At 71.6% G+C, this 55,718-nt stretch carries 52 protein-coding genes and 2 pseudogenes; 30 read left to right on the top strand and 24 right to left on the bottom strand.

Annotated features, from left to right (window positions below; all coding sequences use genetic code 11):
- Positions 1-534: 534 nt before the first annotated feature.
- Positions 535-1,035 carry a hypothetical protein gene (locus ACIA8D_RS37110; RefSeq protein WP_399239041.1) on the top strand — a complete coding sequence of 167 codons (501 nt, stop codon included), beginning with the start codon at positions 535-537 and terminating at the stop codon, positions 1,033-1,035.
- A 16-nt stretch (positions 1,036-1,051) separates the two neighbouring features.
- Here the strand turns inward: ACIA8D_RS37110 and ACIA8D_RS37105 are convergent, their stop codons facing one another.
- The 7 genes and pseudogenes from ACIA8D_RS37105 to ACIA8D_RS37075 form a co-directional block, all read right to left on the bottom strand.
- Positions 1,052-1,534: a DUF3180 domain-containing protein gene (locus ACIA8D_RS37105; RefSeq protein ID WP_399239039.1), complete on the bottom strand. Its 483-nt coding sequence runs from the start codon at positions 1,532-1,534 to the stop codon at positions 1,052-1,054.
- Positions 1,535-1,623: 89 nt separating this feature from the next.
- Entirely contained in the window at positions 1,624-2,223 is a 600-nt protein-coding gene (gene folK, locus ACIA8D_RS37100; protein WP_399239037.1) for a 2-amino-4-hydroxy-6-hydroxymethyldihydropteridine diphosphokinase, read from the bottom strand.
- Positions 2,220-2,579, bottom strand: coding sequence for a dihydroneopterin aldolase (folB, locus tag ACIA8D_RS37095; protein WP_399239035.1), 360 nt, complete (start codon positions 2,577-2,579; stop codon positions 2,220-2,222). Before folB ends, folK begins: the two co-directional genes overlap by 4 nt.
- Before the next feature lie 236 nt (positions 2,580-2,815).
- Entirely contained in the window at positions 2,816-3,280 is a 465-nt protein-coding gene (locus tag ACIA8D_RS37090) for a nuclear transport factor 2 family protein (protein WP_399239051.1), read from the bottom strand.
- A 53-nt stretch (positions 3,281-3,333) separates the two neighbouring features.
- Positions 3,334-4,197: a dihydropteroate synthase gene (gene folP, locus ACIA8D_RS37085; RefSeq protein WP_399239033.1), complete on the bottom strand. Its 864-nt coding sequence runs from the start codon at positions 4,195-4,197 to the stop codon at positions 3,334-3,336.
- Positions 4,198-4,283: 86 nt separating this feature from the next.
- Positions 4,284-5,150 (bottom strand): annotated as a pseudogene (locus tag ACIA8D_RS37080) (phosphatidylglycerol lysyltransferase domain-containing protein); the annotation flags it as partial.
- Between the two features lie 178 nt (positions 5,151-5,328).
- Positions 5,329-6,483 carry an ABC transporter ATP-binding protein gene (locus ACIA8D_RS37075; RefSeq protein WP_399239031.1) on the bottom strand — a complete coding sequence of 385 codons (1,155 nt, stop codon included), beginning with the start codon at positions 6,481-6,483 and terminating at the stop codon, positions 5,329-5,331.
- 196 nt (positions 6,484-6,679) lie between these two features.
- Between ACIA8D_RS37075 and ACIA8D_RS37070 the strand changes: the two genes are divergently transcribed.
- The 4 genes from ACIA8D_RS37070 to ACIA8D_RS37055 all read left to right on the top strand — a co-directional run bounded on the left by ACIA8D_RS37070 (position 6,680) and on the right by ACIA8D_RS37055 (position 10,313).
- Entirely contained in the window at positions 6,680-7,441 is a 762-nt protein-coding gene (locus ACIA8D_RS37070; RefSeq protein ID WP_399239029.1) for an ABC transporter permease, read from the top strand.
- Positions 7,438-8,106 carry an ABC transporter permease gene (locus ACIA8D_RS37065; protein WP_399239027.1) on the top strand — a complete coding sequence of 223 codons (669 nt, stop codon included), beginning with the start codon at positions 7,438-7,440 and terminating at the stop codon, positions 8,104-8,106. Before ACIA8D_RS37070 ends, ACIA8D_RS37065 begins: the two co-directional genes overlap by 4 nt.
- Positions 8,107-8,167: 61 nt before the next feature.
- Positions 8,168-9,133 carry an ABC transporter substrate-binding protein gene (locus tag ACIA8D_RS37060; RefSeq protein WP_399239025.1) on the top strand — a complete coding sequence of 322 codons (966 nt, stop codon included), beginning with the start codon at positions 8,168-8,170 and terminating at the stop codon, positions 9,131-9,133.
- A 157-nt stretch (positions 9,134-9,290) separates the two neighbouring features.
- Positions 9,291-10,313, top strand: a complete 1,023-nt coding sequence (locus ACIA8D_RS37055) for a hypothetical protein (RefSeq protein WP_399239023.1) — start codon at positions 9,291-9,293, stop codon at positions 10,311-10,313.
- 60 nt (positions 10,314-10,373) lie between these two features.
- Here ACIA8D_RS37055 and ACIA8D_RS37050 read toward each other — a convergent pair whose 3' ends face one another.
- Together ACIA8D_RS37050 and ACIA8D_RS37045 are read right to left on the bottom strand one after the other, a co-directional pair.
- Entirely contained in the window at positions 10,374-11,723 is a 1,350-nt protein-coding gene (locus ACIA8D_RS37050) for a PH domain-containing protein (protein WP_399239021.1), read from the bottom strand.
- Positions 11,720-12,235: a PH domain-containing protein gene (locus ACIA8D_RS37045; RefSeq protein WP_399239019.1), complete on the bottom strand. Its 516-nt coding sequence runs from the start codon at positions 12,233-12,235 to the stop codon at positions 11,720-11,722. Before ACIA8D_RS37045 ends, ACIA8D_RS37050 begins: the two co-directional genes overlap by 4 nt.
- Here ACIA8D_RS37045 and ACIA8D_RS37040 point away from each other — a divergent pair.
- The gene (locus ACIA8D_RS37040; protein WP_399239017.1) at positions 12,234-13,418 is read left to right on the top strand and encodes an NADH-quinone oxidoreductase subunit D; all 1,185 of its coding nucleotides are present in this window, start codon (positions 12,234-12,236) and stop codon (positions 13,416-13,418) included. The two genes, ACIA8D_RS37045 and ACIA8D_RS37040, sit on opposite strands and share 2 nt — an antisense overlap.
- Here ACIA8D_RS37040 and ACIA8D_RS37035 read toward each other — a convergent pair.
- Positions 13,383-14,408 carry an SAM-dependent methyltransferase gene (locus ACIA8D_RS37035; protein WP_399239015.1) on the bottom strand — a complete coding sequence of 342 codons (1,026 nt, stop codon included), beginning with the start codon at positions 14,406-14,408 and terminating at the stop codon, positions 13,383-13,385. The two genes, ACIA8D_RS37040 and ACIA8D_RS37035, sit on opposite strands and share 36 nt — an antisense overlap.
- A 128-nt stretch (positions 14,409-14,536) precedes the next feature.
- On the opposite strand from ACIA8D_RS37035, the gene ACIA8D_RS37030 reads away from it, so the two are divergent.
- Entirely contained in the window at positions 14,537-15,739 is a 1,203-nt protein-coding gene (locus ACIA8D_RS37030; protein ID WP_399239013.1) for a sensor histidine kinase, read from the top strand.
- 44 nt (positions 15,740-15,783) lie between these two features.
- The gene (locus tag ACIA8D_RS37025; RefSeq protein WP_399239011.1) at positions 15,784-16,458 is read left to right on the top strand and encodes a response regulator; all 675 of its coding nucleotides are present in this window, start codon (positions 15,784-15,786) and stop codon (positions 16,456-16,458) included.
- Between the two features lie 16 nt (positions 16,459-16,474).
- Here the strand turns inward: ACIA8D_RS37025 and ACIA8D_RS37020 are convergent, their stop codons facing one another.
- Entirely contained in the window at positions 16,475-17,581 is a 1,107-nt protein-coding gene (locus tag ACIA8D_RS37020) for a DUF5937 family protein (RefSeq protein ID WP_399239009.1), read from the bottom strand.
- Between the two features lie 156 nt (positions 17,582-17,737).
- Here ACIA8D_RS37020 and ACIA8D_RS37015 point away from each other — a divergent pair, with 156 nt between their 5' ends.
- Positions 17,738-18,010, top strand: a complete 273-nt coding sequence (locus ACIA8D_RS37015) for a hypothetical protein (RefSeq protein ID WP_399239007.1) — start codon at positions 17,738-17,740, stop codon at positions 18,008-18,010.
- Between the two features lie 21 nt (positions 18,011-18,031).
- On the opposite strand, the gene ACIA8D_RS37010 is transcribed toward ACIA8D_RS37015, so the two are convergent.
- On the bottom strand, positions 18,032-19,195 hold the full coding sequence (locus ACIA8D_RS37010; protein WP_399239005.1) for a threonine aldolase family protein: 1,164 nt from the start codon (positions 19,193-19,195) through the stop codon (positions 18,032-18,034).
- Between the two features lie 134 nt (positions 19,196-19,329).
- Here ACIA8D_RS37010 and ACIA8D_RS37005 point away from each other — a divergent pair, with 134 nt between their 5' ends.
- The 10 genes from ACIA8D_RS37005 (at position 19,330) to ACIA8D_RS36960 (ending at position 27,426) form a co-directional block, all read left to right on the top strand.
- Entirely contained in the window at positions 19,330-20,274 is a 945-nt protein-coding gene (locus tag ACIA8D_RS37005; protein ID WP_399239003.1) for a Rossmann-like and DUF2520 domain-containing protein, read from the top strand.
- A 71-nt stretch (positions 20,275-20,345) separates the two neighbouring features.
- On the top strand, positions 20,346-21,305 hold the full coding sequence (gene panC, locus ACIA8D_RS37000; RefSeq protein ID WP_399239049.1) for a pantoate--beta-alanine ligase: 960 nt from the start codon (positions 20,346-20,348) through the stop codon (positions 21,303-21,305).
- A complete protein-coding gene (locus ACIA8D_RS36995; RefSeq protein WP_399239001.1) occupies positions 21,302-23,017 on the top strand; it encodes an L-aspartate oxidase in 1,716 nt (571 codons plus the stop codon). Before panC ends, ACIA8D_RS36995 begins: the two co-directional genes overlap by 4 nt.
- Complete coding sequence (gene nadC / locus ACIA8D_RS36990; RefSeq protein ID WP_399238999.1) at positions 23,014-24,012, top strand: carboxylating nicotinate-nucleotide diphosphorylase; 999 nt, start codon at positions 23,014-23,016, stop codon at positions 24,010-24,012. Before ACIA8D_RS36995 ends, nadC begins: the two co-directional genes overlap by 4 nt.
- On the top strand, positions 24,012-24,809 hold the full coding sequence (locus ACIA8D_RS36985) for a type III pantothenate kinase (RefSeq protein WP_399238997.1): 798 nt from the start codon (positions 24,012-24,014) through the stop codon (positions 24,807-24,809). The genes nadC and ACIA8D_RS36985 overlap by 1 nt, the downstream gene beginning before the upstream one ends.
- Positions 24,810-24,926: 117 nt before the next feature.
- Positions 24,927-25,526, top strand: coding sequence for a hypothetical protein (locus ACIA8D_RS36980; protein WP_399238995.1), 600 nt, complete (start codon positions 24,927-24,929; stop codon positions 25,524-25,526).
- Between the two features lie 13 nt (positions 25,527-25,539).
- Positions 25,540-25,728 (top strand): hypothetical protein, encoded by a 189-nt coding sequence (locus tag ACIA8D_RS36975; RefSeq protein WP_399238993.1) that lies wholly within the window; start codon positions 25,540-25,542, stop codon positions 25,726-25,728.
- A gap of 126 nt (positions 25,729-25,854) precedes the next feature.
- Positions 25,855-26,271 carry a BlaI/MecI/CopY family transcriptional regulator gene (locus tag ACIA8D_RS36970; protein WP_385762866.1) on the top strand — a complete coding sequence of 139 codons (417 nt, stop codon included), beginning with the start codon at positions 25,855-25,857 and terminating at the stop codon, positions 26,269-26,271.
- A gap of 9 nt (positions 26,272-26,280) precedes the next feature.
- Entirely contained in the window at positions 26,281-26,841 is a 561-nt protein-coding gene (locus ACIA8D_RS36965) for an amino-acid N-acetyltransferase (protein ID WP_399238991.1), read from the top strand.
- Between the two features lie 249 nt (positions 26,842-27,090).
- Entirely contained in the window at positions 27,091-27,426 is a 336-nt protein-coding gene (locus tag ACIA8D_RS36960; protein ID WP_266711306.1) for an Lsr2 family protein, read from the top strand.
- On the opposite strand, the gene ACIA8D_RS36955 is transcribed toward ACIA8D_RS36960, so the two are convergent.
- Positions 27,405-28,070: an SCO3374 family protein gene (locus ACIA8D_RS36955; protein WP_399238989.1), complete on the bottom strand. Its 666-nt coding sequence runs from the start codon at positions 28,068-28,070 to the stop codon at positions 27,405-27,407. The two genes, ACIA8D_RS36960 and ACIA8D_RS36955, sit on opposite strands and share 22 nt — an antisense overlap.
- Positions 28,071-28,482: 412 nt before the next feature.
- On the opposite strand from ACIA8D_RS36955, the gene ACIA8D_RS36950 reads away from it, so the two are divergent.
- Entirely contained in the window at positions 28,483-31,008 is a 2,526-nt protein-coding gene (locus ACIA8D_RS36950) for an ATP-dependent Clp protease ATP-binding subunit (RefSeq protein ID WP_399238987.1), read from the top strand.
- A gap of 139 nt (positions 31,009-31,147) precedes the next feature.
- On the opposite strand, the pseudogene ACIA8D_RS36945 reads toward ACIA8D_RS36950, so the two are convergent.
- A pseudogene (locus ACIA8D_RS36945) lies at positions 31,148-33,271 on the bottom strand (NACHT domain-containing protein).
- Positions 33,272-33,703: 432 nt separating this feature from the next.
- On the opposite strand from ACIA8D_RS36945, the gene ACIA8D_RS36940 reads away from it, so the two are divergent.
- A complete protein-coding gene (locus tag ACIA8D_RS36940) occupies positions 33,704-34,408 on the top strand; it encodes a M23 family metallopeptidase (RefSeq protein WP_399238985.1) in 705 nt (234 codons plus the stop codon).
- 22 nt (positions 34,409-34,430) lie between these two features.
- Here the strand turns inward: ACIA8D_RS36940 and ACIA8D_RS36935 are convergent, their stop codons facing one another.
- Positions 34,431-35,012, bottom strand: coding sequence for a TetR/AcrR family transcriptional regulator (locus ACIA8D_RS36935; RefSeq protein WP_399238983.1), 582 nt, complete (start codon positions 35,010-35,012; stop codon positions 34,431-34,433).
- Between the two features lie 130 nt (positions 35,013-35,142).
- Between ACIA8D_RS36935 and ACIA8D_RS36930 the strand changes: the two genes are divergently transcribed.
- Entirely contained in the window at positions 35,143-36,696 is a 1,554-nt protein-coding gene (locus tag ACIA8D_RS36930) for an MDR family MFS transporter (protein ID WP_399238981.1), read from the top strand.
- Positions 36,697-36,722: 26 nt separating this feature from the next.
- Here the strand turns inward: ACIA8D_RS36930 and cseC are convergent, their stop codons facing one another.
- The 5 genes from cseC to ACIA8D_RS36905 all read right to left on the bottom strand — a co-directional run bounded on the left by cseC (position 36,723) and on the right by ACIA8D_RS36905 (position 41,280).
- A complete protein-coding gene (gene cseC, locus ACIA8D_RS36925) occupies positions 36,723-38,159 on the bottom strand; it encodes a two-component system sensor histidine kinase CseC (RefSeq protein ID WP_399238979.1) in 1,437 nt (478 codons plus the stop codon).
- Between the two features lie 22 nt (positions 38,160-38,181).
- Positions 38,182-38,910 carry a two-component system response regulator CseB gene (gene cseB, locus ACIA8D_RS36920; protein WP_399239047.1) on the bottom strand — a complete coding sequence of 243 codons (729 nt, stop codon included), beginning with the start codon at positions 38,908-38,910 and terminating at the stop codon, positions 38,182-38,184.
- Positions 38,911-38,956: 46 nt separating this feature from the next.
- On the bottom strand, positions 38,957-39,622 hold the full coding sequence (locus ACIA8D_RS36915; RefSeq protein WP_399239045.1) for a hypothetical protein: 666 nt from the start codon (positions 39,620-39,622) through the stop codon (positions 38,957-38,959).
- Between the two features lie 32 nt (positions 39,623-39,654).
- Entirely contained in the window at positions 39,655-40,206 is a 552-nt protein-coding gene (locus tag ACIA8D_RS36910) for a SigE family RNA polymerase sigma factor (protein ID WP_399238977.1), read from the bottom strand.
- A 174-nt stretch (positions 40,207-40,380) separates the two neighbouring features.
- Positions 40,381-41,280 (bottom strand): A/G-specific adenine glycosylase, encoded by a 900-nt coding sequence (locus ACIA8D_RS36905; protein WP_399238975.1) that lies wholly within the window; start codon positions 41,278-41,280, stop codon positions 40,381-40,383.
- A 172-nt stretch (positions 41,281-41,452) separates the two neighbouring features.
- Here ACIA8D_RS36905 and ACIA8D_RS36900 point away from each other — a divergent pair, with 172 nt between their 5' ends.
- Both ACIA8D_RS36900 and ACIA8D_RS36895 read left to right on the top strand, forming a co-directional pair.
- On the top strand, positions 41,453-43,021 hold the full coding sequence (locus ACIA8D_RS36900; protein WP_399238973.1) for a sensor histidine kinase: 1,569 nt from the start codon (positions 41,453-41,455) through the stop codon (positions 43,019-43,021).
- Positions 43,022-43,699 (top strand): response regulator, encoded by a 678-nt coding sequence (locus ACIA8D_RS36895; RefSeq protein ID WP_399238971.1) that lies wholly within the window; start codon positions 43,022-43,024, stop codon positions 43,697-43,699. It abuts the gene before it with no gap.
- Between the two features lie 13 nt (positions 43,700-43,712).
- Here the strand turns inward: ACIA8D_RS36895 and ACIA8D_RS36890 are convergent, their stop codons facing one another.
- A complete protein-coding gene (locus ACIA8D_RS36890) occupies positions 43,713-44,384 on the bottom strand; it encodes a phosphatase PAP2 family protein (RefSeq protein WP_399238969.1) in 672 nt (223 codons plus the stop codon).
- A 186-nt stretch (positions 44,385-44,570) separates the two neighbouring features.
- Here ACIA8D_RS36890 and ACIA8D_RS36885 point away from each other — a divergent pair, with 186 nt between their 5' ends.
- Entirely contained in the window at positions 44,571-45,386 is an 816-nt protein-coding gene (locus ACIA8D_RS36885; RefSeq protein ID WP_399238967.1) for a hypothetical protein, read from the top strand.
- 239 nt (positions 45,387-45,625) lie between these two features.
- Here ACIA8D_RS36885 and disA read toward each other — a convergent pair whose 3' ends face one another.
- On the bottom strand, positions 45,626-46,750 hold the full coding sequence (disA, locus tag ACIA8D_RS36880) for a DNA integrity scanning diadenylate cyclase DisA (protein ID WP_399238965.1): 1,125 nt from the start codon (positions 46,748-46,750) through the stop codon (positions 45,626-45,628).
- Between the two features lie 93 nt (positions 46,751-46,843).
- A complete protein-coding gene (gene radA, locus ACIA8D_RS36875; protein WP_399238963.1) occupies positions 46,844-48,250 on the bottom strand; it encodes a DNA repair protein RadA in 1,407 nt (468 codons plus the stop codon).
- A gap of 204 nt (positions 48,251-48,454) precedes the next feature.
- On the opposite strand from radA, the gene ACIA8D_RS36870 reads away from it, so the two are divergent.
- A complete protein-coding gene (locus ACIA8D_RS36870) occupies positions 48,455-50,143 on the top strand; it encodes a hypothetical protein (protein WP_399238961.1) in 1,689 nt (562 codons plus the stop codon).
- Between the two features lie 31 nt (positions 50,144-50,174).
- Here ACIA8D_RS36870 and ACIA8D_RS36865 read toward each other — a convergent pair whose 3' ends face one another.
- Positions 50,175-50,990, bottom strand: coding sequence for a hypothetical protein (locus tag ACIA8D_RS36865; protein WP_399239043.1), 816 nt, complete (start codon positions 50,988-50,990; stop codon positions 50,175-50,177).
- A gap of 146 nt (positions 50,991-51,136) precedes the next feature.
- On the opposite strand from ACIA8D_RS36865, the gene ACIA8D_RS36860 reads away from it, so the two are divergent.
- The 4 genes from ACIA8D_RS36860 (at position 51,137) to ilvD (ending at position 55,611) form a co-directional block, all read left to right on the top strand.
- Positions 51,137-52,087 (top strand): Ppx/GppA family phosphatase, encoded by a 951-nt coding sequence (locus tag ACIA8D_RS36860; RefSeq protein WP_399238959.1) that lies wholly within the window; start codon positions 51,137-51,139, stop codon positions 52,085-52,087.
- Between the two features lie 117 nt (positions 52,088-52,204).
- On the top strand, positions 52,205-53,029 hold the full coding sequence (locus ACIA8D_RS36855; RefSeq protein ID WP_266711285.1) for a sugar phosphate isomerase/epimerase: 825 nt from the start codon (positions 52,205-52,207) through the stop codon (positions 53,027-53,029).
- Positions 53,026-53,634: a TetR family transcriptional regulator gene (locus tag ACIA8D_RS36850; RefSeq protein ID WP_399238957.1), complete on the top strand. Its 609-nt coding sequence runs from the start codon at positions 53,026-53,028 to the stop codon at positions 53,632-53,634. The genes ACIA8D_RS36855 and ACIA8D_RS36850 overlap by 4 nt, the downstream gene beginning before the upstream one ends.
- Positions 53,635-53,757: 123 nt before the next feature.
- Positions 53,758-55,611: a dihydroxy-acid dehydratase gene (gene ilvD, locus ACIA8D_RS36845; protein ID WP_399238955.1), complete on the top strand. Its 1,854-nt coding sequence runs from the start codon at positions 53,758-53,760 to the stop codon at positions 55,609-55,611.
- Positions 55,612-55,718 lie beyond the last annotated feature (107 nt).

The raw sequence follows: 55,718 nt of genomic DNA, 5'->3' as shown, positions 1-55,718 counted from the left end.
CGACGCTCCGCGTCGCCTCCCTCCTCCGCCTTGCGATCGCACGCACCAGGCCCCGCTCCCTGATCCGGCCTGATCCAAACGACAAGCCCTAGCTGTGTGAGGCGGGGTGGAGCTCCCGTTCCGCCGTGCGGACGCTGCCGTCATGCCGACAATCCTGAGGCGCCCCTCAACGGCCAGGACGATGGTCAGAGGCGCCGGATACCTTCTCGGACCTGGACATGTCCTTTTCCGGGACCTGGAAGCCGGGGCCGGATTGTGGACGCTCGACGGCGAGCGGAGCGCACAGACCACACTCAGGAGCCTGTCGGTCTGCAAGGCGAAAGAGGCGGTTGACGTCGTCACCGAGCACGCGACGTTCACGGCCTCACCTGGGTTGCTGCTGGGGACGCCGGATGGCTGGGTGCACGCATCGGCAAGAATTACGTCTCACTGGTTGTCAACGACAAGCGCTTCGCCTCCCGGTACGCGTCCAGCCTCACGGCGGCCACCGGACTCGGTGCACGGCTGGAGCCCGGGACCCGGCCCTCCGGATACATGCAGCGAGAAGCCCCGGGGTTTCGGGTGCGGGTGGTTTCGTCGTACTCGGCTGATTTTCTGCGGCAGTTTGCAGATGGCGATGCCCATCACATGCGGCAGTGCTTTCCACGCGTGGTGCTGTACAGCGCAGACGTCTTCGCGGGCTTCCTGGACGGCTACGTGGAAGGGGATGGTTTCCGCTACAAGGACAGGCCCGCTCGCGTGGTTGTGAGCGCCAACATTCCCTTCCTCGCGGAACTGGCGAAGATCGTCGGAGCCAAGTTCACCCCTGACCCGAACAAGCCCGCGTCCAAGCTGCCCATCGTGGACCATTGGGCAAGCCGCGGTACGTTTCGACCCGAGCAGCACTCACTGATCCTGCGGGAAGCCACGTGGGTTCAGGTGAACGAGGTTCGACTGCGGAAGGCGGCCGACAAGCCGTTCACCTTCTACAGCTGTCGTCTCGGCCCTCACCCCAGTTTCCTCGTGAACGGCCACCTGGTACGGGAGGACTGGTGAACGCATGGCGGAAGGGTCAGGAGGCCGGTTCAGCGCTCTCCGGGTCCTCGTCCTCCGGGAGTTTGCAGATGCGTTCCAGGAAGATGGCTGCCGCGACGACGGCGATGCCGGCGAGGACCGAGAAGGCGGCGTAGATCGCCTGGTCGCGGCGGGCCGGGACGTCCAGGGACTCCAGGAGGAAGACGCCGGTGCCGCCGTACATGCCGGCCACAAGGGCCGCCACCAGGGCGCTGGCCTGGCCGAAGACCAGGGCGCGCGCCGCCATCATGGGGTCGACGCCCTTGGCCTCGGGGCGGCGCTCCCGCTGGGCGCGCAGCCGGGAGCGGATGGACAGGGCCGTCGCGAGCAGCACGACGGCGATCACGGCGAGCACGATGGGCGCGGCCAGCGGGACCTTCGGCAGCGTGCCGAGCGAGTCCCACAGGCGGGCGCCCGCCCAGGACAGCACTCCGGCGACGACGAAGAGGCCGACCAGCGTCCTGATGCGCAGTTGCTTCATCCCGGTTGGTCGCCCCTCGTCGTCATGGCCCTGGTGCTCTCGTCGCCTGGTGTCCGGGGCCGTTTACCGTGCCCGGTAGACCCTAACGACTACTCGGGGAGGCGGAGTTCCAGGTCGGCGCGTGCCGCGACGCCCTCGCGGGTCACGGCGTCGAGCAGCTGCTCGACCGTGCCGTGCCCGGGAAGCTGGGCCTCCGGCTCCACGTCGTGCCAGGGGACGAGCACGAAGGCGCGCTCGTGGGCCCGCGGGTGCGGGAGCGTGAGCTGCGGGTCGTCCGAGACCACGTCGGCGTACGCGACGATGTCCACGTCGAGGGTGCGGGCGCCCCAGCGCTCGTCCCGGACCCGGTGGAAGGCCTCCTCGACCGCCTGCGCGCGCTCCAGGAGCGAGGAGGGCGGCAGCGTCGTCTTCAGGACGACGACGGCGTTGAAGTACGAGGGCTGGCTGTCCGGGGCGACGCCCCAGGGCTCCGTCTCGTAGACGGGCGAGACGGCCTTGACGCGGACCCCGGGGGTGTCCTCCAGGGCATCGACGGCGCCCTGGAGCGTCTCCAGGCGGTTGCCCAGGTTCGCGCCGAGGGAGATCACGGCCCGCTTGGGGTTGGAGAGCGTGGTGTCGGCCGCGTCGACCTGTTCCACCACGGAGGTCGGCACCGGCTGGACGGTCGGGTCGAACGGAGTTTTGTTCATACTCGGCTCCGGGTGATGGTGACGGTCACGTCGTCGAAGGGCACGGCGATCGGTGCGTCCGGCTTGTGGACGCAGACCTCGACCTCGTGAACTCCTTCGTGCTTCAGGCATGTCTGGGCGATGCGCTCGGCGAGTGTCTCGATGAGATCCACGGGGTCGCCCGCGACGACGGCCACGACCTCCTCCGCCACGATGCCGTAGTGCACGGTCTTCGCCAGGTCGTCGTCGGCCGCGGCCGCTCGCGTGTCCAGGCCGAGCACCAGGTCCACGATGAAGGTCTGGCCTTCCTCGCGTTCCTTGGGGAAGACGCCATGGTGCCCACGGGCCTTGAGGCCGCGCAGCGCGACACGATCCACGCGAATCACTCCTGCAGTCGTTGGTGATGGCCGGTGCCATCGATGTGCGGTCGATGTCCCGGCCTCGATCGAATCTACCTGCGGGCACTGACAGCACCGGCCCGCGGGGGCTATGACTGATCCCACCCGGCACGCCCACCCCAGGGTGCGCCCTGGGCTGGTAGCCGCCCATACCCAGGCGGTCGAGACGCCAACCCCGCATCGGGATTTCGGGTTCTTTGGGGGTGCTTACCCACTCAGGCGGGTGAGTCGCCGTCGTCCGCGGCTCCCATCTCGTCGGACTCGTCATCCGATTCGGCGAGCACGGGAGAGGCGTGGTGGGACCAGATCTTCCAGCTGTCGCGCGTGCGCCGGAACACGTTGGTGGCGACGACGCGCTGGCCGACGAGCGGTCCGAGTTCCTCGCCGCCCTCGGGGGCGGGACCGCCGCTGAGGATGTTCTCCGTGCAGGTCACGAGGGCCGTGTCGGCGACGACGCTGATGTGCACGTCGGTCAGGAAGAACTGGATGTACTCGGTGTTCGCCATGATCAGCGCGTAACTGCGGAGCACCTCGCCGCGGCCGGTGAGCACCGGCCAGCCGGGGTGCACGCAGCTGATGGAGGTGTCCTCGGCCTCGTCCGGGTCGGCGTCCTCGGCGTACGCGACGTCCTCGGGGGCGAGCCACAGCGACGTGAGTTCCTCGAAGTCGCCGCGTTCCATGGCTTCGTAGTACGAGCGGTTGGCCGTCTCCACGGCCTCGGCGTCGGCGCCGGTCACTGGGCTCCTTCGACCGCGCGGGCGACGCGGACGGCGTCGGCGGTGGCCCGTACCTCGTGCACGCGCACCGCCCAGGCGCCCGCCTGCGCGGCGAGCGCGGAGACCGCGGCGGTGGCGGCGTCGCGCTCGCGGGCGGGCGGCGGGGCGCCCTGCTCGCCGGCCAGGACGTGGCCGAGGAACCGCTTGCGGGAGGCCGCGACGAGGACCGGGTGGCCGAGCGCGTGCAGCCGGTCGAGGTGGGCGAGCAGGGAGAGGTCGTGCTCGGCGTTCTTGGAGAAGCCGAGGCCGGGGTCGAGGACGATCCGGTCGGGGGCGATGCCGCCCTCGATGGCGGCCGCCACGCGCGCGTGCAGCTCGTCCACGACTTCGGCGACGACGTCCTCGTAGGTGCCGGGCACGTTGGTGCCCTCCAGGAGGCCGCGCCAGTGCATCACGACGAAAGGCGCGCCCGCGGCGGCGACGACCGGGACCATCTGGGGGTCGGAGAGCCCGCCGCTCACGTCGTTGACCAGGGAGGCGCCCGCGGCGAGGGACTGCTCGGCGACGCAGGCCCGCATGGTGTCGACCGAGACGGTCACGCCTTCGGAGGCGAGCCCGCGTACGACGGGGATGACGCGCCGCAGCTCCTCGTCCTCGTCGACGCGGGTGGCGCCCGGACGGGTGGACTCGCCGCCGACGTCCACGAGGTCGGCGCCCTGGGCGACCAGGTCGAGGCCGTGCTTGATCGCGGCGGTCGTGTCGAACCAGCGGCCGCCGTCCGAGAACGAATCCGGCGTCACGTTGACGACGCCCATGACCGCGCAGCGGTCCCAAACGGGGAGGTTGGCTACGTGGCCCCGGCGGACCTGCGACGTGCTCATGGCCTCAAGCCTAGGCCCTTCGCGGCGGCCGGGATCTCGCGGCTTCGGCGGCCCGGGAAGGCGCCGCCGCTCTGGTGGCGGGGCCGCGCCGTGAGGCCGGTCTCGCGGGTCCAGACCGCGCACCCGGTCTCGGAGCAGTCGGCGACGGCCGGCGTCCAGGAGTGGGTCCGCGCCTCGTCCATGAAGCGCTCCATGGCGCCCGGCCATGCCTCCACGTCGCCCATGGGGTCGCCCTTGGCCAGCATCACGCCCGACACGACCCGGTAGCGGACCGCCGCCTTGCCGCTGGGCGAGAACACGATCCCCTTGTCGCGGGCGGCCGGGCCCTCGGGGCGGACCGCGAGGTAGAGCGTGGTGAACGCGGTGACGAGGCCGAGGGCGCCGAGCGAGAGGGCGACGGCGTGCGCCGTGCTGCCCGCGTAGACGAGGGGGCCTTCTGCGCCGAGCAGTCCGCACAGGACGTGCTCCAGGCGGTCCACGAGGCTCGGGGCGCCGACGAGCCGCCCCGGGTGCGCGCTGACGACGGCGAGGCCGATGAGCAGCGAACCGGCGCCCAGGAGCACGAAGTTGGCCAGGGCCCGCCAGCGGCCGCGCGGGTCGGGCGGCGCGTCGAACCGCTTCCGGTCGCGCAGCAGGGGCCAAAGCGGCACCAGGGAGAGCGCCGCGCCGAGGACTCCCACGAGCGATTCGCGGTACGCGAGCTGGCCGGCGGCGCCGAGCGGCAGCAGCACGACCGCCGCCCACCAGGCCCGCCGCTTGTGGCGCCGCAGCATGCGCGCGACCAGGACGAGCAGGACGCCGCTGCCGAGCGCGAGGGCCGCGGCGTACGGGCCGAGCGGGCCCGGCTGCGCCTCCGTGACGGCGCCCGCGCGGTCGCGTGCGAGCAGGGGCAGGACACCGGCCACGATGTCCGCGCCACCGGCCAGGAGGCAGCCGCCCGCGATCCGCCGCATCCCTGCGCCTCCTCCTGCCGCCCGCCCCACGAGGCATGTGAACACGGTGCGAATGCCGCATCCGTGACGTACGACCTGTAGGACGGAAGCGGAGCGGCGCCGGTTCACTCGTGAAGGGCGAACCCCTCGGGAGTGTGAACGGGGAGCCTTCGCCAGGGTGCGGCCGCTCCACCGTCTGCTAGGGAAGGAGCTGCTCCACGGTCTCCAGGTCGACCTCCGCGCGCGTGATGTCGCGCGCGTCCGCGGCCGTGGAGCGGCGCAGGGCCTCGTGCAGCCGAGCCGGGGTGAGCACGCCGAGGAAGCGGCCCGCGCTGTGCTCGTCGATGACGGCGATCCAGCCCGCGTCGTGCTGGAGCATCGTCGCGAAGGCCTGCTTGAGCGGGGCGCCGACGGGCAGCCAGGCCTCCATGCGGCGGGCGTGCTCACGCACGGAGCCGGTGCCCACGCGCGCGTGCTCGGCGGAGATCCAGCCGTGCAGGTTGTTGTCGTGGTCCAGGACGACGGCCCAGCGGGCGTCGAGCTCCTTGGGCAGCGGGTCGTCGAGGTGGACGACGGGCGGCTGCTCCAGGTCGCCCTCCTCGATGGGCGTCACCGAGAGGCGCTTGAGGCCGCGGTCGGCGCCCACGAAGTCGGCCACGTAGTCGGTGGCGGGGGTGCCGAGGACCGCCGACGGGGTGTCGTACTGCTCGATGCGCCCTTCTCCGTAGACGGCGATACGGTCGCCGAGGCGGACGGCCTCCTCCATGTCGTGCGTGACGAACAGGACGGTCTTGCCGAGCGTCTGTTGCAGGCGCAGGAACTCGGTCTGCAGGTGCTCGCGCACCACGGGGTCGACCGCGCCGAACGGTTCGTCCATCAGCAGGACGGGCGGGTCGGCGGCCAAGGCGCGGGCCACGCCCACGCGTTGGCGCTGGCCGCCGGAGAGCTGCTCGGGGTAGCGCCCGCCGAACACCTTCGGGTCGAGGCCCACAAGGTCGAGCAGCTCGGCGGCCCGCTCCCGGGCCTCGGCGCGCTTGACGCCCAACAGGTGCGGAACGGTCGCGGTGTTGTCGAGGACCGACTTGTGCGGGAAGAGGCCGACCTGCTGGATCACATAGCCGATGCGGCGGCGCAGTTGGACCGGGTCGACCCCGGATATGTCGTCGCCGTCGAGGAGGATCCGGCCCGCGGTGGGTTCGATGAGCCGGTTCACCATCTTCATGGTCGTGGTCTTGCCGCAGCCCGACGGGCCGACGAGCGTGACCAGTTCGCCCTCGTTCACCTCGAAGGACAGATCGTCGACGGCGGTGGTGCCGTCCGCGTACCGCTTGCTGACGTGCTCGAACCGGATCATGGGACCCCATTCTGCCGGGCTGCGGCCCGGTTGGGGATGCCCGGACGCGGCAGTCATGTGAAGGCCGTGTTGCGTCCGGCGCCCGGGCCTCGGTCATTGTCAGTGGGCCGGGCTAGGGTCGTCGGCAGTCGGGAAAGGTGCGTGCGGCTGTGCGTGCGGCTGACATACGTTCGGGGAATCGGGGGAGGTGGCCGGCGTGAGCGAGCGGAACTGCCTGGTGGCCAATGACTGGGTGTGCGGGGATTATGTGCGCACTCGCGGCCAGGAGTTGGTCGACGCGACCGTCCAACACCTCGGGATCACGGTGGCGTCGGTGCTGATCGGCGTGCTGATCTCGCTGCCGCTCGCGCTGCTCGCCCGGCGTGCCCGGGTCTTCGCGGGGCCCGTGCTCGGTGTGACCACGGTGCTCTACTCGATCCCCTCGCTCGCGATGTTCTCGCTGCTGCTGCCCCTGTTCGGGCTCTCGGTCTCGCTGGTGGTCACGGGGCTCGTGCTGTACTCCCTGACGATCCTCGTGCGGAACATCTTGGCGGGGCTGCGGGCGGTCCCGCAGGAGGCGCGGGAGGCCGCGCGCGGGATGGGGTACGGGCCGCTGCGACTGCTGTGGGAGGTCGAACTCCCGCTGGCGCTCCCGGCGATGCTCGCCGGTGTGCGCATCGCGACGGTCTCCACGGTGGCGCTGACGACGGTCGGCTCGATCGTGGACTACGGCGGGCTCGGCACGCTGATCGTCGGCGGTCTGCAGAGCGACTTCAAGGCACAGGTACTCACCGCGTCCGTGCTGTGCGTGCTGCTCGCGGTCCTGGCGGACCTGCTGCTGCTCGGCGTGCAGCGGTGGCTGACGCCGTGGACGCGGATCGGGACGCCCGCGCGGGGCGGACCCCGAATGCGGGGGCTGCGAGGCCGCGCCGACGTGGCGCGTGTCGAGTCGGAGAAGCCTGAGAAGGCGGCAGCATGAACGCGATGTCGGGGGCCTACGACTGGCTGGCCACGGGCGCCAACTGGCAAGGGGAGAAGGGGGTGTGGCACCGCCTCGCGGAGCACCTGTACTTCTGCGGTGTCGCGCTCGTCGTCTCCTGCCTGATCGCGCTGCCGCTGGCCCTGTGGCTCGGGCACAAGGGCAAGGGCGGCGCGCTCGCCATCAACATCTCGAACGTGGGGCGCGCGGTGCCGACGCTGGCCGTCCTCGTGCTCCTGACGCTCACCCCGCTCGGCCGGCACGGCGACGTGCCGACGCTGATCGCGCTGGTGCTGTTCGCGGTGCCGCCGCTGCTCACCAACGCGTACGTGGGAATGCGGGAGGTCGACCGGTCGGTGGTGGAGGCGGCGCGCGGCATGGGCATGAGCGGCGGGCAGGTCTTCGCCCGGGTCGAACTGCCGTTGGCGTACCCGCTGGTGATGACGGGGCTGCGGTCCGCGACGGTGCAGGTGATCGCGACGGCGACGCTGGCGGCGATGGCCGGGGAGGGCGGGCTCGGGCGGATCATCACGGCGGGGTTCAACCTCCAGGACACCCCGCAGGTGGTCGCGGGGGCGGTGCTCGTGGCCGCGCTCGCGCTGGCCGCGGAGGGCCTGTTCGTCGCGTTGGGGCGGGTCTTCGACCCCATGCGGAGGCGGGCGTGACCCGGCGGTCTCAAGGGCTTGGGTTTGTTTTTTCGGTACCGGCAGTGCGACGAGGAGAGCGATGAACAGCAGAACGCGTCGGATGGCCCTGGCGGCCGTGACCGTGGGTGCGCTGACCGCGGGGCTCACCGCGTGCGGTGGCGACAGCCTCGAGGGCAAGGACGATGCGGGCGGGTCGGGTGGTGGCGGGAAGGGCAAGATCGTCATCGGTGCCGCGCGTTTCACCGAGGCCAAGGTGCTCGGTGAGCTCTACCGGCAGATATTGGACGACGCCGGGTACGACGCGTCGGTCAAGACGGTGGAGAACCGCGAGATCTACGAGCCGCAGCTCGCCAAGGGCGCCATCGACGTGGTGCCCGAATACGCGGCGACGCTCGCCGAATTCCTCAACCTGAAGAAGAACGGGTCGAAGGCGAAGCCGGTCGCGTCGAGCGATGTGGACGCCACGGTGTCCGCACTGCGCGAGCTGGCCGAGCCGCAGGGGCTGAAGGTTCTGGACGCGGGAGAGGCCGTTGATCAGAACGCGTTCGCGGTGAGCAAGAACTTCGCCGCGAAGCACAAGTTGAAGACCCTTTCGGATCTTGGCGAGTCGGGCCAGAAGGTGAAGATCGCGGCCGGCGACGAATGCGAGACCCGGCCGTTCTGCGCGCCCGGACTCAAGAAGTCGTACGGGATCGATGTCACGGGAATCGACCCGAAGGGCGTCGGCACGACGCAGTCGAAGCAGGCGGTGAAGAACGGCACGGATCAACTGGTCCTGACGACCACGACCGACGCGACGCTGGAGAATTTTGGGCTTGTCCTTCTGAAGGACGACAAGAAGCTGCAGAACGCGGACAACATCGTTCCGGTTGTGAACGCCAAGGATGCGGGTGACAAGGAGATTGCCGATGTCCTCGGGAAGCTGACGAAGACGCTCACGACCGACGATCTCGTCGAGCTCAACCGGAAGGTCGACGCCGAGCGGCAGAAGGAAGCCGATGTCGCGAAGGAGTATCTGGAGTCCAAGGACCTCATCGCTAAATGATCTTGATCGGTGCGTGTCGTCCGGAAGAGGGGTGAGTGCTATCTGCCGCGGTAAGTGGCCTTCCCTGTACGGGGGTTAGGTGGTTTCTGTGACAGGTGTGTCCGAATATTGCCGGGCGGGGCTTCGCGATTTGCCTACGCGCGGTAAGTTTCTGGCCATGCCACGTGGACGCCACCGCCATTCTCCGCCCCTGCACCGCCTCCTGCCTCCGACGGTGATCGCCGGTGTGCCTCTCGTCTGCGCGGGGGCCGCCTGGCTGTCCGACGATCCGTTCGTCCTGCGGGGCGTCGCGGCCGCGGCCGCCGCCGCGGCGGTCGTCGGCGCCGTGGTGATGCGCCGCTGGGACCGGCTCGCCGGCAAGCGGGTCGCCGAGCTGACGCGCGGCGCCGCGAGCGAGCGGTGGCGGCACGAGGAGGCCGTGGCGGAGCTGGAGGGCGACCTCGACGAGGGGCGCGAGCTGCGCACCCGCCTGGAGGGCAAGCTGCGGGCGAAGCGTGCCGAGCTCGCGGGGCTGCGCGGCGAACACGCGGCGCTGCTGCGCCGGTACGCGAACGCGGAGACGGAGCGGGCCAGCGCGCTCGAAGGCCGTCGCCGCCTGGCGATAGAGGCCGCGGCCCCGGCGCGGGCGCTGCCGCCCGTGCCCCCGGCCGTGCCGGGTCGGCCGACCCAGGAGATGTACCGGCGGGCCAATGTCGCGCTCCAGCGTCTCGCGCGGCCCGAACCGGCGGCGCCCGGCGCGGAGGAGGCCGATTCCCAGGGGAAGTCCGAGGCGGCGGCCGGCCACTTCACCGTGCCGACCGCCGCGATGGTCGTACCGGCGGCGCCCGCGCGGAAGGTGCCCCAGGGCGGCTTCGACTTCTTCGGCTCGGGGCGCGCCCCGCAGGGCGAGGAGGACCTGGCGGACGTCGTGGGCGAGGAGCTGGCGGCGGAGGTCGCGGCCGAGGTGGACCAGGTGGACCAGCCGGTGGCCGAGTCGCAGGCCGAGGTGGCGGCGGATGCCGAGCCCGAGGCCGAGCCCGACGACGCCGAGCCCAAGGCGGAGACGGACACCGAGGCTCCCGAGGCCTCGGACGAATCCTCCGAGGACACCGAGCGCGAGCAGCAGGTCATCGACCTGACCGCGCACGACGAGACGGAGCAGATCGACATGGGCGAGCTGAGGTCGGCACTTCAGGCGTGAAACGGGCAGGTGAGGGGCGGGCCGGCGGGAAGCCGGTCCGCCCCTCACCCATTCCCGGGTCTACGTCCCCGCCATCCACCGGTCGGGCCGCGCGTCACGCCGCCCCGTGCGGGACCGGTCCGCCTGGGCCCGCAGGAGGTCGGAGGCCTCGTCCACGTCCCTCAGGCGGGCCGTCACCGTCTTGTTGGCGCCCGTGTCGAGGTGCAGGTCGGCGACGCGCCAGTACCGCTCCCAGGGCCCCTGGGTGAGGCGCACGCTCTGCACCTTGGCGTGCGGGACGAGCGAGAGACGGCGTTGCAGCAGACCGTGGCGCGCGGCGAACACCGTTTCCGTGACCGCCACCCCGTAGCCGCGCCACCACACCGGCACGCACCAGCGCCCGCGCCGCGGCGACCCCGCGAAGTCGGCCGGCTTCGGCACCGAGACCCCCGGCAGGATCCGCGCGACGACGTCCTCGGCGTGCTCGCGCGGCGCCACGGGGACGAGCGCGGTGTTCGAGGACCCGGCGACGTGCAGCTCCACGCGGACCCAGCCGCGGCGCCGCCACAACAGCGGCTCGACGATCCGTACGGTCTGCACCCGCCCCGGCGGCACCGTCTCGTGCACCCGGTCGAGCAGCCCGTGGTCGATGCGCAGCCCGTCCTGGGACTCGCCGACCGTCCAGTCGTACTCCTTGATGAACCGGCCCGCGCTGTTGGTGAAGGCGCCGCCGACCAGCGGCACCGCGACCGCGATCACTGTCCACAGGTTGTGGGTGGCGAACCACAGGAGCACCGGGACGGCGACCGCGGCGAGCAGCATCGCCCAGGGGGCGCCCGTCAGGAGCAGCGCCACCGCGAGCATCCGCGGGGGCGTGTGCAGGATCGGCCGCGCCGGCGCCTCGCCCACCTGGTGCGCCGACTCCGGCGCGAAACCGGCGGCCCGGGCGAGGAGTTCGGCCCGCAGGGCGGTGGCTTCGCGCTCTCCCAGGAAGGCGAGCTCGTCCTTCTTGTCGGCTCCCACCACGTCGAGCTTCAGCTTGGCCACGCCCACGAAGCGGGCGAGGAGCGGCTGTGTGACGTCCACCGCCTGGAGGCGGTCGAGCCGGATGTGGGCGGTGCGGCGGAACAACAGGCCCGTACGGATGCGCAGTTCGGTGTCGGTCACCGCGAAGTGCGTGAACCACCAGGTGAGGAATCCGTACAGGGCGGCCGCCGGAACCAGCACTCCGATGCCGATCAGCAGCACGGCGGTGCTGAGGTTGGCCAGCTGGCGCTGTGCCTGGTCCATGTCGTGGACTGCCCAGCCCAGCAGGATCGCGATCGGTGCCCACGCGCGGCGCAGCGGCGTGACGGGGTGCAGGCGCCGTTCTCGCGCGTCCTCGGCGGGCTCCTGGGTCGGGGCGCCTTCGGGGGCGCGGGAGGCCGTCACAGGCCCGCCGATCGGGCCTCGCCGAGTTCGGTGAGGCGGTCGCGCAGCCGCTCGGCCTCCGCGGGCGCGAGGCCGGGGATCGTCGCGTCGCTGGCCGCGGCGGCGGTGTGCAGTTGCAGGCTGGCCAGGCCGAACTTCCGCTCCAGCGGGCCGGATGTCACCTCGACGAGCTGCATCCGCCCGTACGGCACGATCGTCTCCTCGTGCCACAGGACGCCGCGGGTGATCAGCAGGTCGTCGGCCCGTTCCGCGTACCGCCACGAGCGCCAGTTGCGGCCGAGCATCACCCAACCCCAGGCCAGGGCCGCGAGGGGCAGCACGGCGAACGCCGCCCAGCCGGGGCCCGCGAACATGCCGAGCAGCACCGCGAGCGCCACCGTCAGCGGCACCAGCCACACGACGAGCAGCAGGCGGCGCAGTGTCAGCAGTCCGGCGGGCAGCCCCGTCCAGTCCGGCCCTGTCGTGCGTGTCGGCGCTGTCGCCTCTGTCGGCCCTGTCGCCCCTGTCTCCATGGGTTCACCCTACGTACGAGAGACTGTGTCCATGACGCCCACGACTCAGGCCACGGTCGGCATCGGTGGTGCCGCGGAGAGCACCGACATGGTGCTCAACATCGGTCCGCAGCACCCTTCCACCCATGGTGTGCTGCGCCTGCGTCTCGTGCTCGACGGCGAGCGCATCGAGCACGCGGAGCCGGTCATCGGCTATATGCACCGCGGTGCGGAGAAGCTCTTCGAAGCACGCGACTACCGGCAGATCGTGATGCTCGCCAACCGCCACGACTGGCTGTCCGCGTTCTCGAACGAACTGGGTGTCGTGCTCGCCGTCGAGCGGATGCTGGGCATGGAGGTCCCGGAGCGCGCCGTGTGGCTGCGCACGCTGCTCGCCGAGCTGAACCGGGTGCTCAACCATCTGATGTTCCTTGGTTCGTACCCGCTCGAACTGGGCGGAATCACGCCCGTTTTCCACGCCTTCCGTGAGCGCGAGGAGCTCCAGAACGTCATGGAGGAGGTCTCCGGCGGGCGCATGCACTACATGTTCAATCGCGTCGGCGGCCTCAAGGAGGACCTGCCGCTCGGCTGGACCACCCGCGCGCGGGCGGCGGTCGCGAGCGTGCGCTCCCGCATGGACGTCTACGACAATCTGGTGCTCGGCAACGAGATCTTCCGGGGCCGCACGCGCGGGGTGGGCGTGCTGTCCGCCGAGGCCGCGCACGCCTACGGAGTCAGCGGCCCGATCGCCCGCGCCTCCGGCGTCGACTTCGACCTCCGGCGCGACGAGCCGTACCTCGCCTACGGAGAGCTGCAGGACACCCTGAAGGTCGTCGCGCGACAAGAAGGCGACTGCCTGGCCCGGTTCGAGTGCCTCCTGGAGCAGGCGCACAACGCGCTCGACCTCGCCGACGCCTGCCTCGACCGGCTCGCCGAGCTTCCGCAGGGCCCGGTCAACCAGCGCCTCCCGAAGGTCCTCAAGGCGCCCGAGGGCCACACGTACGCGTGGACGGAGAACCCGCTCGGCATCAACGGCTACTACCTCGTCTCCAAGGGCGAGAAGACGCCGTACCGGCTCAAGCTGCGCTCCGCCTCGTACAACAACATCCAGGCGCTGACCGAGCTGCTGCCGGGGACGCTCGTCGCCGACATGGTGGCGATCCTCGGGTCACTGTTCTTCGTGGTCGGGGACATCGACAAGTAGGCCGTCCGCCTGGAGGCCCACCGGCTCGACCAGCCAGCCGAAGTCGCCGAGCCCGCCGCGGGCGGTCAGCTCCGCCGCCTCTCCGGCGCCCGTGAGCGCCATGACGTACGCCGCCGGGTCCCGCGAGGCGAGGGCGAGCGGCGGGCGGTCCCCGGTGATGCCGAGGGCCCGCAGGGCGGCGCGCTGCGTGAGGAGCCGGGCGTCCGGAGCGGTCGCGCACGCGTCCAGTGCCACGTGCGCCGTGATGTCGCAGGAGCCGTCCGGCACGGGGGCCGTCTCGCGGCCCTCGCGAAAGCCCGTGAGCGTGCCGAAGGGCGGCCGGGAGGCGCGGGTGTGCGCGTAGTCCACCGCCACCGCCAGGCCGCGCTCCAGGGTGCGTACAGCAGCCGCCCAGGCGGTGTCGCGGGGGAGTCCGACCTCGGCGCGCAGGCCCGGCTCGGGCGGCAGCGGCCACCACCGGCACAGCCAGTCCACCGAGGCTCCGTCCAGGGGCTCCGTGTCGAGGGTCTCCGTGCCGTCCTCGCGTACGAGGACCAGCCGTGCCGTGCCGTCCGCGTCCGCCTCGACGACCTCCAGGGGCACGTTGTCGAGCCACTCGTTCGCGAAGAGGAGTCCGGTGACACCGGTGGGCGGCTCGGCCCGCCACTCGATCCGGTGGTCGAGTCCGGCGGGCGGTTCCGCCTTCTCCACCGCGTAGGCACGCACGCGTGGTGCCACTTTTTCCGGCAGCACCTCCAGGACGCGCGAAATCAGCTCGCCGCGCCCCGCCGCCATGTCGACGAACGCCAATTCGGCGGGCTCGCCGAGCGCCGCGTCCACCCGGCACAACAGCTCGGCCACGGCCCCGGCGAAAAGCGGCGACGCATGCACCGACGTGCGGAAATGCCCGGCGGGCCCCTCGGGTCTCCGGTAGAAGCCGACCGGTCCGTACAACGCCTCTTCGGTGGCCGCGCGCCAGCCGCGCGGTGCCGTCTGTTGTCCGTTCTTCACACCTGAAGGCTATGTGCGCCGGGCGCGTGCGCCGTGGGGGTCCTCCACCTTCAGGAGTACGCGCGCCGGGTCCGGATCGACCCTCCGGTTGACCCCTGCACGCTGCACGCTTACCTACTCTGGGTTACGTGCAGCGCGTCTACGACTTCATCCGCAGACACCCGACGTGGGTCGACGGCTTCTGGGCCGTGATTCTTTTCGGCATGTCCGTGGTGGGGGCGAACGGCGCGGGCAGCGCGGGACATGGGAACGAGGCGGCGCTGCTGGTCTGTGCCGTCCTGATGTCCGTGGTGGTCGCGCTGCGCCGTCGCTGGCCGGACAAGATGCTGCTGCTCGCGGTGGCCACGGGCCTCGGCCAGCTGGTGTTCGACGCGCGGGTCAACCCGTCGGACTTCGCGATGCTGGTCATCATCTACACCTGCGCGGTGAGCGGACCGCGCTGGGCGTCCCGCTTCGGCCTCGTCGGCGGGCTGCTCGCGGCGCCGCTCTCCCAGCTGCGCTGGCCCACCGTCGGCGACATCAGCACCACGGGCCAGGTCCTCGTCACCGTCTTCCAGATGGTGCCGTTCGCCCTCGCCTGGGTGCTCGGCGACTCGCTGCGCACCAGACGCGCGTACCTGGACCAGCTTGAGGAACGCGCCAATCGGCTGGAGAAGGAGCGCGAGGCGCAGTCGAAGGTCGCGGTGGCGGCTGAACGGGCGCGCATCGCGCGCGAGTTGCACGATGTCGTCGCGCACAACGTGTCGGTGATGGTGGTGCAGGCCGACGGTGCCGCGTACGTCCTCGACCAGGCGCCCGACCAGGCCAAGAAGGCCCTGGAGACCATCTCGGGCACCGGCCGGCAGGCGCTCGCCGAGATGCGCAGGCTGCTCGGTGTGCTGCGCACCGGGGAGCACGAGGAGGCCGGCGAGTACGTTCCGCAGCCCGACGTCGAGCAGATAGAGGAACTCGTCGAGCAGGTGCGCACGTCGGGGCTCCCGGTCGACTTCGAGGTGGAGGGCACCCCGCGCCCGCTGCCCAGCGGCGTCGAGCTGACCGCGTACCGCATCGTCCAGGAAGCCCTCACCAACACCCGTAAGCACGGCGGCCCCAACGCGGGCGCCAGCGTCCGGCTCGTCTACTTCGACGACGGCCTCGGCCTGCTCGTCGAGGACGACGGCAAGGGCGCCCCGCACGAGCTGTACGAGGACGGGGGCGCGGACGGCCGCGGCCACGGCCTCATCGGGATGCGCGAGCGCGTCGGTATGGTCGGCGGCACGCTGGACGCGGGGCCGCGGGCCGGCGGTGGCTTCCGCATCAGCGTCCTGCTGCCTCTCAAGCCCGCCCATTGACACGTACAAGCCACCGACCATCGCCACCACGTGAGGACCGCCCGATGTCGATCAAGGTCATGCTCGTCGACGACCAGGTGCTGCTGCGCACCGGCTTCCGGATGGTGCTCGCCGCGCAGCCGGACATGGAGGTCGTCGCCGAGGCGGGCGACGGCGTCGAGGCGCTGGACGTGCTGCGCTCGACCTCCGTGGACGTCGTCCTCATGGACGTCCGCATGCCGAAGCTCGACGGGGTCGAGACGACGCGGCGGATCTGCGCCGACCCCGACTCGCCCAAGGTCCTCATCCTGACCACCTTCGACCTCGACGAGTACGCCTTCTCGGGGCTGCGGGCGGGGGCCTCCGGCTTCATGCTCAAGGACGTGCCGCCGGGCGAGCTGCTCACCGCGATCCGCGCCGTGCACAGCGGCGACGCGGTGGTCGCCCCGTCCACGACCCGGCGGCTGCTCGACCGGTTCGCCCCGATGCTGCCGAGCAGCCCCGACCAGCCGCAGCACAAGCATCTTGAGCGGCTCACCGAGCGCGAGCGCGAGGTCATGGTCCTGGTCGCCCAGGGGCACTCGAACGGCGAGATCGCCGCGCGTCTGGTGCTGTCCGAGGCCACGGTGAAGACCCATGTGGGCCGCATCCTGACCAAGCTCGATCTGCGCGACCGGGTCCAGGTCGTCGTCCTCGCCTACGAGACGGGGCTCGTCCGCGCGGGCGGCGCCGGGGCCTGAGCCCGCCGCCGGGCGATCAGCGCAGCACCCCCTCGATGAAGTCCCCGCCGAGGCGCGAGACCACGCTCAGGTCCAACTGGTGCTGCACATAGCGGCCGCGTCGCCGCGTCGTGATCAGCCCGGCCTTCTTCAGCACCGAAAGGTGCCGGGATATCTCCGGCGCCGAGATCCCGTGCGCGTCCGCCAACTCGCTTGTCGTGTACGGCCCGCGGGCCAGGTGCCGGCACAGCCGCATGCGCGCCGGGTGGGCGAGCGCCGCCATGCGCCGCGTCAACTGCTCGACGGAGGGCGGCGTCGTGAGCCCGGGGGAGGCGATCGGGTAGGTGATCATCGGCTGCCAGCCCTTGCGGTGCAGCACCCACAGATGCGGCCACCCCAGGCTGGTCGGCGTCAGGATCAGATTGCCGCTGCCCGTCTCCGTGCGCCCCACGGAGATCTTGTCGACGACGACGGCGGGGCCCGCCTCGTCGAGCGAGACCGCCGAGGACGTCGCCGCGAGGGCCTCTTTGAGCCCCTTGTGGCGCAGCATCTCCGTCTTGTGCCGCGCGTCGGCCGCCAACTGGTGCCGCACGCGCGCCCATACGTCCGAGAAGAACGCCTCGTCGCAGTCCTGCAGCAGCTCGCGGAACCACGCCCGGACGGCGGGCGGGTCCTCGAGCAGGCGCTGGGTGAACCGGACTTGAGGCGCTCCGCGCGCGGCCGCGAGTTCGAGCGCGCGCTCGCGGGTGCCCGGGTCGTCGAGCCGGTTCACCACCCGCTCCGCGTACTGCGACTGGCACGTGAACTCCAGGGCCGCGTCCACGAACTGCTCGTCGGAGAGCTTGTCGAGCAGGTCCAGCTCCTCGGCGAGCGTGGCACCGGGCAGCGTGCGCCGCCCCGGTATCCCGGCGGACGGCGTGAAGACGTCCGAGAACGTCGTCCGCCACAGGAAGTCCGCCTCACACATCCGGTCCGCGAGGCACGGATCCAGGCACGCGGTCACGCTCGTCGTCCACCCCTGCAGCCCCGGGTGATGGGCGGGCTCCGACAGTGCGTGCAGTGCCATGCCCAGCTCGGCCAGGGGTGAGGGAACGACATGGATCCGCTCGGGCGGCAGGCCCGTGATGTCGATGCTCACGCTCATGACCCCATGGTGCACGCCGCCACTGACAGCCGGGTCGTCGATTGACGGCTCCCGTCAATCGACGTGACCGCACGGCACCGCCGGGCGCAATCTCGTACCCATCGGCCCCGAACGGCAGCAAACAGGCTCATTTCGGGGTGTAGCGCGACAATCGACATGAACAGCGAGGTGTTCGACATGAGCGTCACCCAGCAGTACGCCATCGATCTCTACCGCGCCGCCCAGCGCGGCGAAGCGGCCCCGCCGGCGCCCGGCCGGCACGAGGTGGACGCCTTCCGGGAGCTGCGCGACTACCGCCGGTTCAAGGCGGTCGTGGCCGGCCGTCCGGCCCGCGGCCGGATCCGGGCGGCCCTGACCCGCCGGCTGTCCGGGCGTCACTTCTTCGGACGCCGCGTCTCGGGGCGTCGCGGTCACCCCGCCGGTTGCTGAGCCCCATGGCCCATGAGGGGCCTACGAGGAGATCCGCCCCACGAAGTCCGCGACGGCCGCGCGGACGTCGTCAGGGCCCCACTCAAGACCCGCCGCCGCGACCGTGACCTCGGTCGCCGCGAACCCCGGCACCGCGCCCTCGTCCGCCCAGCGCGCGAACAGCGCCGTCCGCGTCTCCTCCGCCTGCGCGATCCCCGCCTCCGTGAGCGCGTCGGCGTCGTAGGGCAGCCAGACCTTGAACTGGTGCGTGTGCGGCACCTCGGGGAACACCCGCGCCCCGGCGACACCCGCCTTGGCGAAGCCCTCCACCAGTGCCTGCGCGACCACGCGCGCGTGCGCCACGTACTCGGGAAGCTTCGGCAGCTCCCGCTCCAGGCCCGCAAGGGCCGAGATCGCCTGCGGGAACTGCTGGAAGACCTGGCCGCCGTAGCGGTGCCGCCAGGCCCTCGCCTCCCCGACGAACGACTCCGGGCCCGCCAGCACCGCGCCGCTGAGGCCGCCGAGCGACTTGTAGAACGACACGTAGACGCTGTCCGCGAGCTCCGCGATCTCGTCCAGCGGGCGCCCGAAATGCGTCGTGGTCTCCCACAGACGGGCCCCGTCGAAGTGGATCACGGCGTCCCGCGCGTGTGCCGCCTCGCAGACCTCCTCCAGCTCCTGCCATGTGGGCAGCACGAAACCGGCGTCCCTGAGCGGCAGTTCGAGCATCAGCGTCCCGAACGGTTCGTCCAGGTCGTGCACGTCGTCGGCGCCGATCTGCCGCGCCGCCTTCGTGGGGTGCACGGTGCGCAGCCCCGTCACCGTGGTCAGCGCCTCCCGCTCATGGACCTCGGGGTGCGCCAGCGGGTGCAGGGCCACCGTGGCATTGCCGGTGCGGCCCGCCCAGCAGCGCAGTGCGACCTGCTGGGCCATGGTGCCGGTGGGGAAGAACGCGGCCGCCTCCTTGCCGAGCAGCGCGGCGACCTTCGTCTCCAGGTCGGCCACGATGCCGCCCCCGTAGACGTCGACGTCGCCCGACAGGTCGGCCACCGCCGCCGCGGCCCCGGACAGGCTCTGCCACCGCTCGCCCAGGGTGGCCTCGTTCGGCCTGCGGGCCAGTGTGCGCTCGGCGCCCCGCAACGCCGCGATCAGCCGGTCGGCCCGCGTCGTCTCGGAGGTGGCAGTGTTCTCGGCGGTTCGGTCCATCCGTCGATCATGGCGCACCCGCGTGCGCTTGCCCACAGCCTGTGGACTGTCGGGGCCTGCGCCGACAGATAGCGTTAAAATGACGAGAAATCGTCCGGTACCCCGAGCGGACTGGAACGGAAGGCCATCGCCTCGTGACAACACCCCCTCCGAACCCGCGATCCGACCCCTACGAGCCCACAGCCCCCAAGGACCGCCCCGCCCGCCTCACCGTGGGCGTCGTCGGCGCGGGCCGCGTCGGGCCCGCGCTCGCCGCGTCCCTTCAGCTGGCCGGGCACCGCCCCGTGGCCGTCTCCGGAGTCTCCGACGCCTCCGTGCGCCGGGCCGCGACGCTGCTGCCCGACGTGCCCCTGGTGCCGCCCGCCGAGGTCCTCGCGCAGGCCGATCTGGTGCTCCTCACCGTCCCCGACGACGTCCTGCCGGTCCTCGTCGAGGGCTTCGCCGAGACCGCCGCCGTCCGGCCCGGACAGCTGCTCGTGCACACGTCGGGACGGTACGGCACGAAGGTCCTCGAACCGGCGCTGCGCGCGGGCGGGCTGCCGCTCGCGCTGCACCCCGCGATGACGTTCACCGGCACGCCCGTCGACGTCCAGCGCCTGGCAGGCTGCTCCTTCGGCGTCACCGCGCCCGAGGAGCTGCGCCTTGCCGCGGAGGCCCTGGTCATCGAGATGGGCGGCGAACCCGAGTGGATCGCCGAGGAGAACCGCGCGCTGTACCACGCGGCCCTCGCGCTCGGCGCCAACCACCTGGTCACGCTGATCGCGGAGTCCATGGAACTGCTCCGCGAGGCGGGCGTCGGCGCCCCCGACCGGATGCTCGGCCCGCTGCTCGGCGCGGCCCTCGACAACGCGCTCAGGTCGGGCGACGCGGCCCTCACGGGCCCGGTGGCGCGCGGCGACGCCGGCACCGTCGCCGCCCACATCACGGAGCTGCGCAAGCACGCCCCGCAGACCGTCGCCGGCTATCTCGCGATGGCCCGCGCGACCGCCGACCGCGCGCTCGCGCACGGACTGCTGAAGCCGGAGCTCGCCGAGGACCTCCTGGGCGTCCTCGCGACCGGTGCGGAGGAGACCCGATGAGCCCCACGGACGCCATGGCGGCGAACCCCGTGAAGCCGTCGCGCACGCGGCTCCTCCACAAGGGCGCGGACATGCGGGCACGCACGCGTACCGGCCCGCGCGTCGTCGTCATGACGATGGGCGCCCTGCACGAGGGCCACGCGACGCTGATCCGCTCGGCCAGGGCCCGCGCAGGGGCGGACGGCGAAGTGGTCGTCACCGTCTTCGTGAACCCGCTCCAGTTCGGCGCGGGCGAGGACCTCGACCGTTATCCGCGCACCCTGGAAGCGGATCTGAGGATCGCCGAACAGGCGGGCGCGGACGCCGTGTTCGCGCCCTGTGTCGACGAGGTCTACCCGGGCGGGCAGCCCGAGATCCGCATCACGGCGGGCCCCATGGGCGAGCGGCTCGAAGGCGCCTCGCGCCCCGGCCACTTCGACGGCATGCTCACCGTCGTCGCCAAGCTGCTGCACCTCACACGCGCGGACGTGGCCCTCTTCGGCCAGAAGGACGCGCAGCAACTGGCCCTGGTGCGCCGCATGGTGCGCGATCTGAACTTCGACGTGGAGATCGTCGCCGTGCCCACGGTCCGCGAGGAGGACGGGCTCGCGCTCTCCTCCCGCAACCGCTACTTGTCCCCGGCCGAGCGCCGCACCGCTCTGGCCCTCTCCGACGCCCTGTTCACGGGCCGCGACCGGCACGCGGCGCAGGAGGCCCTGCGCGCGCGTGCCGCCGAGAGCCCGACCCCACGCGCGCGGGCGAAGGCGCTCGGCAAGATAGGCGAGGCCCGGGCAGCCGCCGACGCGCACGCCGTCGCGACGGCCTCCCCGGGCCGCCCCTCGGCGGTCCTCGCGGCGGCCCGCCAGATCCTCGACGAGGCGAAGCGCCTCCAGCCGCCGGTCGAGCTCGACTACGTGGCCCTCGTCGACCCGCGCGACTTCACCGACGTGACCGACGGCTTCGAGGGCGAGGCCGTGCTCGCGGTCGCCGCGCGCGTGGGCAACACCCGCCTCATCGACAACCTGCCGCTGACCTTCGGAGGCCACGAATGAGCAGCACCGGCATACGGCTCCACGCCCCCGCCCCCGGCTGGAACGTCGAGGCCGACGTCGTGATCGTCGGCTCCGGCGTCGCGGGCCTCACCGCGGCGCTGCGCTGCCAGGCCGCGGGCCTGCGCACCGTCGTCGTCACCAAGGCCCGCCTCGACGACGGCTCCACGCGCTGGGCGCAGGGCGGCGTCGCGGCGGCCCTCGGCGAGGGCGACACCCCCGAGCAGCACCTGGGCGACACCCTGGTCGCCGGCGTGGGACTGTGCGACGAGGCGGCCGTGCGCACCCTCGTGACCGAGGGCCCCGACGCCGTCCGCCGCCTGATCGGGACCGGCGCGCACTTCGACGAGTCCGCCGAGGGCGACCTGGAGCTGACCCGCGAGGGCGGCCACCACCGCCGCCGCATCGCGCACGCGGGCGGCGACGCGACCGGCGCCGAGATCTCCCGCGCCCTGGTCGAGGCGGTACGTGCGCGTGGTGTGGAAACCGTCGAGAACGCCCTGGTCCTCGATCTACTGACGGACGCCGAGGGCCGCGCGGCCGGTGTCACCCTGCACGTCATGGGCGAGGGCCAGCACGACGGCGTGGGCGCCGTCGTGGCGCCCGCCGTCGTCCTCGCGACCGGCGGCATGGGCCAGGTCTTCTCGGCGACCACGAACCCGCACGTGTCCACGGGCGACGGCGTCGCGCTCGCCCTGCGCGCGGGCGCCGAGGTCAGCGACCTGGAATTCGTCCAGTTCCACCCGACCGTGCTGTTCCTCGGCGCGGACGCCGAGGGCCAGCAGCCACTCGTCTCCGAAGCCGTGCGCGGCGAGGGCGCGTACCTGGTGGACGCGGACGGCGTGCGCTTCATGGTGGGCCAGCACGAGCTCGCCGAGCTGGCGCCCCGCGACATCGTCGCCAAGGGCATCACGCGCCGCATGCAGGAGCTCGGCACCGAGCACATGTACCTGGACGCGCGGCACTTCGGCGCCGACATGTGGGAGAACCGGTTCCCCACGATCCTCGCGGCCTGCCGCGCCCACGGCATCGACCCGGTGACCGAGCCCATCCCCGTCGCTCCCGCCGCGCACTACGCCTCCGGAGGCGTCCGCACGGACCTCTCCGGCCGCACCACCGTGCCGGGCCTCTACGCGTGCGGGGAGGCCGCCTGCACGGGCGTCCACGGGGCGAACCGGCTGGCCTCCAACTCCCTTCTGGAGGGCCTCGTCTACGCGGAGCGCATCGCGGACGACATCGAGCGGCAGCACGCCGAGAACGGCCTCCACGCGCGCGTGCCCGCCCCCGTGGAGCACCCGTCGACGCCGGCGCACCCGCTGCTTCCCCCGGAGGCACGGTTCGCCATCCAGCGCGTGATGACGGCGGGAGCGGGCGTCCTGCGCTCCGCCGACTCCCTCGCGGAGGCCGCCGCCCGGCTCGGCCGGATCCACGCCGAGGCGGTCAACTCCCTCACGGAGCACGGCAAGACCTCGGAGCCCGGCGTCGACACCTGGGAGGCCACCAACCTCCTGTGCGTGGCCCGCGTCCTGGTCGCCGCCGCGCGCCGCCGCGAGGAGACCCGCGGCTGCCACTGGCGCGAGGACCACCCGGACCGCGACGATGCCACGTGGCGCCGCCACATCGTCGTACGCCTGAATCCGGACCGGACCCTGGCCACCCGCACCACACCCACAGCAGACTTCCCGGCAACGGCCAAGAACCCTCAGGAGCAGTGACCGACGTGAGCGCCACCCCCGACCTCCCCCTGGCGGACGCAGGCAGCGAAGGCTGCGGCGACAACTGCGGCTGCGCGCAGGGAGATTCCGACGACGTCATGGAGTGCGGCCTCGACCCGTCGCTGGCCCAGCTGCTGCTCGACGCGGGCCTGCACCCGGTCGAGATCGAGGACATCGCCCACATGGCCATCACCGAGGACCTGGACGGCGGCGTGGACGTCACGACCGTCGCCACGATCCCCGAAGAGGCCGTCGCCACCGCCGACTTCACGGCCCGCGAGGCGGGCGTCGTGGCGGGCCTGCGGGTCGCCGAGGCGGTCATCTCCGTCGTGGCCACGGACGAGTTCGAGGTCGAGCGGCACGCGGAGGACGGCGACCGCGTCGAGGCAGGGCAGAAGCTGCTCTCCGTCACCACCCGCACCCGGGACCTGCTCACCGCCGAGCGCACCGCGCTCAACATCATGTGCCGCCTGTCCGGCATCGCGACGGCCACGCGCGCGTGGGCGGACGTCCTGGACGGCACGAAGGCGAAGGTCCGCGACACCCGCAAGACGACGCCCGGCCTGCGCTCCCTGGAGAAGTACGCGGTCCGCATGGGCGGCGGCGTCAACCACCGCATGTCCCTGTCGGACGCGGCCCTGGTCAAGGACAACCACGTGGTCGCGGCCGGCGGCGTCGCCCAGGCGTTCCAGGCCGTACGGGACCGCTTCCCCGGTCTGCCGATCGAGGTCGAGGTCGACACCCTGCACCAGCTGCGCGAGGTCCTCGACGCGGGCGCCGACCTGATCCTCCTGGACAACTTCACGCCGGGCGAGACGGAGGAGGCCGTGGCGATCACCGACGGCCGCGCCCTCCTGGAGTCCTCGGGCCGGCTCACGCTGGAGAACGCGGCCACGTACGCGAAGACGGGCGTCGACTACCTCGCCGTAGGGGCCCTCACCCACTCCTCGCCGATCCTCGACATCGGCCTCGACCTGCGCGAGGCGGACGCCTGATGCTGCTCACCATCGACGTGGGCAACACCCACACCGTCCTCGGCCTGTTCGACGGCGAGGAGATCATCGAGCACTGGCGCATCTCCACGGACGCGCGCAGAACCGCCGACGAACTCGCCGTCCTGCTCAAGGGCCTGATGGGCATGCACCCGCTGCTCGGCGACGAACTCGGCGACGGCATCGACGGCATCGCCATCTGCTCGACCGTCCCCTCGGTCCTGCACGAGCTGCGCGAGGTCACCCGCCGCTACTACGGCGACGTACCCGCCGTCCTCGTCGAACCCGGCATCAAGACCGGCGTGCCGATCCTCATGGACAACCCCAAGGAGGTCGGCGCCGACCGGATCATCAACGCGGTCGCGGCCGTCGAGATGTTCGGCGGCCCCGCGATCGTCGTGGACTTCGGCACGGCCACGACCTTCGACGCGGTCTCCGCGCGCGGGGAGTACGCGGGCGGTGTGATCGCGCCCGGTATCGAGATCTCCGTGGAGGCGCTCGGCATGCGCGGCGCCCAGCTGCGCAAGATCGAGCTGGCCAGGCCGCGCAGCGTCATCGGCAAGAACACCGTCGAGGCGATGCAGGCGGGCATCGTGTACGGCTTCGCGGGCCAGGTCGACGGGGTCGTGAACCGGATGGCCAAGGAGCTCGCGGACGACCCGGACGACGTGACCGTCATCGCGACGGGCGGCCTCGCGCCGATGGTGCTCGGCGAGTCCACCGTGATCGACGAGCACGAGCCGTGGCTGACGCTGATCGGGCTGCGTCTCGTGTACGAGCGGAACGTTTCGCGGCTCTGAGCCCGGATCCGAGGCGCGGGCGCCCCGGGAGCCCGGAAGAACCTCCGGAGCAATCGGGGCGCGCCCGGGAATTGCCGGTTAAGCAGATTTGTCCGTAATAGGCCGTACCGTCCTTTCATGCCCACGCCCTACGGAAATCGTGGCGGCATGGCGTTCGGTGCAGAAGAGCTGCGTGTGCTCCGACGCGCCCTCGCCCTCGCCCTCCACCCCAGCCCCACCTCGGACGAGGACGTCCGGGCCTGTCTGCGACTCGCGGAGTCGGTCGACGAAACGGCCCGGGAAGGTCTGCGCATGCGGGCCTTCCTCCGCGCCGACCTCGACCGCTACCGGACCGCCCTGCCCGGCTCCGCTCCCGGCTATCTGAGCCTCCTCAAGGAGGCCCTGGCGGCGGGCCACAGGCCCGGCGCAGAGGACCTCGCGGCGCTGCGCGCGCTGCCGGCGAACCCGGCCGCGGTGGCCCTGCTCGCCCGCTGCCGCGACCTGGCGGAACAGGGCGTACGCGACAAGTTCGACGCCCGGTACCGCCCCCGCGTTCCGGCCTCCCGCACCCACCTGCTCGCCCTGCCCGGCGGACTCTCGGCGGCGGACGGCGACAAGCCCGCGAGGCCGGCCCCCGAGGCGCCGCAGCGCCCGGTCCCCACCCCGGCCGAGGTCTTCCCGCCCAAGCGCCGCCCCGCGCAACCGCCCGCCCCGACGCAGCGACTGGCCGTGGGGTAGCTACTCTGGGGGCATGGACTACGTCTCCGCGCTCGTGCCCCCGGTCGTGATGGCCGCGTTCTTCGTCGGTCTGATCGTGACCATCGTGAAGTCGCAGAGCGGCGACAAGAAGGCCAAGGAGGACGCGGCCGTCGACGCCGCCATCGCGCGCGCCGAGGCCGCCCGGCAGGGCGGCGGCGCGCAGCAGGACGCGACCGCCTGAGCGCGGTCGCGGCCGGCACGGAAACCGCAGTGAGGGGCGCCCATCGGGCGCCCCTTTTGTCATTGGTTGGCGAACGTCGCCACGTCCCGCGTTGAATTACCGACTTCTCCCACTATTGTGCTTCTCGTGCCGCGCCCCTTGGGAGAACTCGAAGACGCAGTGATGACACGGGTGTGGAAGTGGAACCGCCCGGTCACCGTGAGGGAAGTCCTGGAGGACCTCCAACAGGAACGGTCCATCGCCTACACGACCGTCATGACCGTATTGGACAATCTCCATCAGAAGGGCTGGGTACGCCGCGAAGCGGAAGGCCGGGCCTATCGATATGAGGCGGTCTCCACGCGGGCCGCGTACTCGGCCGCGCTGATGAACGAGGCCTGGGCGCAGAGCGACAACCCCGCCGCCGCGCTCGTCGCGTTCTTCGGGATGATGTCGCCGGAGCAGCGCGAGGCCCTCAGGGATGCCATGCGGATCGTGTCGCCCGAACTTCCCGCGGAAGTCCCCTCGGCCCCCGAGGAAGCGGGCGACGGGGCCGGGCGATAGCGTCCGGACATGCCAGCAGAGCTCCCCGAAGTCGGGTCAACCGTCGAATCGGTCCGTAAAGCAGTCACCGTACGCAGGGCACGGACGGCCGATGTGCCGGAGGTGCGCCGCCTGCTCGACGCGTACAGCCGACAGGGGATCCTGCTCGACAAAGCCACCGTGACGCTTTACGAGGACATCCAGGAGTTCTGGGTCGCGGAACGCGACGACAACGCCGCGGTCGTCGGCTGCGGCGCACTGCACGTCATGTGGGAAGACCTCGCGGAAGTCCGTACGCTCGCGGTGGATCCGCAGGTCAAGGGGTCCGGCGTCGGACATCTGCTGCTCGAGAAGCTTCTTCAGACCGCGCGCTGGATCGGTGTTCGGCGGGTTTTCTGCCTCACCTTCGAAGTCGAGTTCTTCGCCAAGCACGCCTTCGTGGAGATCGGCGAGACGCCCGTCGATACGGTCGACACCGATGTCTACAGTGAGCTGCTGCGTTCCTATGACGAGGGCGTAGCAGAGTTCCTCGGTCTCGAACGAGTGAAACCGAACACCTTGGGCAACAGCCGGATGCTTCTGCATCTGTGATCGCCGTCGGACGCTATTCCGGCATGCGTGCTTGCAACGGTTCCCTATGTCCGAATCGCGCATGTTTTTGGGCCCGGTGGGCAGTGTTCAACTCCGGGATCTCTCCCTGATCTCAGCCAGGGGTTTGTGTTTTTCGGGCAAAAGCGGTTTGCTTTCCGACGTACTGCAGTACTGCATATAACAAGGGGACGGCGAATCAGCGGCCGTGGTCGCGGGGCCGCCCTTCAGATTTCGATGAAAGGAAATCCGGTGGCACAGAAGGTTCAGGTCCTTCTTGTCGATGACCTCGACGGTGGCGAGGCGGACGAGACCGTGACGTTCGCGCTCGACGGCAAGTCGTACGAGATCGACCTCACCACCGCCAATGCGGACAAGCTCCGCGGCCTCCTTGAGCCGTACCTCAAGGGCGGTCGTCGCACCGGTGGCCGCTCGAGCGGCCGGGGTAAGGCGCGCGCCACGTCCGGCGGCGGCAACCAGGACACCGCGCAGATCCGCGCGTGGGCGAAGGAGAACGGCTACGAGGTCAACGACCGCGGCCGTGTTCCCCAGTCGATCCGTGAGGCCTACGAGAAGGCCAACGGCTGACGGGACGGCCGCATTGGTCGCTTTGTTGACGTGGTCGCCGGCGCGGCAGCGCCGCGACGCAGTCGGGCCCGGTGGCAGTGTGTCGCCGCCGTGTCCACGAGGCGTACGAGATCGGGGGCGCCCCCACCGCCCCCCACGACCGACCAGGTCGAGACGGCCGTCAGGGTCGTCAGGGCCGGTAGCACCGGTTCCACCTCGCAGCCGGGCTCGGGGGGCCGCACCCAGACGGCGGCCTCCTGCGAGCCGGACCACCCCGGAGGCGTCGGCGCGTCGATGAGACCGCCCGCCCCGACGGCGACGAGATCCAGGGGCAGCGCCCCCCACTCCAGCCAGTCGAGCAGCCCCGGAAGTTCGTCCGCGCTGCCCGCGGCGACGAGCAGCCGCATCGTTTCCCCGCACACGGCCACCGGTGACCGGGGATCGAGTCTGCGCAGCATCGCGAAGCCGGCGTCGGCCGGCACCTCCAGGACGTCGAAGCGCAGGCCGGTGCGGAGCAGCGCGCCGTCGGGCCCTGCCGCGGTCGCCCAGTCGAGCTCGTCCTCGTACCACTGCCGGAGTGGATCGCGTCCGGTGTCGGCCAGCGGTTGCCGGGGAGCGGGAACGGTCGTGCCGGAAGTGGTGACCATGCCAGGAGCAACAGCCATCGACGCTCCGGGGTTACGCACGGTCGCCGGATGCATGCGTACTGTGTCCGGAAAAGGGGCGTACGGGAGCGTTGGACGGCGCAAAGATGTTCGCCCGTAGCGGAGGGAACCAGGGCGCGCCGCATGGAGTGTCAGTCCGTGCGGGTAAGACATCCCTAGTGGGAGGGGCGACACGTGCGGGACGGGCAGCCTGCGTTCGCCATCGGCGTACTGATGGTGGGGGTATCTGCCTGGCCTGCGGGAACATCGTCTCGCACCATCGGGTTGGAGCAGTTGTCGGCGTTCGGGGCAGGAGACCATGAACGGGTGTCGGCAGATGGAATGAGCGGTCCCCGCTTGCGGGACTAAGCTGCGGAAGGACAGGGAGGGGACCGACCCCTAACTGCCTGACCGCTCTGAGGAGCGATTAACGATGTTCGAGAGGTTCACCGACCGCGCGCGGCGGGTTGTCGTCCTGGCTCAGGAAGAAGCCCGGATGCTCAACCACAATTACATCGGCACCGAGCACATCCTCCTGGGCTTGATCCACGAGGGCGAGGGTGTCGCCGCTAAGGCCCTGGAGAGCCTCGGGATTTCGCTCGAGGCGGTCCGCCAGCAGGTGGAGGAGATCATCGGCCAGGGCCAGCAGGCCCCGTCCGGCCACATCCCCTTCACCCCCCGTGCCAAGAAGGTCCTGGAGCTGTCGCTCCGCGAGGCCCTTCAGCTGGGCCACAACTACATCGGCACGGAGCACATCCTGCTCGGCCTGATCCGTGAGGGCGAGGGCGTCGCCGCCCAGGTCCTGGTCAAGCTGGGCGCAGACCTCAACCGGGTGCGGCAGCAGGTCATCCAGCTGCTCTCCGGTTACCAGGGCAAGGAGACCGCCGCCGCCGGCGGTCCTGCCGAGGGCACGCCCTCCACGTCCCTGGTGCTCGACCAGTTCGGCCGCAACCTGACGCAGGCCGCTCGTGAGTCCAAGCTCGACCCGGTCATCGGGCGCGAGAAGGAGATCGAGCGCGTCATGCAGGTCCTGTCGCGCCGGACCAAGAACAACCCGGTCCTGATCGGTGAGCCCGGCGTCGGCAAGACCGCCGTCGTCGAGGGCCTCGCTCAGGCCATCGTCAAGGGCGAGGTGCCCGAGACCCTCAAGGACAAGCACCTCTACACCCTCGACCTCGGCGCGCTGGTCGCCGGCTCCCGCTACCGCGGTGACTTCGAGGAGCGCCTCAAGAAGGTGCTCAAGGAGATCCGCACCCGCGGCGACATCATCCTGTTCATCGACGAGCTGCACACGCTGGTCGGAGCGGGTGCCGCCGAGGGCGCCATCGACGCGGCTTCCATCCTGAAGCCGATGCTGGCCCGCGGTGAGCTGCAGACCATCGGTGCGACGACACTCGACGAGTACCGCAAGCACCTGGAGAAGGACGCGGCCCTCGAGCGCCGCTTCCAGCCGATCCAGGTCGCGGAGCCGTCGCTGCCGCACACGATCGAGATCCTCAAGGGCCTGCGCGACCGCTACGAGGCCCACCACCGGGTCTCCATCACGGACGAGGCCCTCGTCCAGGCCGCGACCCTGGCCGACCGGTACATCTCGGACCGCTTCCTGCCGGACAAGGCGATCGACCTGATCGACGAGGCCGGTTCCCGGATGCGCATCCGCCGGATGACCGCGCCGCCGGACCTCCGCGAGTTCGACGAGAAGATCGCGGGCGTGCGTCGCGACAAGGAGTCGGCCATCGACTCCCAGGACTTCGAGAAGGCGGCCTCTCTCCGCGACAAGGAGAAGCAGCTGCTTGCCGCGAAGGCCAAGCGCGAGAAGGAGTGGAAGGCCGGCGACATGGACGTCGTCGCCGAGGTCGACGGCGAGCTGATCGCCGAGGTCCTCGCGACCGCCACCGGCATTCCGGTCTTCAAGCTGACCGAGGAGGAGTCCTCGCGTCTGCTGCGCATGGAGGACGAGCTCCACAAGCGGGTCATCGGCCAGAAGGACGCCGTCAAGGCGCTCTCGCGGGCGATCCGCCGTACGCGGGCCGGTCTGAAGGACCCGAAGCGTCCGGGTGGTTCGTTCATCTTCGCCGGTCCGTCCGGTGTCGGTAAGACCGAGCTCTCCAAGGCGCTCGCCGAGTTCCTCTTCGGTGACGAGGAGGCGCTGATCTCCCTCGACATGTCGGAGTTCAGCGAGAAGCACACGGTGTCGCGGCTCTTCGGTTCGCCCCCCGGTTACGTGGGCTACGAAGAGGGCGGTCAGCTGACCGAGAAGGTGCGGCGCAAGCCGTTCTCGGTGGTTCTCTTCGACGAGGTCGAGAAGGCCCACCCGGACATCTTCAACTCGCTGCTTCAGATCCTGGAGGACGGTCGACTGACCGACTCCCAGGGCCGCGTCGTGGACTTCAAGAACACGGTCATCATCATGACGACCAACCTTGGAACCCGTGACATCTCGAAGGGCTTCAACCTCGGCTTCGCGGCCCAGGGCGACTCGAAGTCGAACTACGAGCGCATGAAGAACAAGGTGTCGGACGAGCTCAAGCAGCACTTCCGCCCCGAGTTCCTCAACCGTGTCGACGACGTCGTCGTCTTCCCGCAGCTCAGCCAGGGCGACATCCTCGAGATCGTCGACCTGATGATCTCGAAGGTGGACGAGCGCCTGAAGGACCGCGACATGGGCATCGAGCTCTCGCAGTCCGCCAAGGAGCTGCTGTCCAAGAAGGGCTACGACCCCGTGCTCGGCGCGCGTCCGCTGCGTCGCACGATCCAGCGCGAGGTCGAGGACAGCCTGTCGGAGAAGATCCTCTTCGGCGAGCTGCGCCCGGGCCACATCGTGGTCGTGGACACGGAGGGCGAGGGCGAGAACAAGACCTTCACCTTCCGCGGCGAGGAGAAGGCGGCACTGCCGGACGCCCCGCCGATCGAGGACGCGGCTGCCGGTGGCGGCCCGAACCTGAGCAAGGAGGCCTAACCCCTCCGGGGCGAGCCTGATACGGGTGGGCCCGAACCGTTCCTGGTGGAACGGTTCGGGCCCACCCGTTTTTGCTAGCGCTGATCCACGGCGACCTCGGCGTCGGGGAAGAGGCGGGCGTAGCGCTCGTACGGGAGCGTCACGCCGGGGGCGGTCTGGAGGACGACGTCGCGTACGGAGGGAAGGCGGGGCGGTAGGCCGAGAGGTCCTCGTCGCCGTGCAGAGCGGCGAGGCGCAGCAACTCGACGCCGGGGAGTTCGGGCAGGGCCTCGACGGATTCGGCGCCGCCGGTGAAGAAGGCCGCGTTCAGGTAGAGGTGCGTCAGGGCGGGCAGTTCGGCGACGCGGCGCCAGTCCTGGAGGGCCGGTAGGGCAGCGAGGCTGCCGAGGCTCAGTTTGGTCGTACGTGAGCAACTCGCGGAGCAGATGCGCGCGTTCGCCGGGACGGGCGTGCGCCACGGCCATCCGGATCGAGTCCTCGCCCTGCGGGTCGTCGGCGAGGCGCTGCACGAAGGGGAGCGCGTGGCCCTCCTCCACGGCGTAGCGGGCGGCCAGGTAGTCCTGGAAAGTGCGGTGGCTGAAGTCGACCGTGCAGGCGGCCGGTTCGCGCAGCAGGCCGCTGCGGAGCAGCAGCGTGCGCAGGACGTCCCGCGCGTCGCCGACCGCCGCCGAGGCCACCGTGGCCAGCCGGCGCTCAAGCGCGCCGACGGCGTGCTCGCGGCTCATCTCGGTGCGGCCGCTGAGGACGAGCGCGTACGCGAGGTGCTGGAGGAGGTCGATCTGGGCCTCCTCGCTCAGCTCGGGCACGGCCATGCCGCGCTCCCGGTCGCGCCGGGCGAGGAGCATCGTCAACGCGGCGTCGTACAACTCCTTGCGGCCGCTGGGCAGATACCCGCGGCGTTCGCGGTGCAGGGCGCAGATCAGGCCGCACATCAGGGGGTTGGTGGCGAGGCGGGCCAGGTCGCGCTTGGTGCGCAGGGAGTCGAGGAGCGCGCTCTCGTACGGGAGGGCGTCGGCGGCCGCGTGCCAGCGGTGCACGAACGTGGCGACGTCGGCGGAGCGCATCGGGGGAAGCAGCACCTCGCGAAAGCCGCTGTCGGCGAGCCATTCGGGTCGTACGGCGGTGGGGCGCGAGGTGAGCAGCCAGCGGTTGCCGGGGTACGCCTCGACGAGGCCGAGCAGCCAGTCGCGCACCCGGTTCCGCCCGGCCGTGGGGATCTCGTCGAGGCCGTCGACGAGGATCAGGGCGCGGGAGGTGGAGAGGACGCGCCCGGCCCAGCCCGAGGGCGCGCCCAGCGGGCAGGAGACCGCCGAAGGGAACGCCTCGGGCGCGGGCAGCGAGCCTGCCGATGCCAGCGTGCGCAGCGGCAGTACGAAGGGGATCCGGTCGCCGTCCGCGGCGGCCCGCGTCGCCAGCCACTGGATCAGCGTCGTCTTGCCCGAGCCCGCCTCGCCGCGCAGGAGCACCCGGTCGTGGCCGGAGGCGGACGCGTCCTCGGCGCGGATGCGGACGGCCGGGGCGGGCGCTTCGGCGACCGGGTCGAAGGTGTCCACCGGCGCGCGGGCCGTCGCCTCCAGACTCAGATACGCCACGTCCAGGGGCCAGCGCTCGGGCGCCTCGCGCAGGTCGATGCCGTAGATGGTCAGATGCCGGTGGCGGTCGGCGATGTGCCGGGCGTAGCGCTCCTCGAAGGCGGTGTCGGCCGCGTCGGCGCGCGGGGTGCGGGCGATCAGTTCGTCCGTCTTGGCGAGCAGCTCGGCCTCGCCCCGGCGCTGTTCGACCAGGGTGCGGGGGACGAAGGTGGACCGCTGGGTGAAGAACTGCACCACCTGACGGCAGGCCTCGTCGACGGCCGCGTCCAGGAAGTGGCCCGCGTCGGCGGACAGCCCGTGCGAGGCGGGGGCCGCGCGGCGCAGCGTGCGGGCCAGGGCGTGCGGGTCGAGTCGGGCCGCCTGTACGTCGTCCATGGTGAGGCCGCCGAGGGCGCACAGCGTGGCGGTCAGGGTGAGGGTGAGCGGTTCCGCCTCGTCGGCGGGGAACGGTGCCTCGCCGGGGGCGCGGGTGCGGCGATGAGGGCGCGGGCGATCCGCTCCGCTTCGGCGCCGTCCAGGGCGCGCTTCTCGCCGCGGAAGGAGACCGGCCCCGACAGCCGGACCGGCTCGTCCGTCAGGCCCGCGCCCGGGCCCTCCTGGACGAGGAGTTTCTTGAGCGCCGGGGCGATCACGCTCGAGGCCAGACGGGTGCCGAGGGCAGCGGGATCCATGGTTCGGGAGCGTAGCCCCGGTCACATCCGCGAGGGGTTGGATCTTGTCGACCGGTGACATGCCGCACAGGACGTGGATCACGTACGAACGGAAATAGTTGGTCGGGGGCGATCCGGCCGCGTCGTTACACGGTCGACGGGTTCCGGTGATGTGCCCGTTCCGCCGGAACCGAGTGGCCGTCGGGCCCGTATTGCCTTGCCTTGCTTTGATGAAGTGGGCTTAAACCAAGGATGAAGGCATAAATCGGACTACTTTCGTCCAGGTCCGACGGCGGTCCGGGTGGGGTGGTTCTCGGGGAGGGTCTACGAGGACATGTCGTAGATGGGCGTTTTGGGCGGCGATGGGGGGCGGGGTTACCAAGGGATGGCCGGCCCGGCAGCACGAGGCAGTGCGCCGGGCCCCGTCACGTCCCCGTTGAAAGGTCTGCCCATATGTCGAAGCGCACCCAGTCCCACCGCCCCGGTACGTCGATGCTCCGTAAGCGGGCTGCCGTCGTGGCCGCCGGATTCGGAGTGTCGGCGCTGCTCGGGACCGGGGCCGCGGTCGCCGACTCCGCAGACACCGCCCTCCCCGGTATCGCCGCCTCCTCCGTCGAGGCCCAGGCCACCGCTCAGGCCAAGGCCGCCGACAACGCCGCGAAGGCCAAGAAGCAGGCCGAGGCGAAGAAGAAGGAGGCCGAGGCCAAGAAGAAGGCGGCCGAGGAGAAGAAGGCCAAGTCCTGGATCGACCCGGTCAAGCACTACGAGCTGTCCGCCGGATACTCGCAGGGCGGCAGCATGTGGGCCAGCGGTCACCACTCCGGCCAGGACTTCGCCGTGCCGATCGGCACCGACGTCTCCGCCGTGCACGGCGGCACCGTCGTCAAGGCCGGCGGCAACGGCGCCGGTGACGGCCCCGCGTACGGCAATGCCATCGTCATCAAGCACAGCGACGGCACGTACTCGCAGTACGCCCACCTGTCCCGGATCGACGTGAAGGTCGGCGACACCGTCTCCACGGGCGACCACATCGCGAAGTCCGGCAACACCGGCAACTCCAGTGGCCCGCACCTGCACTTCGAGATCCGCACGACGGCGGACTACGGCTCGGCGGTCAACCCCGTCAACTTCCTGAAGAAGGAGGGCGTGCACGTCTGACGACGTCCGCGCCGGAGGCCCGTCAGCCGTGATGGGCCCGCGTGATCAGGTCGGAGGCGACCTCGAGGATGGCCTTGCGCTTCTCCTCGGGGTCGCCTTCGACGTCCCTGAGGACGAACATCCCGGCGTGCATCGAGATCAGCGCGCTGAGGCAGCGGACCCGGTCGGTCAGGGTGACGTCCTCGGGCAGCAGATGGTCGAGCAGGGACGTCATCCGCTCCTTGAAGTTCTCGCCGATGCTCAGCTCGCGCATCGTCGCCTGGTTCTCCTGCATGAAACGGAAGAGCGGGGCCGCGTCGTCGAGCGCGGTCGAGTACTCGCCGAGGATCTCCAGCTTGGCCGCCAGCGTCGGCGGCTGTTCGGCGGCCCGGGCGATCACGTCGTCGATCGGCTTCATCAGGTCCGTGAACAGGCTGACGACGATGTCTTCCTTCGTCTTGAAGTGGTAGTAGAGCGCGGCCTTCGTCACACCGAGGCGGTCGGAGATCTCCCGCAGTGAGGTCTTCTCGTACCCCTGCTCGGCGATGAGCTCCAAGGTCACGTCCTGAATGCGCTGGCGGGTGTCCCCGCGGCGCTGCTGCGGCTTGCTGCTGCCCGTGACCATCGGCTGCTGCCCTTCGTGCCCTTGGAGAAAAACTTACTTGACGCCCGGCTAGTTGGCGCTCTACTTTCCTCATTGTAGGGAACTAGCCGGGCGGCAAGTAAGTCCGGGTGACGCAGGGGGAGTGGGGACCATGACGCAGGCGGCGGTGCAGCCCGCGAAATCGGATCAGGAGCCGGTGAAACAACCGCGCAGCGTACGGGTGGTGCTGCTCGCGCTGATGCTCGCGATGCTGCTGGCCATGCTCGACAACATGATCGTGGGCACCGCGATGCCCACCATCGTCGGCGAACTGGGCGGCCTCGAGCACCTGTCGTGGGTGGTCACCGCGTACACGCTCGCGACCGCCGCCTCCACGCCGATCTGGGGGAAGATCGGCGACATGTACGGCAGGAAGGGCGCCTTCCTGACCTCCATCGTGATCTTCCTGCTCGGCTCCGTGCTCAGCGGAATGGCCCAGGACATGGGCCAGTTGATCGGGTTCAGGGCCGTGCAGGGGCTCGGCGCCGGCGGGCTGATGGTCGGGGTCATGGCCATCATCGGCGACCTGATCCCGCCGCGTGAGCGGGGCAAGTACCAGGGCATGATGGCCGGCGTGATGGCGCTCGCCATGATCGGCGGGCCGCTGGTCGGCGGCACCCTCACCGACCACCTCGGCTGGCGCTGGACCTTCTACATCAACGTGCCGCTCGGCATCCTCGCCCTCGTGGCGATCACCGCGGTGCTGCACCTGCCGAAGAAGCGGGCCTCGCACTCCATCGACTACTTCGGTGCGGCGCTGCTCACCGTCGGCATCACGTCGATCGTGCTCGTCACCACCTGGGGCGGGAGCGAGTACGCCTGGGACTCCGCCGTGATCATGGAGCTGATCGGGATCGGCGTCGCCGCGCTCGTCGGGTTCGTGTTCTGGCAGACCAAGGCCGCCGAGCCGATCGTGCCGCTGCACATCTTCCGCAACCGGAACTTCACGCTGATGTCCGTGATCGGCTTCATCACCGGCTTCGTGATGTTCGGCGCGGTGCTCTTCCTGCCGCTGTACCAGCAGTCCGTGCAGGGCGCGTCCGCGACCAACTCCGGTCTGCTGCTGCTTCCGATGCTGCTCGCGATGATGGTCGTCTCGCTGATTGCGGGCCGGGTCACCACCAACACCGGCAAGTACAAGGTGTTCCCGGTGGTGGGCAGCGTCCTGATGATCGCCGGTCTCTTCCTGCTCGCGCAGATGGACACCGGGACGTCCCGGTTCACGTCCGGGCTCTACATGGCCGTGCTGGGCGCCGGGATGGGCTGCCTGATGCAGATCACGATGCTGGTCGCGCAGAACAGCGTCGAGATGAAGGACATGGGCGTCGCGTCCTCGTCGACGACCCTGTTCCGTACGTTGGGGTCCTCGTTCGGCGTCGCCATCATGGGCGCGCTGTTCAACAACCGGGTGCAGGACGTCATGGCGGAGAAGGCCGGGGCGCTCGGCGGGAAGCTCACCGAGCAGTCGGCGCAGCTGGACGCGGCGAGCCTGGCGAAGCTGCCCGAACAGGCGCGGGACGCCTACCAGTTCGCGGTCTCTTCCGGTACGCACTCCGCGTTCCTGCTGGGCTCCGTGGTCGCGCTCGGCTCGCTGCTCGCGGCGGTCTTCGTCAAGGAGGTCGTGCTGCGGGGGGCGGGCCCGAAGGACCAGGAGCCGGTGGCCTGAAGGACCGGCACCCGCCGCAGGGGGCGCTATTTGCCCGGCAACCGCACCATCGGGAAGCTCCCGGTATTCGTCGGCGCGTGCTCCGGCAGCCACAGCACCGCCACGGCGCCCTCGGAGGGGGCGTCGTGGTCCGCGTTCTGCGGGCGGATGTTGCGGAACGTGAGGCGGGCGCCGAGCACCCGGGCCTGACCCGCCGCGATCGTCAGACCCAGGCCGTGGCCGTGGCCCGCGCGGTCGGCCGCGCCGGTGCGGAAGCGGCTCGGCCCCTCCTCCAGGAGCTCCTCCGGGAAACCGGGGCCGTGGTCGCGTACCCGCAGGACCCGGCCCTCGACGCTGACCTCGATGGGCGGGCGGGCGTGCTTGGAGGCGTTGGCCAGCAGGTTCAGGAGGATGCGCTCCAGGCGGCGTGGATCCGTCGTCACCTCGGACTCGTGTATGACCCGCACGGTGACGCCGTCGCCCGCGCGGGACGCGACGCGACGCTCCACGAACTCGCCCAGCATGATGTCCTGCAACTCGGCCCGCTCGGCGGCGCTGTCGAGGCGGGCCACTTCAAGGACGTCCTCGACGAGCGTACGCATCGCCTGCGCACGGTCCTTGACGAGTTCGCTGGGCCGCCCCGGCGGCAGCAGCTCGGCGGCGGTGAGCAGCCCGGTGACCGGTGTGCGCAGCTCGTGCGCGATGTCGGCGGTGACCCGGCGCTCGGCCTCAAGGCGCTGCTTCAGGGCGTCGGCCATCGCGTCGACGGCCTGCGCGAGATCGTCCGTCTCGTCGCGTACGACACCGCCGATGGCGCGGCGGACCTGGACGTCGCTCTGGCCCGCCGCCACATCACGGGCCGCGCTCGCCGCCTTGCGCAGCCGGCGGGAGAGCTGGCCGCCGATGAGGACGCCGAGCGCGCTGCCGCCGAGCACGACGGAGATCGAGCCGATCAGCAGCGCCTTGTCGAGGTCCTTCATCACGGTGGCGCTGCGGTCGGCGAACCGGGTGTGCACCGAGAGGATTCCGCCGTTGCTCAGCGGGACCGCGGCCCAGATGTCGGGCACGCCGCTCGCCGACTCCGAGACGTAGGTGACGCGGCGGCCCTCACGGGCCTTCGCGCGCAGGTCGGGCGGGAGCGCCGGATCGTCCACCTTGAAGCCGACGGGCAGATTGCCGCCGCGGGCCTCGTACTGCCGCTGCACGAACTGGATCCGCTCGTCCTGCACGTCCCGCGCGTTGTCCAGCATCGAGACGCGGGCCGCGTTGTGCACGACGAGGCTGAGCGCCACGGCGACGAGTGCGCCCACGAACGCGATGGCGACGCTGATCTTCCAACGCACGCCGGTCCGCAGGCCCTGCGGGATCCAGGAGCGGGCCGGCCGCACGGCCGCGGTCGGCTTCCCGGCAGAGCCCGTGGCGCCCTTCGCGCGCGGCGCCGGTACGGCCGTCGCGGGAGCGGAGTCCGTGGTCCCCCTTCTCATATGCGCTGTCCCATCAGCCCGGTCAGGCCTTGAGCTTGTAGCCGAAGCCGCGGACCGTCTCGATCCGGTCCTGGCCGATCTTCGTACGCAGCCGCTGCACATGGACGTCGACGACGCGGGTGTCGCCGCCCCAGCCGTAGTCCCAGACCCGCTCAAGGAGCTTGTCGCGGGACAGCACCGAGCCGGGGGCGGAGGAGAACTCGAGCAGCAGGCGCATCTCGGTGGGCGTCAGGGCCACCGGATTGCCGGCCTTCCTGACCTCCATGCCGTCCGTGTCGATCTCCAGGTCGCCGAAGTGCAGCGCGCCGCTGTCGGGCACGGGGCTCTCGGAGGCCGCGCCGGAGGCGGCGGCCGCGCCGCCCGCGTGCCCGAAGCGGCGCAGCACGGCGCGGATCCGGGCCACGAGCACCGCCCCGTCGAACGGCTTCGTCACATAGTCGTCGGCCCCCGCCTCCAGGCCGAGCACGACATCGATGGAGTCCGCGCGCGCGGAAAGCATGATCACCGGAACCGTCGACTCGTCCCGGATGCGGCGGCACAGGGAGACCCCGTCGAGGCCCGGCACCATCACGTCGAGCAGCGCGATGTCCGGCCGGTCCGAGCGGAACGCCTCCAGGCCCGCGAGCCCGTCCGGCATCGCGGTCACCACGAAGCCGTCGCGCTCCAGGGCGAGCTGGGTGGCCTCGCGGATGACGTCGTCGTCCTCGACGAACAGGACGTGCGTCGGCTCGCCCTTGCGCTCACCGCCCATGACAGTCATCCGAATCTCTCCTCCACGTTCGCCTTGACCGCGCCGCTCAGCCGGCGTCGTCCGAGGGCGCCGGGCTCTCGCCGTCCACCGCGTTGCTGTAGTCGTTGTGCGTGCGGCTCTCCTGGGTGAAACCGTGCCCGCTCCACCGGTACGTGAGGACTTCCTCGCCCGACGGTGAGGCGACCGAGTCACCCTTCTCGTACACCTGCTTGGTGACCACGAGATCACCCCGGTCGATCTCCGCGTACACCGGGGGTTCCTCGGCCCGGAACACGTTCTTGTACGTGCCGCCCTCGTCGCGATACACGTACGTGCCGATGCCGACCGCGTCACCGCAGGTCATCACGTTGACCACCACGTCGCTCCGGGAGCTGCCGGTCAGTGTTCCGTAGCTGACGTCCACCGGGTACTCGTCCGCCACGCACGGCTTCAGATCGCGCTTGATGTCGGCGCTGACCTTCGGGTCCCGCTTCACCAGCCGCACCGCCTCGGCGGAGTTCGGGGCGCTCGGGGACGCGGAGGCCGAGGGGCTCGCGCTGCCCGCGGCCGTCGAACCGACCGGGTCCGTGCGGGCCGGACCCTCGTCACGGGGGCCGGTGCCACCGGTGGAGCACGCCGCGAGAAGCCCGGCGCACAGCCCGATGGCGGCGAGCCCGGCGATCACCGCGCTCCCCGCCTTCATGCCCCGCATCAGGGCGGAACGCCCCCGCATCAGGGACATACGAATCCCCGAGGCACGTATGCCTAGGCCGCGCAACGCTCCCGCTCCTCACGTTCGAGCGCGCGGCCGGCCAGTTCCTCGCGCTCTCGCTTCTCCAGCTCCTCACGGAGCCGGGCGAGGGCCCGGTGCAGCGTGCTCTTCACGGTTCCGGCCGACATTCCGAGAGCGGCGGCCGTCTCCTCTGTGGACATCTGCTCCCAGTGTCGCAGCACCACGACGCTGCGCTGCTTCGGAGCGAGCACCTTCATGACGTCCATCAGCAGGGCGCGGTCCGCGTGCTGCTCCGTCGAGTCGTCGATCGAGGACTCCGGCAGCTGCTCGGTGGGCACTTCCTCCAGCTTGCGCGCCCGCCACCACTCGGTCCGCGTGTTGATCATGACGCGGCGCAGATACGCGTCCGCGAGGCGCTTGTCCGCTATGCCGTCCCAGCGCCCGAGCGTCCGCACGAGTGCGGTCTGCAGCAGGTCCTGGGCGTCGACAGGATCGGGCACCAGTCGCCGGGCGCTGCGCAGCAGAGCGTCCTGCCGCGTCCGCACGTACTCTTCGAACCCGAGCACTTCACCGGCGTGCGCCATGATCAACTGCCTCCCGCTTCCCGCAATCCCCGTGGACCGCACGGATTGTGTGCGGTTACGAGGAAGAAGTTACGGAGGAGTTGTCACGGCGTTGTCCGTTCCGGCCAGCGGCCAACGCACGACTATCCGTCGGTTGTGTAACGAAGGGCGTCGCGGATCCCCGCGGCCGTCGGCTCAGCCCAGCGGAAGCCGGTACAGACCGCCTGCGAGCGGCTCCACCAGACCGTCGTCGACCAGGCCGTCCAGGGCCCGCGCCCGCTGCACCGGCTCGTCCCACACGCGGTCGAGCATCGACTGGGGCACCGGGGCGACGGCCTCGCGCAGCACGGCGAGCAGCTTGCCGCGCACCTGGCGGTCCGTGCCCGCGTACGTCTGACCGCGGCGCGGCGGGCCCTCGTGCGCGGGTTTGCCGGCGAGCCGCCAGGAGCACATCGCCGCGATCGGGCAGCGGTGGCACTCCTCGTTCTTGGCGGTGCACACCAGGGCGCCCAACTCCATGGAGGCGGCGGCCCACTTCGCGGCGGTGTCCTCCTCCTCGGGCAGCAGCTCCCGGGCCAGCTTGCGCTCGGCGGCGGTCGTCGCGTTCGGCGGGTACTGCACGCCGGCCACGGCGCGGGCGAACACCCGCCGCACGTTCGTGTCGAGCACCGCGTGCCGCTGGCCGTACGCGAACGAGGCGACCGCGGCGGCCGTGTACTCGCCGATGCCGGGCAGCGCGAGAAGCTGCGCGTGGCCGGTGGGTACGTCGCCGCCGTGGCGTTCCGTTATGGCGACGGCGGCGCCGTGCAGGCGCAGGGCGCGGCGCGGGTAGCCGAGCCGGCCCCAGGCGCGGACGGCCTCGCCGGGCGCCTCAGCGGCGAGATCGGCGGGTCGGGGCCAGCGCGCGAGCCACTGCTCGTACACCGGGAGCACGCGGTTGACCGGGGTCTGCTGGAGCATGAACTCGCTGACCATCACGCCCCACGGGCCCGCGTCGCGGCGGCGCCAGGGGAGGTCGCGGGCGTGCTCGGTGAACCAGTCGATGACCGGTGCGTGGAGATCGGCGTTCTCGGGGTTCTTCGTGAGCGCAGTCATGGCATCTCCGATCCTGCCATGCGCGGGTGCCGGGGCCCGTCAAGCCCCTGCGGCGATTGAGCAGCGGGGTCCGGGGCAGCGCCCCGGGGCGGGATGTGGGTGGCCGTAACGGAGCGGGGACCTGACGATCGGCAGAGGTGGCATGCCCCGTCCCGCCGATAGCGTCGGCAGGGTGAAGCCGCGACGACGCACACTGATGGTCGGCCTGTCCCTCTGGACGGCGCTCGCCGTTCCCGTGCTCGCCGTCGAGTGGCTGCACCTGCACGAACCAGACAGCACCTGGCGGCAGCTCGCCGGTATCGGTGTGCTCGGGGGCGCCACCGCGCTGCACCGCCGGTTCCCCGCGACCGCGTTCCTGCTCGCGGCCGCGCCGGGGCTCGCGGTCGCCTCGTCCCTGTTCACCCTCTCGTACGGGTGCGCGCTCGCGGCCTTCGCGTATCTGATGGGGCTGCGTTCGCCGGCCGTGCGGTCCGCGCTCATCGGTTTCGGGGCGGTCGCCGTCGCCGGCACCGTCAAGATCAGCGTCCGGCAGGTCGACCCGGCCGCCGAGTGGCTGGTGCTCATGGGGACGCTGCTGTTCGGCGCGGTCTTCCCGTGGCTCATCGGCCGCTACTGGCGCCAGAGCCGGGAGCTGACCGCCGCCGGCTGGGCCAGGGCCGAGCAGCTGGAGCGCGAGCACCGGATCGTCGCGGACCGCGCCCGGCTGCGCGAACGGGCCCGGATCGCGCAGGACATGCACGACTCCCTGGGCCACGAACTCAGCCTCATCGCCCTGCGCGCCGGAGCCCTCCAGGTCACCCCCGGCCTCGCCGAGGCGCACCGCACCGCCGCCGCCGAACTCCGCTCCGCCGCCTCCGACGCCACCGACCGGCTGGGCGCCATCATCGGCCTGCTGCGCGAGGCGGACGACGAGCAGGCCCCGCTCGCCCCGCCCGGCGAGACCGTCGCGGAACTCGTCGAGCGCGCCGCCGGATCCGGCCTCCCGGTGCGGCTGGTGGGCGCCCCCGAGGCCGCCCCCGGCGCCGACGACCGCACCGCCCACCGCGTCGTCCAGGAAGCCCTGACGAACGCCGCCAAGTACGCGCCGGGCGCCCCCGTCACCGTGGCGGCGCGGCAGGACGGCACCACCACGACAGTCACCGTCACCAACGCCCGCCCGGCGGACGCGCCCGCCGCGCCGTCCGGCAGCGGCACCGGACTGCTCGGCCTGCGGGACCGGATCACCGCGCTCGGCGGCGACTTCGACGCGGGACCGCACGACGGCGGCTTCCGGGTGAGCGCGCGTCTCCCCGCCCCCGGCGCCCCGCGCACGCACCCCGCGGACGCCGGTTTCGTGCACGCCCGCCGCACCGCCAGACGCCGGGTGGGCCTGGCCTTCGGAGCCGCGGCGGTCGTGGGAACCGTCCTGATCGGCGGGGCGTTCACCTGGTACACGTACACGAAGACGCACGCCGTCCTCCCCCCCCCCGCAGGCGTACGCGCACCTGCGCCTCGGCGCCCCGCTGGCCGACATCGCGGCGCGGCTGCCCGAGCGCACGATCAGCGATCCGCCGGTCGAGCGCGCGCCCACGCCCCCGCCCGCGCGGGCCGACTGCCGCTACTACCGGGCGAGCGGCGAACTGTTCGTGACGGTCGAGCACTTCAGGCTCTGCTTCGCCGACGACGCGTCGCACACGCTCGTCGACAAGGCGGTGATCCCCAAGGCGGGCACCGCCGACCAGGTACAGGAAGAGGAGCGTGAATGGGCGCGCTGAGCGGGCCGGGCGGCCGGATCCGGGTGCTGCTCGCCGACGACGAGGCGATGGTGCGGGCCGGCGTCGCCGCGATCCTCGCCGCGGGCGGCGACTTCGAGGTCGTCGCGGAGGCCGCCGACGGGCGGGAGGCCGTGCGCCTTGCCCAGGCCCACCGCCCGGACGTGGCGCTCCTCGACATCCGGATGCCGCGCCTCGACGGGCTCGCGGCGGCGGAGGAGATCACGGCGACGGTGCCCGGCACGGCCGTGGCGATGCTGACCACGTTCTCCGAGGACGGCTACGTGGCGCGGGCCCTCGGCGGCGGCGCGACCGGCTTCCTGCTCAAGTCCGGCGACCCGCACGAACTGATGGCGGGCGTACGGGCGGTGGCGGACGGCGCCGCGTTCCTGTCGCCGAAGGTGGCCCGGCACGTCATCGACGGGCTCGGCGGCGGCCGGCTGACCCGCGAGGCCGCGGCCCGGCAGCGGGTCGGGGCGCTCACGCCGCGGGAGCGCGAGGTGCTCGGCCTGGTCGGCGCGGGCCTGTCGAACCCGGAGATCGCCGGGCGGCTGCATCTCGTGGAGGGAACGGTGAAGGCCTACGTCAGCGCGGTCCTCGACCGGTTGGAGGTCAAGAACCGCGTGCAGGCGGCCATCGTGGCGTACGAGGCGGGGCTGCTGACGTAGCCCGGCAGCGGGTTCAGCGCCGGTGCGAGCCGCGCCGCGAGCGGCCCCCGGACGCCGAGCCGTACCCGGCTCCGGCCCCGGCGGGCCCAGGACCGGCGAACCACCGCACCAGCCCGTTCCCCGACCCCCGCATCGCCTCGGTCACCCGCGCCCCCGGCCGCGTCAGCAGACGTACGACGAGGAACGCGACCAGGGTGCCGAGCAGCAGGCCCACCGCGACGTCGTGCGGATAGTGCACGCCCACGAAGACGCGCGAGAACGCCATCAGGATCGCCATCGGCACGGTCAGCCAGCCGATCTTCGGCCACGCCAGCGCGAGGCCCACGGCCGCGGCGGCGGCGATCGTGGCGTGGTTGGAGGGGAAGGACCAGTCCCCGTAGGCCGGGCAGTCGATCAGGGACGGCAATGCGCCCGAGACCGCGCGGCAGGGCCGCTCCTCGTCGATCCCCGACTTGACCACCTCGCTGATCACGTACGCCACGGCGGTGCCCAGCGGAGCGAGCACCGCGACGGCGAAGGCCTTCGGGTCGTTGCCCCGGGCCCGCCACCAGGCGACGACGAAGAGCACGGCGAACAGCAGCAGCCCGACTTCCGTCCACACCTCCATGAGGTGCTGGATCCACGACGGCGTGTCGTGGGCGAAGTCGAGGATGCTGCGATACAGGTCGGAGTCGATGGTTCCCATGGTGACGGACAGTATGCAATACCCAAGGCCTGTCACATCCAGCGAAGGTCCCGGCCCGCACCTGACGATCGACAGGGGTCCGGGAGCCCGTTCGGGGGTCCGTGCGTGATGATGATCCGGAAAACTTGAGGGCCGAGGCGGCGGGTGGCACCGGACAACGGCCCGATCTCTCGTAAGGTTTGAGCCGTGGGATCTCTGCGCAATCCGATCGGGCCGCTTCCCTCCTCCATCTATTGGCGACGGAGGGTTGTTCTGCTGTCCGTGGTGGCGCTGCTCGCGCTGCTGATCGTATGGATCGTCAACTTGGGCGGTGGCGGCGGCAACAACGGCGCCACGGGCCCCGGCGGCAAGAGTCCGACGGAGTCCATCACGCCCGGACCCTCCGGAACGGGGCCCGCGATCAGCGAACACCCCGGCGGGCGCGACGAGTCGGGCGGCTCCGGCGGCTCGGGCTCGGGCTCCGGCGGCGGTTCAGGGTCCGGTTCCGGTGCGGGATCCGGCGGTTCGGACGACGCCGCGGGCGGCGACTCCGGTGACGGCGGGGGCGGCGGCAGCGGCGGCACGTCCTCGGGGGATCAGGTCCCGGCCGGCTCCAGCCTCCCGGACTGCACGGCGGGCAGCGTGACCCTGAAGGTGCGCAGCGTCCACAACTCGTACGCGCCCGGGGACAAGCCGAAGCTCCAACTCGTCGCCAAGAACACGGCGGACAAGTCCTGCAAGGTCGACCTCGGGCCGAAGACCGCGGTGGTCACGATCACCAAGGCGGAGGGCGACAAGCCGTTCTGGTCCTCCGACGACTGCCCGGCCGGGGCGGGCGGCATGGTGCTGCGGGCCCCCGCGGGCGGCACGGTTCAGCGTGACTTCACGTGGGACCTGCGCCCGAGCGAGCCGCGCTGTGCGACCCCGCCCGCGGGGGCCGCGACGCCGGGGACCTACCTGGTCGAGGTGAAGGCGGCGCAACTGCCTGCGGCGCAGACGTCGTTCGTCCTCAAGGACGGCTAGGGCCTGTCGTTTGGATCAGGCCGGGCTCGCGGGGCCTGGCACGCACGCTCGCGGCGTTGTCGTCGGTCGACGACGCTCCGCGTCGCCTCCCTCCTCCGCCTTGCGATCGCACGCACCAGGCCCCGCTCCCTGATCCGGCCTGATCCAAACGACAAGCCCTAGGTTCGGCGCCCTCCGGTTCGGGCCCTGGGGCTCTGCCCCAGACCCCGCTCCTCAATCGCCGGAGGGGCTTGAATCGGCTACACATACCGCTCGAGGATCGACGACTCCGCCAACCGCGACAGGCCCTCACGGACGCTGCGCGCACGCGCCTCGCCGACCCCGTCGACCGTCTGAAGGTCGTCCACACTCGCGGCGAGCAGCTTCTGCAGGCCGCCGAAGTGCTCGACGAGACGGTCGATGATGGCGCCGGGAAGCCGCGGCACCTTGGCGAGGAGCCGGAACCCGCGCGGGGACACCGCCGAGTCCAGCGCCTCGGGGGAGCCGGTGTAGCCGAGAGCCCTTGCCACTATGGGCAGTTCGAGCAGTTCCGCGTGGCTGAGCGCGTCCAGCTCGACCAGGGCCTCCGCGACCGTGCGGGAGCGCTTGGCTGTGGGCTCGGGCACGTAGTCCCGCGCGACCAGCTCGCGCTCCGGCTCGACGCCCGCGATCAACTCGTCGAGCTGCAGCGCCAGAAGCCGGCCGTCCGTGCCCAACTCGACGACGTACTCGGCGATCTCCGTCGCGATGCGGCGCACCATCTCCAGGCGCTGCGCGACCGCCGTGACGTCCCGGACCGTGACCAGGTCCTCGATCTCAAGGGCGGAGAGCGTGCCCGCCACCTCGTCGAGGCGCAGCTTGTAGCGCTCCAGGGTCGCGAGGGCCTGGTTGGCGCGGGACAGGATCGCCGCCGAGTCCTCCAGGACCCGGCGCTGGCCGTCCACGTACAGCGCGATCAGGCGCATCGACTGGGAGACCGAGACGACGGGGTAGCCGACCTGCTTGGAGACCCGGTCCGCCGTGCGGTGCCGGGTACCGGTCTCCTCGGTCGGGATCGTCGGGTCCGGCACCAACTGGACGCCGGCCCGCAGGATCTTGTCGAGGTTCGAGGAGACGACGATGCCGCCGTCGAGCTTGCACAGCTCGCGCAGGCGCGTGGCCGTGAACTCCACGTCGAGGATGAAGCCGCCCGTGCACATCGACTCGACCGTCTTGTCGGAGCCGAGGACGATCAGCCCTCCGGTGTTGCCGCGGAGGATGCGCTCCAGGCCGTCGCGCAGTGCGGTTCCGGGCGCGACGGCGCTCAGCGCGGCACGCATCAGACTGTCGGCACCGGAGCTTCCGCCGGACTTGCCGGGGGTTGCCGCCCGGTCGTTGGCTGCCACTGCACTCCTCCGGATCGCAGACTTTGGGGTGCCCTGTGGGCTCGGGGTCTACGCCCCGCACGTTCGTACGCACGGGCGAGACCAGGGCAAAGTCTACCGGCGCTGCTCCGGCTCCCGTGGGGCCTCTCGGCGACGGCCCTTCGGCAGCACCCGCAGAGCATCCCCTATATCGGCGACTTCCAGGACCTTCATACCGGCAGGGACCTTTCCGGGATCGGCCGGGACCAGGGCGTGTGTGAACCCGAGCCGGTGCGCCTCGGCGAGCCGGCGCTGCACGCCCGTGACCCTTCTGACCTCGCCCGCGAGGCCCACTTCTCCGATCGCCACGAGGTTCTTGGGGAGCGGGGTGTCGCTCGCCGCGGAGGCGAGGGCCAGCGCGACGGCCAGGTCGGCGGCGGGCTCGGAGAGCTTCACACCGCCGACCGTCGCGGAGTAGATGTCCCGCTTGCCCAACGCGCTGATCCGCCCGCGCTGTTCGAGAACGGCCAGCATCATGGAGACGCGGGAGGTCTCCAGACCGGACGTGGTGCGCCGGGGGGAGGGGATCTGTGAGTCCACTGTGAGCGCCTGGACCTCGGCGACCAGCGGGCGGCGGCCCTCCAGGGTGACGGTCAGGCAGGTGCCCGGCACCGGCTCGTCGCGCCGGGTCAGGAACAGGCCGCTCGGGTCGGCCAGGCCCGTGATGCCCTCGTCGTGCAGCTCGAAGCAGCCGACCTCGTCCGTCGTCCCGTAGCGGTTCTTGACGCCGCGTACGAGGCGCAGGCGCGCGTGCCGGTCGCCCTCGAAGTTCAGGACGACGTCGACGAGGTGCTCCAGGAGGCGCGGGCCCGCGATGGTGCCCTCCTTGGTGACGTGGCCGACCAGGAGCGTGGACATGCCGCGTTCCTTGGAGGCGCGGATGAGCGCCCCGGCCACCTCGCGGACCTGGGACATGCCGCCGGGCGCCCCGTCGATCTCCCCGGACGCGATGGTCTGTACGGAGTCCAGGATGAGCAGCGACGGCTTCACCGCGTCCAAGTGGCCGAGGACGGTGGCCAGATCGGTCTCGGCGGCCAGGTACAGGTGGTCGTCGATCGCGTGGATGCGGTCGGCGCGCAGGCGGACCTGGGAGGCCGACTCCTCGCCCGTCACGTAGAGGGTCTTGTGCTGCTCGCTGGCCGACTTCGCCGCGACGTCGAGCAGGAGCGTGGACTTGCCGACGCCGGGCTCGCCCGCGACCAGCACCACGGCGCCGGGCACCAGGCCGCCGCCGAGCACCCGGTCGAGCTCGGGCACGCCGGTGGTCCGGGCCGTCGCCTGCTTGCCGTCGACCTCGCCGATGGGCAGCGCCGACGTGGTGACGCGGCCCGGTGCGGTGGTGCGCACGGCGGGCGCGCCGTACTCGTCGATCGTCCCCCACGCCTGGCACTCGGGGCAGCGGCCCAGCCACTTGGCCGTCTGCCAGCCGCATTCGGTGCAGCGGTAGGACGGACGGTCCTTGGTCTTCGTACGGGCAGCCATGAACGAAACCGTAGCGGGCAGGTGTGACAACGAGGCCGATGCCGTCCCTACCGCCGCCCGAAGGGCCCCGGAAGTCGCCCCGCGTAGCCGTGCTGGCCACGGAATGACGGCTTCCTGTCCTCTTTTGAGGGATCGTTTCACCCGTAAGGATTAAATGTACTCAAGGGGGAGGAAGCCCCCGCGTGGTGAGCCTACGGTCGCACGGTGATGAGCAGCAGGCCGGAAACTCCCACACAGACCACCGGCGCACACCGGGCGCAGCGCGCCGGGGCGAGGCGGCAAGGGCCGCGTACCGCCCCGCAGCGCCCGCCCGCCCGCTACGAGTCCTGTCTGGACGGCCTGTTCACCTACTGCCTCTCCGTGCTGTGCGATCACGACGAGGCGACCGAGGCCCTCGGTGACGCCCTCGCGCTCGCCGAGCGGCGCGGTTCGCGCGCCCCGGCGGGCGACTCGCCCGCCGAGCGCAGGGCCTGGCTCTACGCGCTGGCCCGCTGGTCCTGCCTGCGCCGTCTGGCGGAGGCCAATCGGCGGCGGCAGAGCGCACAGGACGGCGGCAGGGCCGAGAACGGCCTCCTCCAGGAGGAGCGCAGGCGGCAGCTGGCCCAGCTGGCCTGGCCGGAAGCCGCGGGCACGACCCCGGAGCAGCGCGAGGCCCTGGAGCTGGCCGTGCGCCACCAGCTGTCGCCGCGCGAGGTCGCCGCCGTCCTCGGCACCGACCCCACCGTCACCCGTGAGCTGCTCTCGGCCGCGGCCTGCGAGGTCGAGCGGACCCGCGCCGCCCTCGCCGTCGTCGAGACCGGCACCTGCCCCAGCGTCGCCCGGCTCACCGGGGACAACCAGGTGCTCCTGTCGGCCGCCCTGCGCCGCGAGCTGGTCCGGCACGTCGACGACTGTCCGCGCTGCCGCCGGACCGCCGAGCGCGCCGCGCCCCGCGCCTGGCCCGGCACCTCGGTGACGCCCGCAGCGCTGCCCCTCGTGGAGGCCCCGCGCCCCGCCCTGCACTTCGCGATGAGCGGCCGGCCCGCCGGCGCCCCGCGTTTCGACCGGCGCGGCTACCCGATGGACCCCAAGGACCGTGCGGCCCGCCGCGACCGGCTGCGCTCGCGGGCCGTGACGACGACGGTGGTCGCCACCGTGGTCGCCGCCCCGGTGCTCGCCCTGTGGGCCGCCTACCGGGGCGCCCCGCTGACCGGCGAGGCCGCCGACGGCCGCTCCGTGACGGCCAGCGAGGACGGCACGGCCGACAGCCTCGACGGCGAGCGGACCGGCGGCGCGTACGAGAACGCGGGCAACGCGCGGACGAGCCCCGACCCCCGCTTCACCAACGGCAGCCGCTCACCCGACGTCTCCGTGGAGGTCACCTCGCCGCCCGGGCACGCGGGCCGCGGCCCCGGCCGCATCACCGTGGAGGCCCAGCCCGTCGGGAACGCGACGGCGATCACGCTCACCGCGTCGGGCCGCTCGCCCGTCGACTGGACCGCCTCCACGGACGCGTCCTGGCTGTACTTGAGCCAGTCGGCGGGAACGCTGCGCCCTGGCGAGTCGCTCACGATCCACGTCTACGTGAACGAGTACCGGGAGCCGCGCGGGCACTGGACCGCGCACGTCGGGATCGATCCCTCCGGGGCGATCATCTCCCTTGAGGGGTACGGGGGTTCCGGCGCCGGCGGCGGCACCCATCGGCCCTCGCCGTCCCACTCCGTCCCGTCGTCCCCGTCCCAGCCGACGCCCTCGCCGACGCGCTCCTCGCCCGAGCCGACGAAGGAGCCGACGCAGACCGCGTCGCCGAGCCCGAGCGAGCCCGAGCCCACCCACTCGACGTCCCCGTCCGATCCGGGCTCGCCGTCCGGGACCGGAGGGTCCGGGACGGGCTCGCCGTCAGGGACTCCCTGACCGCCCGTCCCCGGACCACCGGATGTGCGCGTTACGCGGGGTCGGCCGGGTGCGGGGCGATCAGTGGAAGGCCCTTGGGCGCGGCCGCGAGGCGCTCCTCGCACAGCTCGACCAGCTTGTCGTAGCCGGCCTTGCCCATCAGCTCCGTGAGCTCGGGCCCGTACGAGACGTAGACCGGGTCGCCCGCGCCGTGTGCCGACGTCGCCGACGTGCACCACCAGTGCAGGTCGTGGCCGCCCGGGCCCCAGCCGCGCCGGTCGTACTCGCCGATCGAGACCATGAGCACCTTGGTGTCGTCGGGCCGCTCGACCCACTCGTACGTGCGCCGGACCGGGAGCTGCCAGCAGACGTCCGGCTTCGTCTCCAGGGGCTCGCGGCCCTCCTTGAGAGCCAGGATGTGCAGCGAGCAGCCCGCGCCGCCCTTGAAGCCCGGCCGGTTCTGGAAGATGCACGAGCCCTGGTACGGGCGGGTCTGGCGCTCCCCGTCGTCGTCCGTCGACACCCAGCCGGTCTCGGTGCCGATGTCGTGGTGCTGCCAGATGTCCGGCGTGAGGCGTGCCACGTGCTCCGCGACCCGCTTCTCGTCGTCCTCGTCGGAGAAGTGGGCACCGAGCGTGCAGCAGCCGTCGTCGGCGCGGCCCGCCTGGATGCCCTGGCAGCCGCTGCCGAAGATGCAGCTCCAACGAGAGGTCAGCCATGTCAGATCGCAGCGGAAGATCTGCTCGTCGTCCGCCGGGTCAGGGAACTCGACCCACGCGCGCGGGAAGTCGATCGGCTTCTCGTCCGCCTTGGCCCGCTGCTTGGCTTGCTTCTGGAGGTCCTTGGACTGGTCCTTCTGCTTCTTCAGCTCCTGCTTTGCCGACTTCGTCTTCTTGTCGCTCTTGTCGGCCTTGGCCTTTTTCGTCTTTGGCACCGTTCCAGAGTAAAGGCGTCGCGGCCTTCGACAGGACCTTCCTGGACGGGCACGCCGTGCGGAGCAGTAGCGTTCCCTACATGAGACTCGGTGTCCTCGACGTGGGTTCGAATACGGTCCATCTGCTCGTGGTGGACGCGCACCCCGGCGCCCGCCCGCTGCCCGCGCATTCGCACAAGGCGGAGCTGCGGCTCGCCCAACTCCTCGACGAGCGCGGGGCGATCGGGCCCGACGGCGTGGACCTGCTGGTCGGGACGGTCAGAGAGGCGCTGGAGGCCGCGGAGGACAAGGGCGTCGAGGATCTGCTGCCGTTCGCGACCTCGGCGGTGCGCGAGGCCAGCAACGCGGACGACGTCCTCGCCCGGGTCAAGGACGCCACGGGCGTCGAACTGCGGGTGCTCAGCGGCGAGGAAGAGGCGCGGCTGACGTTCCTGGCGGCCCGGCGCTGGTTCGGCTGGTCGGCCGGCCGGCTCCTGGTGATCGACATCGGCGGCGGCTCCCTGGAGATCGCGTACGGCATCGACGAGGAGCCCGACGCGGCGGTGTCGCTGCCGCTCGGTGCGGGCCGGCTGACGGCGGGCTGGCTGCCGGGGGACCCGGCGGATCCGGACGATGTGAAGGCGCTGCGCAGGCACGTACGGGCGCAGATCGCGCGCACGGTCGGCGAGTTCAGCCGGTTCGGGGCGCCGGACCACGTGGTGGCGACGTCGAAGACGTTCAAGCAGCTGGCGCGCCTCGCCGGCGCGGCGCGCTCCGCGGAAGGCCTGTACGTCCAACGGGAGTTGAAGCGGAAGTCCCTGGAGGACTGGGTGCCGCAGCTCGCCGCGATGACCGCGACGGAGCGCTCCGAGCTGCCGGGCGTCTCCGAGGGCCGGTCCGCGCAGCTCCTGGCCGGAGCCCTGGTGGCGGAGGGCGCGATGGACCTCTTCGGCGTCGAAACCCTGGAAATCTGCCCCTGGGCCCTCCGCGAGGGCGTCATCCTCCGCCGCCTCGACCACTTGCCGTCGGAATCAAGCCCCTCCGGCGATTGAGGCGCGGGGCCCGGGGCGGAGCCCCGAGACGTGGGAACGGGTGACCGCAACGGAATGGCAGGCGTGATCGATCGGGTGGGCGACCCGCAACAATGCGGCGCCCCGTACCCTGTCCCCGTGGCAGAACCAGTGGTGCGCATCCCGGATGCGAAGGTCGCACTCTCCACGGCCTCCGTGTACCCGGAGTCGACGGCGACGGCCTTCGAGATCGCCGCGCGCCTGGGCTACGACGGCGTAGAGGTCATGGTCTGGACCGATCCCGTCAGCCAGGACATAGAGGCCCTGCGCCGCCTCTCCGACTACCACCGCATCCCGATCCTCGCCGTGCACGCGCCATGTCTGCTGATCACGCAGCGCGTGTGGTCGACGGACCCGTGGGTGAAGCTCCAGCGCGCCCGGGCCGCCGCGGAGAAGCTGGGGGCGTCGACCGTGGTCGTGCACCCCCCGTTCCGCTGGCAGCGCCAGTACGCGCGGGACTTCGTCCAGGGCATTTGGCGGATGGCGGGCGAGACCGATGTGCGGTTCGCCGTCGAAAACATGTACCCGTGGCGTTACCGGGACCGCGAGATGCTCGCGTACGCCCCCGACTGGGACGTGACCAAGGACGACTACCGGCACTTCACGGTCGACCTCAGCCACACCGCGACGGCCCGCACCGACGCGATGCAGATGATCGACCGGATGGGAGACCGGCTCGGCCATGTGCACCTCGCCGACGGCGGCGGCTCCGGCAAGGACGAGCACCTGGTGCCCGGCCGCGGCACGCAGCCCTGCGCCGAACTCCTGGACCGCCTCGCCGTGAACGGGTTCGACGGACACGTCGTCATCGAGGTCAACACCCGCCGCGCCATGTCCAGTGCCGAACGCGAGGCCGATCTGGCGGAGGCCCTCGCCTTCGCCCGCCTGCACCTGGCGTCGGCCGCGCGGGTGCCGCGTTCATGACCGAGCCGGTGCGCCGCAGGGGCCGCCCCGCTCGTACGGAGACCGGGGACACCCGGGCCGGGATCCTGGACGCGGCCCGCGAGGAGTTCGCCGAGCGCGGCTACGACAAGGCGTCGGTGCGCGGCATCGCCAAGGCCGCAGGGGTCGACTCGGCTCTGGTGCACCACTACTTCGGCACCAAGGAGCAGGTGTTCGCCGCGTCGATCGAGGTGGCGCTCGCCCCGGCCCTCAGGGCCCCGGCCGCCCTGGCCGACGGCCCCCTGGACGAGGTCGGCGAGCGCATGACCCGGTTCTTCTTCGGCGTGTGGGAGTCGCCCGAGACCCGCGTCCCACTGCTCGCGATCCTGCGCTCCGCCGTGAACAACGACGTGGCCGCGGGCGTCCTGCGCCGGCTCATCGCCTCCCGGCTGCTCGCGAGCATCGCCGAGCGGATCGACCTGCCGAAGGAGGAGGCCGAGCTGCGGGTCTCGCTGGCCGCCGCGCAGCTCATGGGCACCGCGATGGTCCGTTACGTGATGCGGGTGGAGCCCATCGCGTCCGCCGACGCGGAGCGGATCATCGCCCGGGTCGCCCCCGTGGTGCAGCTGCACCTGACGGGCCCGTGAGGCCCACCCCCTGAGCGGCACGTGAGACGGCCGTCCCGGCATTCGGACACCCTGTCCAGTGCTTGGATCGGCGGCGTAGTCTCGGGAGACAGTCTTGATATCCCTCTGAAGGAGCGAGCGACGATGCCCGAGCTGAGGTCCCGCACAGTCACCCACGGCCGCAACATGGCGGGCGCCCGCGCCCTTATGCGTGCCTCCGGTGTACCCGGTGCGGACATCGGCCGGAAGCCGATCGTCGCGGTCGCCAACTCCTTCACCGAGTTCGTGCCCGGGCACACGCACCTGTCGCCCGTCGGCCGCATCGTCAGCGAGGCGATCACCGAGGCCGGCGGCATCCCGCGCGAGTTCAACACGATCGCCGTCGACGACGGCATCGCGATGGGCCACGGCGGCATGCTGTACTCCCTGCCCTCCCGCGACCTGATCGCGGACTCGGTGGAGTACATGGTCGAGGCGCACTGCGCGGACGCGCTGATCTGCATCTCGAACTGCGACAAGATCACCCCCGGCATGCTGAACGCGGCCCTGCGGCTCAACATCCCGACGGTCTTCGTCTCCGGCGGCCCGATGGAGTCCGGCCGCGCCACCCTCGTCGACGGCACGGTCCGCACCCTCGACCTCGTCGACGCGATGTCCGAGGCCGTGAACGAGAAGATCTCCGACGAGGACATCCTCCGTATCGAGGAGAACGCCTGCCCGACGTGCGGCTCCTGTTCCGGCATGTTCACCGCCAACTCGATGAACTGCCTGACCGAGGCAATCGGCCTGAGCCTGCCGGGCAACGGCTCGCTGCTCGCCACCCACACCGGCCGCAAGGAGCTCTACGAGCGCGCGGGCGCCACGGTCGTCGAGCTGACCAAGCGCTACTACGGCGAGGACGACGCCTCGGTCCTGCCGCGCAACATCGCCACCCACGCCGCGTTCGAGAACGCGATGGCGCTCGACATCGCCATGGGCGGCTCCACGAACACGATCCTGCACCTGCTGGCCGCCGCCAGTGAGGCCGAGGTCGACTACAACCTCGACCACATCAACGCGGTCTCGCGCCGGGTCCCCTGCCTGGCCAAGGTCGCGCCGAACGTGGCGGGTTCGAAGACGTACTACATGGAGGACGTGCACCGCGCCGGTGGCATCCCCGCCATCCTCGGTGAGCTGTACCGCGGCGGTCTGCTCAACGAGGACGTGCACACCGTGCACTCCCCGTCGATCAAGGAATGGCTCGACACCTGGGACGTGCGCAGCGGCAGCGCTTCCGCCGAGGCCGAGGACCTCTGGTACGCGGCCCCGGGCTGTGAGCGCTCCGCCACCGCCTTCTCGCAGTCCAAGCGCTGGGAGAGCCTCGACACGGACGCCGCAGGCGGCTGCATCCGTGATGTCGCCCACGCCTACTCGAAGGACGGCGGCCTGGCCGTCCTCAAGGGCAACCTCGCCGAGAACGGCTGCGTCGTGAAGACCGCCGGTGTCGACGAGTCCATCTGGACCTTCGAGGGCCCGGCCGTCGTCTGCGAGTCGCAGGAGGAGGCCGTCGAGAAGATCCTGCTCAAGCAGGTCAAGGAGGGCGACGTCGTCGTCATCCGCTACGAGGGCCCCAAGGGCGGCCCCGGCATGCAGGAGATGCTCTACCCGACCTCGTACCTGAAGGGCCGCGGCCTCGGCAAGGCCTGCGCGCTCGTCACGGACGGCCGCTTCTCCGGCGGCACGTCGGGCCTGTCCATCGGCCACGCCTCGCCCGAGGCCGCCGCCGGTGGCACCATCGCGCTCGTCGAGGACGGCGACCGCGTGCGCATCGACATCCCCAACCGCGGCATCGAGCTCCTCGTGAGCGAGGAGGAGCTGGCCGCGCGCCGCGAGGCCCTGGGCGGCGTCTACGCCCCCAAGTCCCGCGAGCGCAAGGTCTCGGCCGCGCTGCGCGCCTACGCCGCGATGGCCACGAGCGCCGACACGGGCGCGGTCCGCGACGTGTCGCAGCTCGGCTAGGAGCGAGGACAGGACCTAGGGCTTGTCGTTTGGATCAGGCCGGGCTCGCGGGGCCTGGCACGCACGCTCGCGGCGTTGTCGTCGGTCGACGACGCTCCGCGTCGCCT

This window comes from Streptomyces sp. NPDC051684 (genome assembly GCF_044453445.1).
In the GTDB taxonomy this organism is placed as follows: Bacteria; Actinomycetota; Actinomycetes; order Streptomycetales; family Streptomycetaceae; genus Streptomyces.
The sequence above is the reverse complement of the archived record's forward strand: the minus strand, read 5'-3'. Positions and strand labels throughout refer to the sequence as shown.

What these genes read in the sequence shown, in the direction of transcription:
- ACIA8D_RS36950 (WP_399238987.1), top strand. Translation starts at nt 28,483, where the DNA reads ATGTTCGAGAGGTTCACCGACCGCGCGCGGCGGGTTGTCGTCCTGGCT.
- ACIA8D_RS37110 (WP_399239041.1), top strand. Translation starts at nt 535, where the DNA reads ATGCAGCGAGAAGCCCCGGGGTTTCGGGTGCGGGTGGTTTCGTCGTAC.
- ACIA8D_RS36850 (WP_399238957.1), top strand. Translation starts at nt 53,026, where the DNA reads ATGACCGAGCCGGTGCGCCGCAGGGGCCGCCCCGCTCGTACGGAGACC.
- ACIA8D_RS36980 (WP_399238995.1), top strand. Translation starts at nt 24,927, where the DNA reads ATGCCCACGCCCTACGGAAATCGTGGCGGCATGGCGTTCGGTGCAGAA.
- ACIA8D_RS36985 (WP_399238997.1), top strand. Translation starts at nt 24,012, where the DNA reads ATGCTGCTCACCATCGACGTGGGCAACACCCACACCGTCCTCGGCCTG.
- folP (WP_399239033.1), bottom strand. Translation starts at nt 4,197, where the DNA reads ATGAGCACGTCGCAGGTCCGCCGGGGCCACGTAGCCAACCTCCCCGTT.
- folK (WP_399239037.1), bottom strand. Translation starts at nt 2,223, where the DNA reads ATGAACAAAACTCCGTTCGACCCGACCGTCCAGCCGGTGCCGACCTCC.
- ACIA8D_RS36905 (WP_399238975.1), bottom strand. Translation starts at nt 41,280, where the DNA reads ATGACTGCGCTCACGAAGAACCCCGAGAACGCCGATCTCCACGCACCG.
- ACIA8D_RS37090 (WP_399239051.1), bottom strand. Translation starts at nt 3,280, where the DNA reads ATGGAACGCGGCGACTTCGAGGAACTCACGTCGCTGTGGCTCGCCCCC.
- ACIA8D_RS37060 (WP_399239025.1), top strand. Translation starts at nt 8,168, where the DNA reads ATGAACAGCAGAACGCGTCGGATGGCCCTGGCGGCCGTGACCGTGGGT.
- cseC (WP_399238979.1), bottom strand. Translation starts at nt 38,159, where the DNA reads ATGAGAAGGGGGACCACGGACTCCGCTCCCGCGACGGCCGTACCGGCG.
- ACIA8D_RS37055 (WP_399239023.1), top strand. Translation starts at nt 9,291, where the DNA reads ATGCCACGTGGACGCCACCGCCATTCTCCGCCCCTGCACCGCCTCCTG.
- panC (WP_399239049.1), top strand. Translation starts at nt 20,346, where the DNA reads ATGCGGGCACGCACGCGTACCGGCCCGCGCGTCGTCGTCATGACGATG.
- ACIA8D_RS37010 (WP_399239005.1), bottom strand. Translation starts at nt 19,195, where the DNA reads ATGGACCGAACCGCCGAGAACACTGCCACCTCCGAGACGACGCGGGCC.
- ACIA8D_RS37040 (WP_399239017.1), top strand. Translation starts at nt 12,234, where the DNA reads ATGGGTTCACCCTACGTACGAGAGACTGTGTCCATGACGCCCACGACT.
- ACIA8D_RS36975 (WP_399238993.1), top strand. Translation starts at nt 25,540, where the DNA reads ATGGACTACGTCTCCGCGCTCGTGCCCCCGGTCGTGATGGCCGCGTTC.
- cseB (WP_399239047.1), bottom strand. Translation starts at nt 38,910, where the DNA reads ATGGGCGGTGAGCGCAAGGGCGAGCCGACGCACGTCCTGTTCGTCGAG.
- ilvD (WP_399238955.1), top strand. Translation starts at nt 53,758, where the DNA reads ATGCCCGAGCTGAGGTCCCGCACAGTCACCCACGGCCGCAACATGGCG.
- ACIA8D_RS36940 (WP_399238985.1), top strand. Translation starts at nt 33,704, where the DNA reads ATGTCGAAGCGCACCCAGTCCCACCGCCCCGGTACGTCGATGCTCCGT.
- ACIA8D_RS36915 (WP_399239045.1), bottom strand. Translation starts at nt 39,622, where the DNA reads ATGCGGGGGCGTTCCGCCCTGATGCGGGGCATGAAGGCGGGGAGCGCG.
- ACIA8D_RS37020 (WP_399239009.1), bottom strand. Translation starts at nt 17,581, where the DNA reads ATGAGCGTGAGCATCGACATCACGGGCCTGCCGCCCGAGCGGATCCAT.
- ACIA8D_RS36965 (WP_399238991.1), top strand. Translation starts at nt 26,281, where the DNA reads ATGCCAGCAGAGCTCCCCGAAGTCGGGTCAACCGTCGAATCGGTCCGT.
- ACIA8D_RS37045 (WP_399239019.1), bottom strand. Translation starts at nt 12,235, where the DNA reads ATGGAGACAGGGGCGACAGGGCCGACAGAGGCGACAGCGCCGACACGC.
- ACIA8D_RS36860 (WP_399238959.1), top strand. Translation starts at nt 51,137, where the DNA reads ATGAGACTCGGTGTCCTCGACGTGGGTTCGAATACGGTCCATCTGCTC.
- ACIA8D_RS36930 (WP_399238981.1), top strand. Translation starts at nt 35,143, where the DNA reads ATGACGCAGGCGGCGGTGCAGCCCGCGAAATCGGATCAGGAGCCGGTG.
- ACIA8D_RS37025 (WP_399239011.1), top strand. Translation starts at nt 15,784, where the DNA reads ATGTCGATCAAGGTCATGCTCGTCGACGACCAGGTGCTGCTGCGCACC.
- ACIA8D_RS37015 (WP_399239007.1), top strand. Translation starts at nt 17,738, where the DNA reads ATGAACAGCGAGGTGTTCGACATGAGCGTCACCCAGCAGTACGCCATC.
- radA (WP_399238963.1), bottom strand. Translation starts at nt 48,250, where the DNA reads ATGGCTGCCCGTACGAAGACCAAGGACCGTCCGTCCTACCGCTGCACC.
- ACIA8D_RS37075 (WP_399239031.1), bottom strand. Translation starts at nt 6,483, where the DNA reads ATGATCCGGTTCGAGCACGTCAGCAAGCGGTACGCGGACGGCACCACC.
- ACIA8D_RS36995 (WP_399239001.1), top strand. Translation starts at nt 21,302, where the DNA reads ATGAGCAGCACCGGCATACGGCTCCACGCCCCCGCCCCCGGCTGGAAC.
- ACIA8D_RS36895 (WP_399238971.1), top strand. Translation starts at nt 43,022, where the DNA reads ATGGGCGCGCTGAGCGGGCCGGGCGGCCGGATCCGGGTGCTGCTCGCC.
- ACIA8D_RS36910 (WP_399238977.1), bottom strand. Translation starts at nt 40,206, where the DNA reads ATGGCGCACGCCGGTGAAGTGCTCGGGTTCGAAGAGTACGTGCGGACG.
- ACIA8D_RS36955 (WP_399238989.1), bottom strand. Translation starts at nt 28,070, where the DNA reads ATGGCTGTTGCTCCTGGCATGGTCACCACTTCCGGCACGACCGTTCCC.
- ACIA8D_RS37105 (WP_399239039.1), bottom strand. Translation starts at nt 1,534, where the DNA reads ATGAAGCAACTGCGCATCAGGACGCTGGTCGGCCTCTTCGTCGTCGCC.
- ACIA8D_RS37065 (WP_399239027.1), top strand. Translation starts at nt 7,438, where the DNA reads ATGAACGCGATGTCGGGGGCCTACGACTGGCTGGCCACGGGCGCCAAC.
- ACIA8D_RS36890 (WP_399238969.1), bottom strand. Translation starts at nt 44,384, where the DNA reads ATGGGAACCATCGACTCCGACCTGTATCGCAGCATCCTCGACTTCGCC.
- ACIA8D_RS36935 (WP_399238983.1), bottom strand. Translation starts at nt 35,012, where the DNA reads ATGGTCACGGGCAGCAGCAAGCCGCAGCAGCGCCGCGGGGACACCCGC.